Genomic DNA, 57210 nt, shown 5'->3' with positions numbered 1-57210 from the left:
TCGCCTTGAAGGCGCCCATGAAGTTGGGCTCCGCCTCCCACGAGACGGTGATCGGCGCGCCCACAATGTGGGAGGCGATGTCCACTCCCGGGTAGATCTGGGCCAGCGAATGCAGCATCAGCTCCACGCGTTCCTCGGCGGTGAGCGCCAGCCACTTCAGCGCGTCGTCGTTCCAGGTGTAGGAGAGCAGGATGACGGCCGGCTTGTCCGGGCCGTTGTCCAGCAGATAGGTGGCGCGGTTGAGCCGGTCCGTCAGCGTCATGGACATGGTTTCGCGGCCCGTCGCGGGGTCGATGTCCTTCCAGAAGGGCCGGTCCACCATGACAAACGTCTTGGACGACTGCATGTAGTGCGACCGCTCAATGGCCGTCCACATGGGCGGCGCGAACAGCGCTTCCTCCGTGTTGATGCGCGTGGACAGCAGCCACGACTGGCAGGTGCTGACCACGGCCGCGAAGCGGTGCACACGCCCCCAGCGCTCGGTGATCTCGATCGATCCGTCGCCGGCGCGCGCAATCTTCGCCACGGCGCCGCGCGGGGAGCCCGCGTGCAGCGAGCTCAGCGAGGTGCCGTCCGGCCAGAATTCCATGCCCGACGGCGCGTCCCGCCACAGTGCCTCGGGGAGCCTCTGCGCGCCGCCGGAAATGCTCCGGTGGCCGTCGTCCGCGTCGGTGTAGACCACGCGCAGGATTTCCAGGATGGAGTTGGGGAAGTCGGTGTCCCAGCCGCCGGTGCCAAAGCCCACCTGGCCAAACGCCTCCCGGTGGCCGAAGCCGGCCTTTTTGAACGCGGCGGAGCCGGCGATAAAGCCGTAGAACGTCTCCTCGTCCAGCTCCGGCACCAGGGCGTTCCACAGCTCCTTGATGCGCCTGGTGTCCCGGGCGCGGATGGCCTCCTGCATGGCCGAGAACGCGGCGCCGTCGTTCACGGCAGCCTTCCAGGCGGCGGCCACCTCTCGGAAGAACTCTGGCAGTTCCGCCTCGGTGGTGGCGTAGTGCCGCTCCCCCGCCAGTTCAATGACAGTGCTGGAGGTGGACTCGGCGAGCGGGTTCGGGAACGCGTCCGTGGACAGCCCCAGCAGGTCCACGTAGTGGTAGAACGCCCGGCCCGAGACCGGGAAGCGCATGCCGCCCAGGTCCGCCGTGACGTCCGGGGCGCCCGGGAAGCTGGCCGTGCGCAGCCGACCGCCGAGCTGGTCCGCCTCAAAGACGACGGGCCTGAGCCCCATTTTCATGAGCTCGTAGGCGGTGACCAGCCCGGAGAGGCCGCCGCCGATGACGGCAACCTCCGTGCCGTGGGCCGAGGCGGGCACGCTGCCCAGGCCGGCCGGGTGCGCCAGGTAGAGGTCGTAGCTGAACGGGAAGTCCGGGTTCAGCATCGTGATTGCGTCGGTCATTGGCTACGGGGCCTTCGTGTCGGGTGAGCCGGCTGCCGGGGCCGGGGACGCGGCGTCGAACATGTCAATGGTCTCAAGCGAGCGGGCGGACAGCTCCCGGTACTCGGCCTCGGTGAGGGCGGCGACGCGGGAGTGGCGGCGGCCGTAGCCAAAGTAGGCCAGCAGTCCCATCAGCATCCAGGCGACAAACACGACCCAGGTGATGCCGCCGAGGTTGACCATCAGGTAGAGGCACATGAGGGAGCCGAGGATGGGGGTCGCCGGGTAGAACGCCACCCTGTAGGTGCGCTTGAGGTCGGGGCGGTTGCGGCGCAGGTAGATCACGGCGACGTTGACCAGGGCGAAGGCGAAGAGCGTGCCGATGCTGGTGGCGTCGGCGAGCGCGCCCAGCGGGATAAGTCCGGCGGTCAGTGCGACGGCGATGCCCACGATCAGCGTGCCGGCCACCGGCGTGCCGCGCTTTTCGGAGATGCGGCCGAAGATCTTCGGCACCAGGCCGTCGCGGGACATGGACATCAGGATGCGGGTCTGGCCGTAGAGCACCGTCAGGACGATGGAGGCGATGGCGAGCACGGCGCCCACGGAGAACACCAGGCCCATCCACGGCTGGTGCGTGATTTCCAGCAGGATCTGGACCAGGGCGGCCTGCGTGCCGGCAAACCAGGTCCACTGGCGGGCGCCGACGGCTGCCACGGCCACCAGCACGTACAGCGAGGTGACGATGAGCATGGAGAGCATGATGGCCCGGGGGAGGTCGCGCTGCGGGTTTTTCGCTTCCTCGCCGGCGGTGGAGGCTGCGTCGAAGCCGATGTAGGAGAAGAACACGCGCGACGCGGCCGCCGAAACGCCGGCGGCGCCCATGGGCATCAGCGGGCTGAAGTTCCCGGCGTGGAAGGCGGTGAACGCGATGGCGCAGAAGAACAGCAGGATGAGGATCTTGACAAACACGATGACGGTGTTGATCCAGGCGCTTTCCTTGGCGCCGCGCACCAGCAGGAACATGGCCAGAAGCACAATGGCCATGGCGGGCAGGTTGAGGAAGCCGCCGGAGCCCGGGGGCTGGGAGATGAAGTCCGGCAGCGCCCAGCCGAAGCCTGCCACGGATTCGTTGATGTACTGCCCGGCGCCCACGGCCACGGCGGCCACGGACACCGCGTATTCCAGCACCAGGCACCAGCCGCAGATCCAGGCCATGCCCTCGCCCAGGGTGGCGTAGGTGTACGAGTAGCTGGAGCCGGAAACCGGGACCATGCCGGCCATCTCGGCGTAGGAGACGGCGGAAAGCAGGGCGGCGATGCCGGCAATGAGGAAGGAGATGAAGACGGCGGGCCCGGCCAGCGGCACGGAGTCGCCCAGGATCACCAGGATGCCGGTGCCCAGGGTAGCGCCCACGCTGATCATGGTCAGTTGCAGCACGCCAAAGCTGCGCACCAGCTTCCGGCCGTCGGTGCCGTTGCCGGCCTCGTGGAGCATCTGGCCCAGCGGCTTGCGGCGCATGAGCTGGGTGCCAAGTCCGACGGCGGGTCCCCGGCCTTGGGGTGCGCCGTCAGTTCCGCCGGCGGTCGCCTTTGACCGCGGGGCGCGCTGATCACTTAGTGTCATTCCTCAATCCAATTCTTCTCGGGTCCTGCGGGTGCAGGCGGTGCGTCCCCCTGACTCAACAATAGGGCTGTGACACACGTCTCAAAATGTGCAAATCATCCTGTACTCTCTTCTCATGAGACAAAATGCACTACCGGCCGTTGATGCTTCCGGCTTCACCACCGGCACCGTCAGCGTGGACCTGGAGGCCATCGCCCACAATGTGGCCGTCCTCCGGGAGCGTTCCCGGGCGCCGCACTTCATGGCCGTGGTCAAGGGTAACGCCTACGGCCACGGCCTGCTGGAGACGGCCCGCACCGCGCTGGCCGCGGGCGCCGACTGGCTCGGCACGGCCCAGCTGTCCGAGGCCCTGGCCCTGCGCCGCAGCGGCATCACCGCGCCCATCCTCGCGTGGCTCTACCTGGCCACCAATGCGGGCGGGGCCATCGCCGAGGCGGTGGAACATGACATTGACATCTCGCTGGGCAGCCCCGCCCAGCTGGACGTGGTGGCCGGCACGGCACGCGCCCTGGGCCGCACCGCCTTCATCCACCTGGAGCTGGACAGCGGCCTGAGCCGTGGCGGCGCCCGGCACGAGGACTGGACGGCGCTCGTCGCGGCGGCCCGCGCGGCGGAGCTGGCCGGGCACGTGGTCGTCCGCGGCGTGTGGACGCACCTGGCCTGGGCCGACGTGCCCGCCCACCCGGCCAACACAGCCGCCGTCGCCGACTTCGAGCAGGCCGTCAGGGAGGCGCACGACGCCGGGCTGGCTCCCACGCTGCGCCACGTCTCCAGTTCCGCGAACATCCTGGCCCGTCCCGGGTTCCACTTCGACATGGTCCGCGCCGGGCTCGCCATCTACGGCCTCTCCCCCGCCGATCACATCGACCCGGCCGACCACGGTCTGCGCCCGGCCCTCTCCGTCACGGCGCCGGTGGTGCTGGTCAAGCACGTCCCGGCCGGCACCGGCGTCAGCTACGAGCACCGCGCCATCACGCACGAGTCCCGCTACCTGGGCCTGATCCCGCTCGGCTACGCGGACGGCATCCCCAAGGGCATCTCCGGCTCGCGCATCGTCATGGTGGGCGGGCGCCGGGTGCCGGTGATCGGCAAGGTCTGCATGGACCAGTTCATGGTGGACCTGGGTCACGAAACCTCGGTCCGCGTGGGCGACCCGGCCCTGCTGTTCGGCGACCCGGCCGCCGGGGCGGCGAGCGCCGACGACTGGGGCTCGGCCATCAACAGCCACGGCGACGAGATCATCAACCGGATCGCCCCGAGGCTGCAGCGGGTGTACACCCATGGCCGCTAGCGCAGGCGGCGGCAGCACTCTTGGAGGCACCGCCGGCCGTGTGCGCGCCCTGCCGCTCTCCGACGAGGAAGTCGAGTCCCGCTTCCGCTCCGTCACGCTCGGGCAGTTCCTGGCCGACCTGCCCTCCGAGCTGCTGATCCGCCACGTGGGGGACTTGGACGCGCGCCTGCGCTGGGTGGAGCCCAGCGAGCTCGAGGATCCCACCCCGTACCTGATGGACGGGGAGTTTGTCCTCACCGCCGGGCTCCCCCTGATGGCCGACGGCGGCACCGCGGACGCGATTGAGGCGTACGTGGCGCGGCTGGCCGGGGCGCGCGTGTGCGCCGTGGGCTTTGGCCTGACCCCATACCACGACGAGGTGCCGGCGGCGCTGGTGGCGTCCTGCCGGCGGCACGGGATCACGCTCGTGGAGGTGCCGCCGTCGGTCCCGTTCGCCGCGATCGGCCTGCAGTTTGCGCAGCTGCTCGAATCCGACTCCGCCAAGGTGTTCCGCAGCCTGGCGGAGACCAACCGCCTGCTCATGCGCGCCGTGCTGTCGCCGCGCCCCGACCACGAGGTCCTGGGCACACTGGTGCAGCGGGTCCCGTGCTGGGCCGTGCTGGTGGGGGCCGACGGGAAAGTCAGGTCGCGCGCCGGGGCCAACCCGGCCGACGTCGCCGTGCTGGGGCCGCTGCTGGAGCGGCTGTTCCAGGGGTCGGGGCCCCGCGTGGAGGTGGACAGCTACCCGGTGCCGGGCTCCGAATGCGTGGTGGGGCACCCCCTGCGCAGCACCCGCGACGTCAACCTGGGCGCGCTGGTGATCGGCTCGGCCGAGCGGCTGGCGCCGGCGCACAACAACATTGTTTCGGCCGCCGTCGGGCTGCTCGAACTGCTCTCGCGGCAGCGCACCAGCGGCTCCCTGGCCCCGAGCCAGCTGGCCACCGCCCTGCTGCTGCACCCGGAGACGCTCTCCGGCGGTACCTCCCGTCAGGTTACAGCGGCCAAGGACCTCATGGCGCAGAGCCTGTCGTCGACGCGCTCGGCGCCCATGCGCGTGGTGCAGGGAGTCAACGTGGACGCGCCGCAGTGGAGGACCACCGACAGCCCCGTGCGCGAGCTGCTGCAGTGGCGGCGGATCTTCGACACCAAGCTGGTGGAGATCACGGAGTACGGCTTCGCCGCCGTGACCCGGCTGAAGGTGGACGAGGCGGCAGTGGCAGAGGCGGAGCGGCTGGGCTGGCGGCTGGTGATCGGCGATCCCGTGGAGCCCAACGACCTTCCGGCCGCCTACCAGCGGGCGGGGTCGCTGCGCGCCCGGGCCCGGTCCACCGCGCAGACGCTGCGCGTCGACTCGGTGACCTGGACCGTGACCGGCCTGCTGGGGCGCGAGGCCGGCACCATGCTGGCCGGGCAGGTCCTGGGGCCGCTGCTGGAGCTGGAGCCCGAACGCCGGGACGTGTTGGTGGAGGTGCTGCGCGCCTGGCTGGCCCGCAACGGCAGCTGGGACGCCACGGCCAAGGCACTGGCGCTGCACCGCAACAGCGTCCGCCGGCACATCGGCACGGCCTTCGAGCTGCTGGCGCGCGACCCCAATGACGCCCAGACCCGCGCCGACCTGTTGATCGCCCTGCAATACTCCCCACCCGCCCCCTAACCTCGTTCCTCGGCCGGGGAACCCTGCGGGCGTGGGCCCGGGCCTCGGCCGGGCCCACGCCCGCACGCCGGTGGCCGAGCAACGAGCCCCGCGAGCGCGTCGAGACCCCGGTCTAACCCCGGTCCCAGTCCCGGTACAGATCGGGGCGGCGCCCGGCCAGGTAAGGGACCTCGACCCGGCTGGCCCGGATGGCCCCCGGGTCCAGCCGGGCGTACAGCAGCTCCGGTCCCGGGCCCGCCGTGGCGAGCAGGGCGCCGTCGGGCCCGGCGATGACGCTGCCGCCGCCAAAGGCCACGCCGGACTCGGTGCCGCAATGGTTCGCGTAGCCGATCGCCACATGGTTTTCCAGCGCCCGCGCACGCAGGATCACCTGCGGGACCTCGTCGAAGCCGTGCGCCAGGGCGGTGGGCACCAGCACCACCTCGGCCCCGCGCACGGCCGCGGCGCGCACCGTTTCCGGAAATTCAACGTCGTAGCAAATCACCAGCGAGACGGCCAGCCCGTTGAACTGCACGACGCCGGGGGGCCGGGTCGCACCGGTAAAGGCCTTGCGCTCGTCGGGGCCAAAGAGGTGCACCTTGGCGTAGCTGAGCAGCTCGGCGCCCTCCGCGTCGAGAAGGGTGGCTGAAATGTTCAGCCCGGTGCCGCCGTCGTGCACGGGAAGGCTGTAGACCAGGCCGATCCCGCAGCTCCGGGCAAGGTCCGCCAGCCCGGCCCGGAGGCCGGGCAGCAGCGCGGCGTCAAACTCGGCGCCGATGCGCAGGGGGTCGTAGCCGAGCGGGAACAGTTCCGGCGTCAGCAGCACGTCAGCGCCCGCGTCGGCGGCGTCGCGGGCGGCCCGGCGGATGGTCTCCAGGTTGGCCGCAACGTCCAGCGGGGCGGCATTGGCCTGCAGCAGTGCCAACAGCATTCTTGCGGCTCCTTTGTCCGTGGCTTTCCTCCACAGTAGCGCCGCCCGGGGAGGTGCAGCGGGGCCAAAACCACCACATGCGGCGAAATTTGGGATGATTTATCCGTTGCCCAGGCCTACTCTTGGCTAGCATCGGCAGCAGGTGACTTTCACCGCCCCGCAAAGAATTGGAGCCCCCATGAACCAGCTGATCCCCTTCGACGGGCACACGCCGTCTGTCCACGAATCCGCCTTTGTGGCGCCCTCCGCCACGATCATTGGCGACGCCTCGCTGGGCCCCGATTCCAGCGCCTTTTACGGCGTGGTGGTGCGTGGCGACACCGCCACCATTACGGTCGGCAACGGTTCCAACCTGCAGGACAACGTGGTGCTCCACGCCGACTTTGGCTTCCCCACCACCATCGGCGACGGCGTCAGTGTGGGCCACAGTGCCGTGGTGCACGGCTGCACCATCGAGGACAACTGCCTGATCGGCATGAGCGCCACAGTCATGAACGGGGCCGTGGTGGGGGCCGGCTCCCTGGTGGCCGGCGGCGCGGTGGTCCTGGAAGGCGCGGTCATTCCGCCCGGCTCCCTCGTGGCCGGCGTCCCGGCGAAGGTCCGCCGTGAAATGACGGAGGTGGAACTTGAGCACGTGAAGCAGAATGCCTCGCACTACGTGGAACTCGCGCGCAAGCACAAGGCAATCCATGGCTGAGTGCACGACAATTTTGACTGCAGTCGCTTAACGCAAACAACGAATCGTGCGTTAAGTTCTTGACGGCAAGGCGTGACATGGGGCACGCTAGTGCTTATGTTCGACGACGACAGCAGCACCAGCCTCGCCTCGGGGGCCCCCGCGAAGCCAGGTTCACAATCGGCCCTGCGGATGCGAAACCAGCTGCGGCTCACCGACCAGCTGCTTCGCGGGGGGCCAGCCACGCAGGCCGAGCTGTCCCGGCTGACCGGCCTGTCCACCGCAACGGTGTCGAACATCGTCAAGGGCATGCACCAGGCGGGCCTGGTCACGCTGACCGCCACCACCAGCTCTGGACGGCGCGCCCACTCGGTGCGTTACATCGGCGACAGCTCCCTTGCCGCCGGGATCGACTTCGGACGCACCCACGTGCGCGTGGTCCTGGCCAACAGGTCACACCAGGTGATGGCCGAACGCCAGATCCCGCTGCCGCTGGGGCATGACGCCACCGTGGGAATTGCCGCCGCCGCCAAGCTGCTGGACGAGCTGCTCACGGAAAAGGCCATTGCGCGGTCCACGCTGGTCGGTGCCGGCGCCGGAATCCCCGGTCCCATCGACCGGCGCACGGGCAAGGTCATCCAGGGCGCCATCCTGCCGGAGTGGGTGGGAATCAACCTGCACGAGCGGCTCAAGTCCGCCCTGGACCTGCCCGTATTCATTGAGAACGACGCCAACCTCGGGGCCCTGGCCCAGATTACCTGGGGAGCGTACGCGGCCGTGCCCAACCTGGTATTCGTCAAGATCGGCACGGGCATCGGCGCGGGCCTGATCGTGAACGGCGCGCTCTATTCGGGCAGCATCGGCGTGACCGGGGAAATCGGCCACCTCACCATCAACGAAGCCGGGCTGATCTGCCGCTGCGGCAACCGCGGATGCCTGGAGACCATTGCCTCCACGGCCACCATGATCCAGCTTCTGAGCCGTGACAAGGCCCATCCGGTCGACGCCGATGACATCGTCCAGCATGCCAAGTCGGGCGACTCCACCACGCTGCGCGTTCTCGAGGACGCGGGAACGGCCGTGGGGCGGGCCCTGGCCAACATCTCCAACCTCATGAGCCCGGACGTCGTCGTCATCGGGGGCCCGCTGGCGACGCTGGGCGAGCTGTTGCTTTCGCCCATCCGGCGGGGCCTGCTGCGCCATGCTGTTCCGATCGTCGGGGAGAACACCACGCTGGCCACGTCGGCCCTGGGGTCCCGGTCGGAAGCGCTGGGGGCTGTGTCGCTGGTCTTCCAGCACGAACCATCACAGCAAAACATTTGAAACCGTTACCATCCCGTTGCGTTAAAAGGTTGACGGCAAGACGTCGACCGAGTTGAATCTCCTAAGTACCAATTTTTTTGATGTACCGCATCACATCCTGCCGGCCGGGGTGTGGCGCAATGACAAAGACGTCCGTCTTGGAAAGCGACCCCCACATGACGCCCGCAAGCCCCATCATTCTCCAGATGCGCTCCATCACCAAGGAATTCCCCGGCGTCAAGGCACTCTCCGACGTTTCCATCACCGTCCGCGCCAGCGAGATTCACTCCATTTGTGGCGAGAACGGCGCCGGGAAGTCCACGCTCATGAAGGTCCTCTCCGGCGTCTACCCGTTCGGCAGCTACGAGGGCGACATCGTTTTCCAAGGCGAGACCTGCGAGTTCAAGGACATCCGAGCCAGCGAAAACGCCGGGATCGTCATCATCCATCAGGAACTGGCCCTGATCCCAGAGCTGTCCATCATGGAGAACATCTTCTTGGGCAACGAGCCCACAAGGTTCGGCGTCATCAACTGGGCCGAGGCCCGCATGCGCTCACTGGAACTGATGGCCCGCGTCGGGCTGAACGAGGACCCCGACACCCCGATCAAGGAAATCGGCGTCGGCAAGCAGCAGCTCGTGGAAATCGCGAAGGCCCTGAACAAGTCGGTCAAGCTGCTCATCCTCGACGAGCCCACCGCCGCCCTGAACGAGTCCGATTCGCAGCATCTCCTGGACCTGATCCGGGGGTTGAAGGGCAAGGGCATCAGCTGCATCATGATCTCCCACAAGCTCAATGAGATCGAGCAGGTCTCCGACTCCATCACCATCATCCGGGACGGCAAGTCGATCGAGACCCTGGACGTCAAGGCCGACGGCGTCGATGAGGACCGCATCATCAAGGGCATGGTGGGCCGGACCCTCGAATCCCGGTTCCCGGAGCACACGCCAAAAATCGGCGAGGTCTTTTTCGAGGTCAAGAACTGGACCGTGCGCCACCCTCATATCGCGGACCGCCTGGTGTGCAAGAACTCCAGCTTCAATGTCCGCCGCGGCGAGATCGTCGGCTTCGCCGGCCTCATGGGCGCCGGCCGCACCGAACTGGCCCGGTCCATCTTCGGCCGCTCCTACGGCAACTACATGTCCGGGCAGATCATCAAGGACGGCAAGGAAATCACCCTCCGCAACGTCCCCGAGGCCATCAGGCACGGCCTCGGCTACGTCACCGAAGACCGCAAGAGCCTGGGCCTGAACCTGCTCGACGACATCAAGACCACCACCGTCTCGGCCAACCTGGGCGCCATCTCGAAGCGATCCGTCGTCGACCTCGGCAAGGAATACGCGGTGGCAGAGCAATACCGCAAGCAGCTGCGCACCAAGACACCCAGCGTGGACGAAGGTGTCTCCAAGCTCTCCGGCGGAAACCAACAAAAAGTGGTCCTCGCCAAGTGGATGTTCACGGACCCGGACCTGCTCATCCTCGACGAACCCACACGCGGGATCGACGTCGGGGCCAAGTACGAGATCTACGGGATCATCCAGGCGCTCGCCAACCAAGGCAAGGGAGTCATCGTCATCTCCTCGGAACTGCCGGAGCTGCTGGGCATTTCCGACCGGATCTACACCATTTTCGAGGGCGCCATCACCGGCGTCCTCAACAAGAACCAGGCCAGCCAGGAATCGTTGATGAAACGCATGACCGCTGCCAAGAAAACTGCCTAGACCAAAGGGAAGAAACGGGACCCCCACCATGAACGCCATCAAACAGCTCTTCGGCGGCAACACCCGCCAATTCGGGATGATCTTTGCGCTCGTCGCCCTGGTCGTCTTCTTCCAGTTCATGACCGGCGGGGTGATCCTCACCCCGGACAACGTCATCAACCTGGTCAACGGCTACTCCTACATCCTCATCCTGGCCATCGGCATGGTGCTGGTCATCATCGCCGGCCACATTGACCTGTCCGTGGGCTCCGTCGCCGCGTTCGTCGGCATCGTCGTGGCGTTGACCATGCGGGACTGGGGCCTGCCCTGGTACATGGGCATCGTCGTCGGACTTGTCCTGGGAGCCGTCATCGGCGCCTGGCAGGGCTTCTTCGTCGCCTATCTCGGCATTCCGGCCTTCATTGTGACCCTGGCCGGCATGCTCCTGTTCCGCGGCGCGAACCAGTACTTCGGCAAGTCCCTGACCGTCCCCGTCTCCACCGACTTCCAGTACATCGGCGCGGGCTACCTGCCCGAGATCGGCCCGGACACCGGCTACAACAACCTCACCCTCCTGGTCGGCTTCATCGTCGTGGCCGCCCTCATCTGGGGCGAGCTGCGCGGATACCGCAAGGCCGTGGCCCTCGGCGCCGACGTCAAGCCCCTCTGGGTGACCGTCGTCAAGCTCGTGGTCCTTTCCGGCGTGGTCCTCTACGCCACGTACCTCTTCGCCACCGGCCGGCCCGGCACGTCGTTCCCCATCCCCGGCATCATTCTCGGCGTCCTGGTCCTGGCCTACGGCTTCATCTCCGCCCGCACCACCATCGGCCGGCACATCTACGCCGTCGGCGGCAACCGCCATGCGGCGGCCCTCTCCGGCGTCAAGAGCAAGCGCACCGACTTCCTGGTGATCCTGAACATGGCCGTGCTGGCGGGCCTGGCCGGCATGATCTTCGTGGCCCGCTCCAACGCCTCCGGACCGTCCGACGGCGTCGGCTGGGAACTGGATGCCATCGCCGCCGTCTTCATCGGCGGGGCCGCGGTCACCGGCGGCGTCGGAACCGTGGTCGGCTCGATGATCGGCGGCCTGGTCATGGCCGTGCTGAACAACGGGCTGCAGCTCATGGGCGTCGGCTCCGACATGACCCAGATCATCAAGGGCCTGGTCCTGCTCGCCGCCGTCGTCTTTGACGTCTACAACAAGTCCCAGGGCAGGGCATCCTTCATCGGCCTGATGATGAAGCGCCTCGGCGGCCGGGACAACCCGGACCTGGCGGTCGCGGAACCGCTCAAGGACACCGTCAAGCTCGAATCCTGAACCCTCCCCCCGAACACTGCTTCACGAAACCCAACAGAAAGCGAACAACCATGTTCAAGCTCAACACGGCCGCCAAAACGGTGGCGGTTGTCCTGGCGGCGTCCGCCCTCGCGCTCACGGGCTGCGGCCGCGCGGCCACGCCCGCGGCCTCGTCCGGCGCCGGCGCCGGCGGCTTCGCGGCAAACTCCCTGATCGGCGTCGCCCTCCCCCAAAAAACCAGTGAAAACTGGGTGCTGGCCGAAAAGCTGTTCAATGACGGCCTCACCCAGGCCGGCTTCAAGGGCGACGTCCAGTTTGCCAACGGCGGCGTCTCGGAGCAGCAGAACCAGATCAGCGCCATGGTGGCCAAGGGCGCCAAGGTCATCATTGTCGGCGCCATCGACGGCGGCCAGCTCGGCACGCAGCTCAAGCAGGCCAAGGACGCCGGCGCAACGGTCATCGCCTACGACCGCCTGCTGCTGAACACCCCCAACGTCGACTACTACGTGGCGTACGACAACTTCAAGGTCGGCGAGCTGCAGGGCCAGGCCCTGCTGGACGGCATGAAGGCGAAAAAGCCGACCGGCCCGTACAACATCGAGCTCTTTGCCGGCTCGCCCGACGACGCCAACGCCAAGGTCTTCTTTGACGGCGCCATGAAGGTCCTCCAGCCCAAGATCGACGACGGCACGCTGAAGGTCGTCTCCGGCCAGAAGTCGTTCGAGCAGGCCGTGACCCAGGGCTGGAAGGCGGAGAACGCGCAGAAGCGCATGGACTCCCTTCTGGTCGGCAGCTACGGCTCCGCCGCCCTGGACGGCGTGCTGTCCCCGAACGACACCCTGGCTCGGGCCATCATCACCTCGGTGAAGGCGGCCGGCAAGCCCGTTCCGACCGTGACCGGCCAGGACTCGGAAGTTGAGTCCGTCAAGTCCATCATGGCCGGGGAGCAGTACTCCACGATCAACAAGGACACCACTGCGCTGGTCAACCACGCCATCGAGATGGTCAAGGACCTGCAGAAGGGCACCAAGCCGGAGATCAACGACCCGTCCTCCTACAACAACGGCACCAAGGTTGTTCCGGCCTTCCTGCTGGTTCCCAAGATCGTGACCAAGGCCAACGCCGCCGAGCAGTACGCGAACGACAAGGTGCTCGGTCCACTGACCAAGTAGTCAGGAAGTAGTCAGGGAACCCTGGCAACATCACTTGGCACCATCACTGCCGAAGGCCCCGTCCGGCGTCGAACAACACGACGCGGGACGGGGCCTTCGTCATGTCCCACTTCGTCATTTCCCCATGCCGCCGCGCGGTTGCTGACAGAATGACGCCATGACCATTCCGCGTTTTGTCGGCCGCCCCGACTGGTACACCACGTTCAACCCCGAGACCCTTGCCGCCACGGGCGCACCCATTCGCTGGGGCGTGGTCGCCACCGGCGGCATCGCGACCACGGTCACCGGAGACCTCGCCCTCCTCGAGGACGCCGTGCTGCAGGCGGTCAGCTCGCGCAGCGAGGCCAGCGCCGCGGCCTTTGCCGGGAAGTTCGGCTTCGCCACCCACTATTACGACGGCGGACGCGACGGCCTGGGTGCCCCCGGCCACCTCCAGCTGGTGGAGGACCCCGACGTGGACGTAGTGTACATCGCCACGCCGCACGCCCAGCACTACGACATCGCCAAGGCCGCCCTGGAAAACGGCAAGCACGTGCTGTGCGAGAAGGCCCTGACCATTACGGCGGCCGAGGCCCGCTCACTGATCGGGCTGGCCCGGGCGCGGAACTTGTTCCTCATGGAGGCCGTCTGGGCGCGGTTTGTGCCGGGCTTCCAGCGGGCCCTGGAAATCGTTGCCTCCGGCGAAATCGGCGAGGTCAAGTGGGTCCGCGCGGACCTCGGCTTCCCGGCGCCGCTCGATGACACCGCCCGCATCTGGGCCCCTGCCGACGGCGGCGGAGCCCTGCTGGACATCTCCGTCTACCCGCTGCTGTGGGCGTGGGCAACCCTGGGAAAGCCCTCCTCCGTGACCGCCACGGGCGAGCTCACGGCGCTGGGCGTGGACGCGCAGAATTCACTGTCCCTGAGTTACGGCAACGGGGCGCAGGCGCAGCTGATGAGCTACCTCGGGTCCCAGGGTCCACGGGTGGCCTCCGTGGCCGGGACCAAGGGCTTCATCGACACGGTGGGATCAGTCAACAACCCCAAGGCCCTGCGCATCTGCGTGGGCTGGGACAGCGAACGCACCGAGTCGTTCGAGCACCCCGGCCGCGGCTACACGTACCAGCTGCGCGAGGTGACCCGCTGCATCCAGGCCGGCCTGACCGAAAGTACCACGATGCCGCTGGATGACAGCCTGGCCATCATGGAACTGTTCGACGACGCCCGCCGCCAGCTCGGCGTCACCTACCCCAACGACTCCCGCACGGACCTCTAACCGACGCTCCTGCAGATCCGGGTCATGAAGCAGGAACGCTCCCGCACCATGTGCGGGAGCGTTCCCCATTTAAGCCCCACAACTGACGGAGCGTTCCTTATTTAAGCCCCGGATGTGCAGGAGCGTCTGGAAAGGGCTAGCCGACGCCCAGGTAGGCTTCCTTGATGGCCGGGTTGGCCAGCAGTTCCTTGCCGGTGCCGCTGTGCGTGATCTCCCCGGTCTCCAGCACAAAGGCGCGGTGTGCACGAGCCAGGGCCTGGTTGGCGTTCTGCTCCACGAGCAGCACCGTGGTGCCCTGCGTGTTGATTTCGGTGACGATTTTGAAGATCTGCCGGATGAACTGCGGGGCCAGCCCCATGGAGGGTTCGTCCAGCAGCAGCAGCTTCGGCCGGGACATCAGTGCCCGGCCAATTGACAACATCTGCTGCTCGCCGCCGCTCATGGTTCCCCCGAACTGCTTCTCCCGTTCCTTCAATCGCGGAAACAGCGTGAACACGCGTTCCAGATCGTCCTTGACGCCCGTGCGGTCCTTGCGGCCGAAGGTGCCCATGTCCAGGTTTTCCAGGACCGTCATGGCCGGGAAGATCCCGCGTCCCTCGGGCGCCTGGGAGATCCCGTGCACTACCCGGATGTGGGCCTTCATCTTCGTGATGTCCTCGCCCATGAAGGAAATGGTGCCGCCCGAGGGGTTGAGCAGGCCGGAGATGGTCTTCATGGTGGTGGTCTTGCCGGCGCCGTTGGCCCCGATCAGGGAGACGATCTCCCCTTCCTCCACCGTGAAGGACATCTCCCTGATGGCCTGGATCCGGCCGTAGTGGACGGAGATGTTTTTCAGCTCAAGCAAAGTCATCTTCGGGCTCCCCCAGATAAGCGGAAACGACCTTCGGGTCTTCCCTGATCACGGATGGCACGTCGTCGGCAATCTTCTTCCCGAACTCAAGCACCACTATCCTGTCGGTCACCCCCATGACCAGCTTCATGTCGTGCTCAATCAGCAGCACGGTGTAGCCGTCGTCGCGGATGGTGCGGATGAGCTGCATGAGCTCTTCCTTTTCCGCCGGGTTGAAGCCGGCCGCGGGCTCGTCCAGACACAGGACCTTCGGGTCCGTGGCCAGGGCGCGCGCAATTTCCAGGCGTCGCTGGCTGCCGTACGGCAGGTGCCGGGACAACGTGGCGGCTTGGTCGGCGATGCCCACAAACTCCAGGAGGGCCATGCCGCGCTCAATGGCTGACTTTTCCTCCCTGATGTGCCGGGGCAGGCGCAGCAGTGCCCCGATCACGGACGTCTTGTGCCGTGCGTCCAGGCCCACCACCACGTTTTCCAGCGCCGTCATCTCGCCAAAGAGGCGGATGTTCTGGAAGGTGCGGGCCAAGCCGGCGCGGGTGATCTTGTGCTGCTTGACGCCGTTAAGCACCCGGCCTTCGAGCAACACCTGGCCACTCGTGGGCTTGTAAACCCCGGTCATCGCATTGAAGCACGTGGTCTTGCCGGCACCATTGGGCCCAATCAGTCCAAGGATCTCCCCGCGCTTGATGGTGAAGCTGATGTTGTCCAGCGCCAGCAGGCCGCCAAACTTCATGGTCAGGTTCTTCACTTCAACCAGGTCGTCACCGATCTTGACGGCGATGTCGCGTTCCGGGGCCGCAGCCTCGGCCACCTCGGTCTCGACGGCGGCCACATGAGTGTCGGCATGCCTGCCGGTCGCTTCCGTTGACTCGCTCATGAGGAGACCTCCTTCCCGGGCACGGCCTTGGCCTTGGCGGCCCTGGCATCGGCGCTGGCCCTCACTGCGGCGTACGCATTCCTGCCGTAGGCCAGCAGCTGTTGCCGCGCGGCCAGCAGTCCGTGGGCGCGGTAGATCATGATCAGCACCAGCGCCAGGCCAAAGATCAGGTATTTGTAGTCGGCGATCGCCGTGAACCTCAACGGAATGTAGGCGACGAGGGCACCGCCCAGGATGGCGCCGACCTTGTTGCCCGCCCCGCCCAGCACGACGGCGGCCACGAACAGCACGGAGGTGACGACGTCGAACTTCTGGTTGTTCACGAAGCCGACCTGACCGGACATCAGGGCCCCGGAGAGCCCGCCGACACCGGCGCCGATGGCAAACGCCCACACCTTGTACTTGAAGGTGGGCACCCCCATGGTCTCGGCGGCGTCCTCGTCCTCGCGGATGGCAATCCAGTTCCGGCCCACCCGGCTGCGTTCGAGGTTTCCGGCGAGCAGCAGCACGATGATCAAGATGGTCAACGTGAGCCAGTACCAGGGTGTTCCGTTGGAGTTGGCGAAGATGGGGACCCCGCTGGCATCCGTTCCCGGCGGGTGGCCGACGTTCTGGAAACCGACCTGGCCCTTCATGGCCGGGATGATGGTGGCGAGAATGCGGACAATTTCACCAAAGCCCAGCGTGACGATGGCCAGGTAGTCGCCGCGCAGGCGCAGCGTTGGCACGCCGAGCAGTACGCCGAAGAACATGGTCACCGCCATGGCCACTGGGATGGTCCACAAATAGGGGATCTTCAGGAACGTGGAGTCGGTACTGGTCAACATCGCGGTCACGTAGGAACCGACCGCGAAGAAGGCGATGTATCCCAGGTCCAGCAGGCCGGCGTACCCGATCACGATGTTGAGCCCGACCGCCACGAGGGCCCAGATGGCCATGGTCTGGCAGGCCAGGGCAAAGTCGTTGCCGGGCTCGGTTGAGATCAGCGGCGGGTTGATCACCGGCAGCAGGTAGGCCAGAATCACCACAATGATCAGGAATGCCCATTGCTTCTGGCGGGGCAGTGCCTGCCACTTTTCACCCAATCCGCTAAACCAGCCCCGGCGTCGCGCGGCCGCGCTGGAGCCGGGCGGGGTGCCCACCGCCTCGCGGTTTTCTGCGGCCTGGTCTCCCTTGGCCGTGTGAAGGGGTGTGGGCCCGTCTACCATGCTCATGCCTTGCTCCTTCCCAGCGAGGTACCCAAAATGCCTTCGGGCCGCAGCAGCAGCACGAGCACCAGGACCACGAACGCGACGACATCGGTCCACTGGGAGTTGCCCAGCAGGATTTGGCCGTAGTTGCCGATGAGCCCGAGCAGCAGGCCGCCGAGCAGGGCCCCGCGGACGTTGCCGATGCCGCCAAGCACGGCGGCGGCGAATGCCTTGATCCCCAGGATGAATCCGCCGTTGTACTGGACGCCGGAGGGGATCTTCATGACGTAAAACAAGGCGGCCGCGCCGGCCAGGATGCCGCCGATCACGAACGTGGTGATGATGATTCTTTCCTTGTTGACGCCCATCAACGTGGCGGTGTCCGGGTCCTGGGCCACGGCGCGGATGCCGCGCCCGGTGCGGGACTTGCTGATGAACCGTTCGGTGATGACCATCATGATGACGGCCGCGATGACGATGATCAGCTGCTGGTCGTAGATGAAGGTGCCGAAGACCTCGAAGATGGGCCGCGACCTGAACATGGTCAGGGCCGGCTCCGGGTTGGGTCCGCGGACCAGGAAGATCGTGTACTGGATGGTGAAGGACGCGCCGATGGCGGTGATCAGAAAGACCAGACGGGGCGCGTTGCGTTTGCGCAGCGGTTTATAGGCCAGCCGCTCGAGCAGGAATGCCGTGAGCGCGGAGGCACAAATGGCCACGACGAGCGCCAGCAGCAGGTTGACGATGATAGAGCCGACGGACAGATTCGGTGCGGACGGGCCGAAGCCCAGAAAGCTGAGCGTGAAGAACACGCCGTAGCAGCCCATGATGAACACTTCGGAGTGGGCGAAGTTGATGAGGTTCAGCACTCCGTAGACCAGGGTGTAGCCAAGGGCCACCAGGGCGTAGATGGAGCCGAAGGTCAGTCCGTCAAAGGTGGCGCTCCAAAAGTTCTGCATCAGCGACGGGATGTCGAAGGTGATCCAGGAGCTGTCGTCTGCCGAGGCTGCGGGCAGGAGGGTTAGTAGGGTGGGAATCATGCGGACATCCTGATCTTGGCAGCGCCCATGGCTTCGGTTGGGCCGGGCATTGCCGGTAGAGCGAACGGGATAAGGCGGCACGCAAAGGCTGTGGGCCGGAGGTCCCCCGTCCCACAGCCTTGTGCGCTTGGATTACTCGCCGATGGCGCCGATCGGAACGATCTTGCCGTTCTCAACCTTGTAGCCGTAGACGGTCGGGGCCTGGAGCTCGCCCTTGTCGTTCCACTTGTAGTGCTTGCTCAGCCCGTCCTTGTCGTAGCCCTTGACCCAGGTGAGGAGCTTGGCCCGGTCCTGGTTGCCGGCGTCAATGCCCGCGAGCAGCACGGTGGCGGCGTCGTAACCCTCGATGGAGTACGTGCCGGGTTCCGCGTTGTTCAGGGACTTGTAGGCCGACTCAAATGTCGGGATCAGCTCGCCCGGGATGCAGGGGCAGGTGAAGAATGCGTTGGCTGAGGCGTCGCCGGCCTGCTTGATGAACTGGTCATCCTTCAGTCCGTCCGGGCCGATGAACGTGCCGGTGTAGCCCTTGCTGACCAGCTGCTGGTCGAACGGGGCTCCCTCGGCGTAGTAGCCCGAGTAGAACACCGCGTCGGCCTTGGCGTTCATGATCTTGGAGATCGTGGCCGAGAAGTCCTTCTGGCCGGTGGTCACCTTGTCGGTGCCGATCAACGCCGACCCCAGTCCGTCGGAGGTGGTCTTGCCCAGGCCGATGCCGTAATCGGAATCATCCTGAACGAGGTAGACCTTCTTGGCGCCGAGCTTGCCGGTGATGAACTTGGCGGCTGCCGGGCCCTGGACGGCGTCGTTGCCCAGGCCGCGGAAGAACGTGGTCCAGCCGTTGGTGGTCAATCCGGGATTCGTGGCGGCCGGGGTGATGTGGACCAGCTTCTGCTGTTCGAAGATGTTGCCCGTGGCCTTGGACTCGCCGGAAAACGGCAGGCCGACGACGCCGATGATGTTCGGCTCCTTGGTGGCCTGGGTGACGGGGCCGGTGGCCTTGTTCGGGTCGCCTTCCGTGTCAAACTTCTTGAACTGGACCTGGCAATTGGCGTTGGACTTGTTGTGCTGGTTGATGGCCAGCTGGATGCCGTTGAAGATGTTGATGCCGAGCTGGGCGTTGGCGCCCGTCTCCGCGCCGATGTAGGCCAGCGTGGTGGTCGCCGGGCAGGTCGCCTTGCCGTCGCCTGCGGGGAGCACCGCATCCTTGGGCGTTTCGATTGAGGTCAATGCGGGAATGTTGACGGTGGTGGAGCCTCCACCGGCACTGCCGCTGCTTTCTGGTGCAGCCTGGTTCGCACAACCGGCCATCAGCATGCCAAGGGTGGCGGCAGCAGCCAGCGTGGTCATCACTTTCTTACGGTACATAGGGTCGCCTTCCGGACTATGTCGCAAAGTCCCGGAGAACGTCGTCGTCCCCGGGTTTCCCTGCTCTTCACGAGATCTGACATTACCCGCACAAATGTGGTGCCGGACACGTTTAGCGTAAAGATCTGATAACGGATAGGGATTTTTGCGCTAAACGGTACGACGGCGGCGCCCGGGGACAACAATAAAGCCCGTCTCCTGTGGGAGGCGGGCTTTATTGTTGTCCGCGCGCTGGCGTGTGGTTCGAACGTAGGTCAGCCGAGCTTGCCGATGGCCTTGTTGAGCGTGGCGGACGGGCGCATGATGGCGGCGACCTTGGCCGCATCGGTGCGGTAGTAGCCGCCCAGGTCCACCGGGGAGCCTTGCACGGCGAGCAGCTCGGAGATGATGGTCTCCTCGTTGTCCGTCAGCTCGGCGGCGACGGCGGCAAAGTCCGCCGCCAGTTCCGCGTCGGACGTCTGGGCGGCCAGTTCCTGGGCCCAGAACTTGGCCAGGTGGAAGTGGCTGCCGCGGTTGTCGATTTCCCCGACCTTGCGCTTCGGGGACTTGTTCTGGAGCAGGAAGGTGCCGGTGGCGCGGTCCAGGGTGTTGGCCAGGATCTGTGCCCGGGCGTTGCCTTTGGAGACGGCCAGGTGCTCAAAGCTGACAGCCAGGGCCAGGAATTCGCCCAGGCTGTCCCAGCGGAGGTGGTTTTCCTTGATGAGCTGCGCAACGTGCTTCGGTGCGGAGCCTCCGGCGCCGGTTTCAAAGAGCCCGCCGCCGGCGATCAGCGGCACGATGGAGAGCATCTTGGCGCTGGTGCCCAGCTCCAGGATCGGGAACAGGTCGGTCAGGTAGTCGCGGAGCACGTTGCCGGTGACGGAGATGGTGTCCTCGCCCCGGCGGATGCGCTCCAGGGTGAACGCCGTGGCCTTCTCCGGGGACAGGATGCGGATGTCCAGGCCGTGCGTGTCGTGGTCCTTGAGGTACTCAGTGACCCTCTTGATGAGGTTGGCGTCGTGGGCGCGGGTCTCGTCGAGCCAGAACACGGCGGGCGTGGCCGAGGCGCGGGCGCGGGTGACGGCCAGCTTGACCCAGTCGCGGACCGGGATGTCCTTGACCTGGCAGGCGCGCCAGATGTCCCCCGGCGCAACGTCGTGCGAAAGGAGGACGTCGCCGGCGGTGTTGGTGACCTGGACTGTCCCTGCCTCATCGAGGACGAACGTCTTGTCGTGGCTGCCGTATTCCTCGGCGGCCTGCGCCATGAGACCCACGTTCGGGACGGTGCCCATGGTGGTCGGGTCGAAGGCGCCGTTGGTCCGGCAGTCGTCGATGGTCACCTGGTAGACACCGGCGTAGCTGCTGTCCGGCAGGACGGCGAGCGTGTCGTGTTCCTGGCCGTCGGCACCCCACATGTGGCCCGAGGTGCGGATCATGGCCGGCATGGAGGCGTCCACAATCACGTCGGAGGGAACGTGCAGGTTGGTGATTCCCTTGTCGGAATCGACCATGGCCAAGGAGGGTCCGTCGTCGTACCCCTTCTGGATGGCGGCCTCAACGCCCTCACGGACATCGGCGGGCAGGGCGTCCAGGCCGTTGAGGATGGAGGCCAGGCCGTTGGCGGGGCTGAGGCCGGCCTTGGCCAGGGCGTCGCCGTAGTTGGCGAACAGGTCCGGGAAATACGCCTTGACGACGTGGCCGAAGATGACGGGGTCGGACACCTTCATCATGGTGGCCTTCAGGTGAGCGGAGAGCAGGATGCCTTCGTCCTTGGCGCGGGCCACCTGGGCGGCTAGGAAGGTGTCCAGGGCCGCGGCGTTCATGACCGTGCCGTCGACAATTTCACCGGCCAGGACCGGGAAGGCGTCCTTGAGCACGGTGACGGTGCCGTCCGCGGCGACGAACTGGATCTTGACCTTGTCATCGGCGTCGATGACCACGGACTTCTCGTTGTGGCGGAAGTCGCCCGTGGACATGGTGGCCACGTTGGTCTTGGAATCGGCGGACCAGGCGCCCATGCTGTGCGGGTTGGCCTTGGCGTAGTTCTTCACCGACTGGGGCGCGCGGCGGTCCGAGTTGCCTTCGCGCAGCACTGGGTTGACGGCGCTGCCCTTGATTTTGTCGTACCGGGCGCGGATGTCCTTTTCCTCGTCGGTGGAGGGATCGTCCGGGTAGTCCGGGAGGGCGTAGCCCTGGCCCTGGAGTTCTGCGATGGCGGCCTTTAGCTGCGGGATGGACGCGCTGATGTTCGGCAGCTTGATGATGTTGGCGTCGGGGTCCTTGGCCAGGGCGCCCAGCTCGGCCAGGGCGTCCTCGATCCGCTGGTCCTCGGCAAGGTAGTCGCCAAAGACGGCAATGATGCGCCCGGACAGGGAGATGTCGCGCGTTTCGATGTCGACGCCCGCAGTGGAGGCGAAGGCCTGGACGATCGGCAGGAGCGAATACGTCGCCAGCATGGGGGCTTCATCAGTGTGGGTGTAGATAATTTTGGCCATGGATCAGGCGTCTCCTACGAAAAATTCAACGGATATCTGCGAAACTGCTTTCGATTTCGTTCCCCTCCAACTTACCCGACAGGGCGGCTTTGCCGAGTATCGGCGGGGGCGGCAGCCCCTGGTGTGACACGGGCACCTGACAAGAACGCCCGCGGTTAGTAGCGTGGAGCACATGGAACTCAAAGGGAAATTCGCAGACGCCGTCAACGACCAGGTCACCATGGAGCTCAAGGCCGCCATGGTTTACCGCCAGCTGTCCATCGAAATGGACTACAAGGACCTGCCGGGCATGGCCAGCTGGTTCCTGATCCAGTCCGGGGAAGAGTTGGGGCATGCGCAGAGGTTCACGGACCACATGACGGACCGCGAGGCCTGCCCGAAGATTGAAACCATCGAGGCCCCCAATCTGACCATCGATTCACCGCTCGACGCCTTCAAGGCGGCCCTGGACAACGAGCAGCAGGTGTCCGAATCCATTCGTGACCTGTACCGGCTGTCCCAGGAAGTGGGCGACATTGATTCGATTCCGCTGCTGAACTGGTTCATCAACGAACAGCTCGAGGAGGAATCCACGGTCAGCGAGATCATTGGCCGCATCAATTTGATCGGCGACGACGGCGACGGCCTCCTGCGCCTCGACGCCGAGCTCGGCAGCCGCAAGCCCGAACCAGGCGACGAATAGGGCCGGAACGGGCGAGGCACAAAGTCGGTCCGCCCGGGTGCCTCCTACCGCGAACCGGTGGGCGGGATGGCCTCCCCGCGCGGGTGCGGGATGAATGCCGGCGGCGCCGCGTCAGCATCCGGGGCGTTCCCGCGCAGCCGTTCCACCACCAGCAGCACCACCAACGCCACGATCACGAGCGCAAACACGCCCACCGCCACCACGACCCACGTTGCACCCGACATGGCCACCACTCCCCCTGCACTATTACTGTCCGGATGTTCAGTTCACCCGAGCATGCCACCCCCGTGGCATGGTTGCCGAATCCTCGGCGCCGAGGCCGCAGGTGGGCGAGCGTTCGCGATACCTGCCCCGGATGCGAAGGAGCGTCCATTGACTGAAGGCACGACGACGGCGGGTCACCTTCCACAGGGAAGGTGACCCGCCCGCTGCCTCCCGGACCTCGCAAGCTCGGTCCGGGCCCCTCGGCAGCCCGCTTACTCAGTTGGAGCCACGTGTCAGTGGAAGAAGTGCCGGGCCCCGGTGAAGTACATGGTGATTCCGGCGGCGTTGGCGGCCGCGACGACGTCCTCGTCGCGGATGGAGCCGCCGGGCTGGACCACGGCGCGGACGCCGGCGTCGAGCAGGATTTGCAGGCCGTCGGCGAAGGGGAAGAACGCGTCGGAGGCGGCAACGGAGCCGAGCGAGCGCTGTTCGGAATCACCCTCGGTGCCCGCGGCGCCGCCGGCGGCGTCCACCGTGGATTCGACCTGGATGCCGAGCGTGTTGGCGCGTTCCACGGCCAGCCGGCAGGAGTCCACCCGGTTGACCTGCCCCATGCCGATGCCGACCGTGGCGCCGTCCTTGGCGAGCAGGATCGCGTTGGACTTCGCGGCGCGCACGGCCGTCCAGGCGAAGGCGAGATCGGCCAGCGTGGCGTCGTCGGCGGCGGGGCCGGCGGCGAGCGACCAGTTGGCGGGGTTGTCGCCGTCGGCGTCGATCCGGTCAGCCATCTGCACCAGCATGCCGCCGGAGACCTGGCGGATCTCGGCCGGGTAGCGGCCGTAGCCCTCGGGCAGGGCGAGCAGGCGGATGTTCTTCTTCTTGGCGAGGATTTCCACGGCTTCAGGCTCAAAGTCCGGGGCGATCACCACCTCGGTGAAGATGTCCTTCACGGTCCGGGCCATGCCGGCGGTGACGGTGCGGTTGGCGGCGATGACGCCGCCGTAGGCGGAGACGGGGTCGCAGGCGTGGGCCTTGCGGTGGGCGTCGGCGATGGGGTCCTCGGCGCCGTCGGTGGCCACAGCCACGCCGCAGGGGTTGGCGTGCTTGACCACGGCCACGGCCGGGCCGTCAAAGTCGAACGCCGCACGGAGGGCGGCGTCGGCGTCCACAAAGTTGTTGTAGCTCATGGCCTTGCCGTGCAGCTGGTCCGCCTGCGCGATGCCGGCCGGGGCGGCCCGGTCCACGTAGAGCGCGGCCTGCTGGTGCGGGTTTTCGCCGTAGCGCAGCACCTCGGAGCGTTCCAGCGAGTAGCCGGCGTAGGCGGGCCAGTCGATGGCGCCGTCGCCGTCCTCGTCCAGGAACTGGGAGGCCGTCCAGGACGCCACTGCGTTGTCGTAGGCGGCGGTGTGGGCGAAGGCCGCCGCCGCAAGCCGCTGGCGGGCGGCCAGGGTGAAGCCGCCTTCGGCCGCGGCGAGCACCACGTCGGCGTATTTGGCCGGGTCCACGACGACGGCCACGGACGGGTGGTTCTTGGCGGCGGCGCGGACCATGGACGGGCCGCCAATATCGATCTGCTCCACCACGGCGTCCTGTTCCGCGCCCGACTTCACGGTGTCCACGAAGGGGTAGAGGTTCACCACCACCAGGTCGAAGGGTTCAACGTGCAGTTCCTCCAGCTGGCGGACGTGGTCCGGCAGGCGGCGGTCGGCCAGGATCCCGGCATGGACCATGGGGTGCAGGGTCTTGACGCGGCCGTCCAGGCATTCGGGGAAGCCGGTCAGCTCTGAAACCTCGGTGACGGGGATGCCGGCGGCGGAAATCCTCGCGGCCGTGGAGCCGGTGGACACAATGGAGACGCCGGCGGCGTGCAGTCCGGTGGCCAGCTCCTCCAAACCGGTTTTGTCGTAGACCGAGATCAGGGCCCGGCGGATTGGAACACGGTTAAGAACGCTGGTCACAGATTTTCTCCGTAGGGTTGGTCGATGGGGCGACGTCTAGAGTTTATGCCACTACCACCCGGTAGGCTTTCAGCCATGGCCACCCGTGACCCGCACCACTTCCCCGCGCCTGTCCCCGTCCAGCCTCCCTCCGTCCAGCCTGAACCCGCCGGGCCCGCCGCCCTGGCCCGCCTGGTCAACTCCGTCATCTGGCCCGGCTTCGTGGGGACCAAAGTCCCCGCCTGGCTGGACCGGGCCCTGCGCAACGGGCTGGCCGGCGTGGTGTATTTCAGCCACAACATCGATCCCGACGTCCCCGGGCAGCTCCCCGTGCTCTCGGCCGCCATCCGCGAAGCCAACCCGTCCGCCGTCGTCGGCGTGGACGAGGAGGGCGGCAACGTGACCCGCCTGCAGTCCCGCGACGGTTCCACGATCCCGGGCGCGGCAGTGCTCGGCGCCCTCAACGACCCCGGGCTGACGGCGGCCGCGGGCCGGGCGATCGGCCTCCTCTGCCGGGCGGCCGGCGTGAACCTGGCCATCGCGCCCGTCGCCGACGTCAACACAAACCCGCTCAACCCCGTGATCGGGGTGCGCGCATTTGGTTCCTCCACAGCCCTGGTCAGCGCGCACACCGCCGCCGCCGTCGCCGGGATCCAATCGGCGGGCGTCGGGGCCTGCGCCAAGCACTTTCCCGGGCATGGGGACACCGTGGCGGATTCGCACCTGGACGTGGCGCGCGTGGACCTGACCCTGGCGCAGCTGCGCGAGCACCACCTGCCGCCGTTCCAGGCCGCGTTCGACGCCGGGGTGGCCGCCGTGATGAGCGCGCACATCATCGTCCCCGAGCTGGGCGGCGCCCCCGCCACGCTGAACCCGCGGTCCGGGGCGCTGCTGCGGGAGCTGGGTTTCGAGGGCCTGCTGGTCACCGATGCCCTGGACATGGCGGCCGTGCGCGCCACCGTGGGCCCGGGCGAAGGCGCCGTCCTGGCCCTGCTGGCGGGGGCGGACCTGCTCTGCGTGGGCAATCCGCTGAACGCCTACACGACGGGCCGCGACGACGAGGCGTGCTACACCGAGGTGTTTGACGCCGTATACGACGCCGTTTCCTCCGGCCGCCTGCCCCTCACCGTCCTGCGCGCCGCGGCGGGGCGCGTGGCTTCATTTTCGCAGTGGTCGCAGCGGGCTTCCCGCGACGGCCATGGCGGTGGCGACCGCGGCGCGGCGGACGGCCGTGCGGAGGTCGATTGGGTGGAGGTCGACTGGGTGGAGGCCGCAGCCCGGGCATGCCGCGTGGACCGCGGCGCCGGCCCCGTGGCCCTTGCCGGACCGGACATCGTGGTCACGCTGGTCGATGCCCGCACCGGACACAACATGGCAGCGGGGCCAACGGACAACTTTCTCGCCACGGCGCTGCTGGAGGGCTACCCCGTCTGCGTGCCGGACCTTTCCCTGCTGAGCGCGGAGCATCTCTCTGACCTGGTTTCCGCGGCCGCATCACAGGGCGAGACGGTCCTGGTGCTGGTCGATTCGCTGGCGTCTCCCGACCAGCAGGCCTCGCTGGCCGCGGTAGCCGCAGTGGCCCCGCAGGCACTGTGCATCAATGCCGGCCTGGTTCCCGAGGGCGGGGCCGCCACAGGCACCGCCCTGACCACGATCCACTGCCACGGCTTCAGCCGCGTCAGTGCTGAAGCCGTGGTCCGCCTGCTGAACTCACGGGAGTAGCGGGCCCGCCCGGCGCCGGCTGCAGGGCACGGAGGCCGGCCGACACGGAAAACGCCCAACCCAGAATCCCGGCCAGCGCGATTCGCTCCGCCAGGCCCAGATATGCGGGGAAATATCTGCCCGCCAGGCCCAGGGCGCCCAGGCCGCTTGCTGTCAGCGCGCAAAATCCCATGGCCAGCGCGGAAGTCCGCGCCAGCCGCGGACGCGTCCGGAGCCATGCCGTCAGCACCAAGATGCCGGCGAACGCCGCCAAAAATCCAACGCCCGTCACCGCCAGGTGTACCGCGCCGACCCAGGTTGTCGCGGACAGGCCGGGAGTGGTGGCTGCCCGGCCGGGTGCGGCAGGGCCACTGGCAGCCAGGCCATGGCCCGGGCCGCCGCCAGCCGGTGCGTCAACGCCGGGAATGTCGGTGGGGAAGAAAGCCAGGACGCCCGAGCACGCTCCACCGAGCCCCAGCAGCGCCGCACCGGTCGTCCTGAGCGGGGATGCGGGCCCGGTTCCGAGCACGGCACGCACCAGGCAGAGGGTCGTGGCTGCCCGTCCAATGAAGTTCAAATTCATGATCCAGCCAAACGGCCCCACGGCCAGGTTGCTCTCCGCGTCGCGAATCAAGCTGTAATGGGGCGGCAGCCGCTGCAACACGGCGTCGACGCCCACATAGGTGGCGACGCCGGCCATTGCGGCCACGCTGTACCGCCGCCGCACGCGCAAGGCGGCGCGCTGCCCCCGGGAAAAACGAGAACGTGCTGGCTTTTTCACTGTGGCACCTCGGGTGGCGGCTATCGTCATGGGCAGGTGCTCCCCACGGTACCGGTTCCGGCCCAGATTGGCGGCCGCAGATCCTTACACCCGTCCGGCCCCGACGTGAACATCGTCCACGTCACATTCTTCACGTCGCTGGAAGGCCGGCCGGCCTCCCAGCCGGCCGGCACTCAGTTCCCCAACTCCACCCGGATGGTGTCATCATCGGGCAGGACCACCACGGTTCCCGACCGCAACGTCCAGCCATCGTGCAAAAGGAAGAGCCGGCCGCCGCTGACCACCAACAGCCGCAGCCCCCGATAGGTGTATAGCGGCGCGGTACTGGTGCCCAGGCTTGTTTCGGTGACATTGGGAGCCCCGACTGCCAGCCTGGCCTTGCTGTACAGGGTCACCCGCGGCATCGACCCGACCCCTTGTTCCACCTGCACGGCCAGTCCCCGTCCCACTGCCTGGGCAAAGTCCGCCGTGCCCCAGAACATCAGCAGCGTCACCAAGGTGAAGACCAATGCCGACTCCAGTGCCCGGTACGTGGCGGACCGGCGGGACGGCAGGGCGTCGGCCCGCGGCTCCGCCGCCGCCTCGTGCTCCGCCGCCGCCTCGTGCACCGCCGCAGTCCTGGGCTCCACCGTGCCGGACGCCACTGCGCGTGGCTCCCCCGCGGCATGCCGGCGGAGGCGGACACCCCACGCCGCGACCAGCACCCCTGCCGCCGCCAGATAGGGAAGAAACAGCGCACCACGTCCTGGCTGCACGACGGCGGCAAGCAGACACGCGCCGGCGGCCACGCTCCCGCCATAAACAGCTGCCAGGGCCGTGCGCAGCACCATTCCCCGGCGCCGCCCGGCGAGCGCGTGACCGGTCAGCCACACGTCTGCCGCGAGCCAGGTAATCGCCACAATCGTGATCAGCACCAGCGGCAGAAACAGCGAGCGGATGCTCCGAAGGACATAGTCCTGGGGCGTATAACCGAACAAACTGACATCCAGGCCCATCGCCCGGGACTGCGCGTCGGAGCGCGCCCATCCAAAGTACACAAGCAGGGCCGTGACGACGGCGATCGGCGGCCCGAAGGAGGCGACCAGGGACAGTGCCTTGGCCAGTGGCGGGGTTTCGGCAACCGGACTCGACTCGGCCATGGGACACGCCTATGGACTGACGGATTCGGTGGGCGCATCCGCCGGGTTCGAGGCAGGCGGTTCCGGTTCCGTCGTCGTCGGGGGTGTCGCGGGGACCTCGGCGGGGTCGTAGGTGTATTCAGCACTGCCCGTGAGCACCGACCCGTCCGGCGCGACGGCCTGAACCGTCACCGGTCCGGCCGCCGAGGAAGGCGGGGCCACGAAATCGTAGTTGTTCTCGGCATTCTTGGTGGCCGCGACGCTTTGCCCGTTGACGAGAACGGCCGAGACGGCCAGGAAACGGCCCATGAGCCGCAGGACGGTGCCGCCCTCCGCGGGGACATGCGGGTTCAGGGCGGTGGCATCCTGGGCCACGTCGACGATGCCGCTCAATGCCAGCGGGCAGGCGGTGTTGGCGCCGGGTTGGGTGGCAACCTTCGCACCCGGATGAGCCCGGTGATATTGCACCAGATTCGCCAGCACTTGATAGGCCGCCGTTTCGAGACAACTGGAACCGTCAGGTTGTGGCAGCGCCGCATAGTCGGTATCCACCTGGTCCCATGCGTTTTGTTCCCCGGTGGTCACGGCCGTGCAGAGGTCGCGCGCCGCGGTCCCCAGCGCATCGCCGCCGGCCATGCTGTCACATTGCTTCAGCACCAGATTCCCATACCAGCCGTCTGGCGGCGGGTCATTCGGGTCCGCGGGGCCCGGCGGCACCCACGCCAGCTGCCCGGCCGCGTTTGCACCCGGCGCACCGGGTTCCGGCGGCCCAGCAATGTTGACGGTCGGCTGGTCTCCTGCGGGATTAGAGGCGGGGGCCGGTTCGCTGCCCGGGGTGGTCGTCCCTGTCCCCGCCGGCACGGCAACCCCCGGCGCCGGCTGCGGCGGAGCACCGGCGCACGACCCCAGCAGGACAAGTGCCGCAACCGCACAAGCGATGGTCTCGGCCATCATTCCGCGTCCCCGAACCGGCGCTTCCATCACTGGTGCCTCCCATCGCCACCATGCCGCACGACCGCTGCGCCCAGCCGCCACGGCCCGGCCGGGGCCACCGGCGTCGGTTGCCCTCCGCCGCGCCATCGCCTGGCCTGCCCCGCGGGCCCGGGCCGTGGATGGCGGTCAGGTTCAGTATGCGCTCCCCCGATGAGCGTGGCAACGCCTCGACGCGGGTGGGCCATCGCGAGCAATACACTGGTTAGGACCGGGCAAATGACCGCCAACGGCGGCGCAGCCAATCATGAAATGGGAAGGCCAGCCTTGACCCCTTCGGAGAATGATCTGCGGTCCGAGCTCGAGTTGCTCGTGACCGAATCCGCCAACCCGGAGCACCCCGACCTCGCCGCGCTGACGACCTTGGAACTGGCCACGGCCATGAACGGCGAAGATACGCGCGTTCCCCGGGCCATCGAAGGGGCGCTTCCCGCCATCGCCGCCATCATCGACCAGATCGCCCGGAGGATGTCCGACGGCGGCCGCCTCATCTACGTGGGCGCCGGCACCCCCGGCCGGCTCGGGATCCTGGACGCCAGCGAGTGTCCGCCCACCTTCGGCACGGATCCCTCCCAGGTGGTTGGTGTCATCGCCGGCGGCAGCGCCGCCGTCGGCCAGGCCGTGGAAAATGCCGAGGACAGCGCGGAAGCTGCGCAGCAGGACATGGCCGCACTGCTCCTCACTAACAACGATTCCGTGATCGGCATCGCCGCGTCCGGCCGCACCCCGTACGTCATCGCCGCCGTTAAGGCCGCCAAGGCCAGTGGCGCCTACACGGTGGGCTTTTCGTGCAATGAAGACTCCCCGCTCGGCGCCGCCGCGGACACCGCCCTGGAGATCGAGGTGGGCCCGGAAGTCCTCGCCGGCTCCACCCGCCTGAAGTCCGGCACCTGCCAAAAACTGGTCCTGAACATGGTCAGCACCATCACCATGGTCCGGCTCGGCAAGACGTACAAGAACTTCATGGTGGACCTGCGGGCCACGAACGCCAAGCTCCGCGCCCGCAGCGAACGCACCCTCATGCGCGCCACGGGCTGCGACGCGGCCACCGCCGCCGCGGCCCTGGAAGCAGCCGGCGGCCACGTCAAGGCAGCCATCCTCGCGGTCATGACCGGCCTCCCCGCCGCCCGGGCCGCCGAGCTGCTGGACCAAAGCCAAGGCTTCCTGCCGGCCGCGATCTCCACCGGAACCCGATAACGCACGACGCCGGAGCCCGCCCATGCCTGCACCTTACGGACACGTGACCCACGAAATACGGCGCCTCCTCAACCAGGCAGTCACGGACGGGGTGGCACCCGCGGCGAGCTGCGCCGTCGTCCTTGACGGGGAAGCGCTGCCCACCGTCACGGCCGGCACGGCCGCGCCGGGGACCTGCTTTGACCTGGCCTCGGTGACGAAGCTGTTCACCACCGTCACGATGCTGTCCCTCGTCGGCGACGGAGAGTTGGAGCTGGACGCGCCCGTCGGTACATGCCTGCCCGCCTACGCGCACGGCGACAAGTCCACGGTGACCCTGCGGCAGCTGCTGACGCACACCTCGGGCCTGCCGTCCGAGTGGCGCGGCTGGGAACGTGCGCTGGCCGACGGCCGCGCCTTTGACCGGCGCCGGCTCGTCGATGATCTCCTGGGCACGCCGCTGGAGGCCGCACCCGGCACAAGGTTCACGTATTCGTGCGCCGGCTTCAACACCGCCATGGCGCTGGCCGAGCACGTAACTGACAGGCCGTGGGCCGCCCTGGTGCGCGACCGCGTGCTGTCCAAACTCGGCACGGACGGCATCGCCGGCACCCCGGACCCGGAGCGGTGCGCGCCCACCGAAGACCAGGCCGCGCTGGGCCGCGGGCTGGTCCGCGGCATTGTGCATGACGAGGCCGCATGGTCGCTCGGCGGGCTCAGCGGAAACGCCGGCATGTTCGCCACGGCGCCCGGACTGGCCGTCTTCGGCGAGTCGCTCCGCACCGGCCTGCCGGGAATCCTCTCCCCCGCCCTCGCCGCCGACATGTGGCGCAGCCAGCTCCCGGACATGCTGGGCAGCCACTTCAACCCGGCCGACCCCGGATTTGGCCACGGCCTGGGCCTGCGCATCAACCAGCAGCCGTGGATGGGCGCGGCAGGACGGGACGCCCGCGGACACGGCGGCTTCACGGGAACGTCACTGCTGGCGGACAGGGATAACGGCGTCACCATCGCCCTGCTCACCAACCGTGTCAGCCCCAGCCGGGACGGGGATGACGCAACGGCGCTGCGCAAGGCGGTGTCCGACGTCGTCTATTCCGGTAAAAATGACTCTAACTAACCAGAGGTAGGCGCCACGGGCACAAACACCGCAACAATCACCGGCGACGCGGTGGTCCAGGAGCTGCCGTGGCGGAGGCGGGTGCAGGGCAGCATCTTCCTGATCGGCGGGCTCGGCTTCATGTTCGACGTCTGGGACGCGACCCGCAACGGCTTCCTCATGGCCGTGGGCGCCTTCGTGTGGGGGTCCCTCGCCGACGTGATCGGGCGCAAGACGGCGTTCACCCTGACCCTGCTGATCTTCTCCGTGTTCACCGTGCTGGGCGCCGTTTCCCATGACATCGTGCCGTTCTGCGTGTTCCGCTTCGTGGCCGGCTTTGGCCTGGGCGGCTGCATTCCCGTGGACTACGCGCTGGTGGGCGAGTTCACGCCGCGCAAACACCGCGGCCGCGTCCTGACGGCCATGGACGCGTGGTGGCCCGTCGGAGCCTCGCTGTTTGGCGTGGTCTCGGCGGTGCTGATGGCGTCCTTCGGAAACTGCCGCCTCCTCATGCTGGTCCTGGTGCTGCCCGCGCTGCTGGGCGCGTTGACGTGGAAGCCCTCGATCCTGGTAGCCACGGGCTACGCACAGAACAAGGCGTTCATGGCCACGGCGTCGATGACCGCGATCGGCTTCCTCGTCCAGGTGGCCATCCCGGTGCTTTACACCTATGTTTCCGAGCTGTACCCGACGCACCTGCGCGCCACGGGATTCGGCGGGCCCTCCACGATTTCCCGCGTGGGCGCCGGCCTGGTCCCGCTCATTTGCGGCTCGCTGCTGTGGCCGGTGTTGGCTTGCCGCTGACCTTTGCGCTGACCGGCGGGCTGGTGCTGCTGGCCGTGGCGTGGATGGCGTTCTCCGCCCCGGAAACCAGGGGTGCAGCGCTCCACTAGCCACCCCGCCCCGCCGTCGCGCGGGCCGTTGAGGTTGGAGATAACGACCGTTCCCCGCGTTGAGGTTGGAGATAACGACGCCGCGAGGAACGAGCGGGCGTCGTTATCTCCAACCTCAACGAAGGGCGGGGGCTTTTGCGTGGATCGCGGCGCTCAGGGTCCGTCCATTTTCAGCCGATAGCCTGATGCCGACGTCTTGTTCCCGATTTTAAGGACCACCCATGACCGCCCTGCTGCCCACCATTTTCACCACCACCGGCCTGATTGGCGGCTTCCAGACCGCGCGCGCCACCAAGAACCGCCAGTTGGGCGGCGTAGTCCTCGCCGCGGCCGGCGCGGCGGCGTTCCTGGGCTGGAAGAAGAATGCCGGCTCCGGCACCGCTGCCGCCCTGGCCGCCACCTACGTCGCAGCGTTTGGCGCGTCCCATCCGCTGGCCAAGAAGATGGGTGCCTGGCCTGCCGTGTACACGGTCACCGGCGCCACGGCGCTGGCGTCGCTGCTGCTGGGCCGCCGTCGCAAGTAGGTCCTGGCCATTGGGCAGCCAGCTGGTCCTCGCCATGGAGCAGGTAGGTCCTGGCCACGGACCGGACCGCACCTGCATGTCAGGGTCCTGGCCACGGTAAACTGGCTCGGCACCCCCGACCGGGGCGTCGCCGTGCCGATCCGCAGGAACTTGCACACCTGAATCACCAGCCAGGAGGCCCCATGGACCTGGCGTCCGATTCTTCTTCCCACCTCGTGGGCACCCTGTGGCTGTACCCCGTGGGCGCCGTTTTAGTCATGTTCCCGGCCCTGATCCCGCCCATCCCCAGCACCACGGTCTTTGTGGCCCTCGGCGCCGTGGCCGGGCTCGACGGCGGCCCCAACGCATTTCTCCTGGTCGCCGCCATGATCGGCGGTGCCCTGGCCGGCGACCTCGCGACCTACGCCCTGACAAAGGATGTGGGCACGACGCGCTGGGGCAGCCGCCGCGGCCCCGCGCGCCAGCGGGCAGTGGACGCCGCGACCCGGCGGCTCCGGGAGCGGACCTACATGTTCATCCTGACTTCCCGCTTCATCCCGCTGGGCAGGCTGTCGTCCCCTATTGCGGCGACGGTGGCCGGCTACCGCTTGCGCGCGTTCATGGGTTACTCGCTGGCGTCGGCGGCCGCCGTTGTCGTCGCCCTCGCCGCGTCCCTGTTGCTGGGCTGGCTGCTGGGCAAGGTCTCCACCCACCTGCTGGACGGCAAAAACCAAGGGCCGCCGCCCGCCGTCGTGCCTTAGGAAGATTCTGTGTTGCAGGACACGACGAAAAACACCATTTTTCGGGCAAATCCGTCCTGTGATCTCGCATACCTTATTGGACAGTTTTGTCTCGGACCTTCGTAGACACTCTGTCTCATCGCCTTGTAGACAGTTGGTCGGTTTTGCTTGTGGATTGTGCATAAAACACAACCATCAATCAAAGTCCGTCATCTCGTTGCTACATGGCCTTCCGATGCTCCTCGCGGTGCCGTGAGCGCGTTTTGTAAACAACATAATGTCTCCCGGGCCTGGTTCTACCAGGTCCGGGCGGCAGCCCAAGCGCTCGGCCCGGTCAAGGCGTTGGAGAAGAGGCCTCCGATCGCGTTGCGGCATCCGAAAACCACTCCCGCTTCCATGGTCGATCTGCTGCTGGGAACCCGCGAGGAGTTGGAGAAGGCCGGCTTTGATGCCGGCCCGCTCTCAGTGATCGCCAAGTTGCGCCGACAGGGCTTCCAACCGCCCTCCAGGGCGACTGTGGCCAGGATCTTCACCCGTGCCGGCGTCGTGGTGCCGGAGCCGAAGAAGAAGCCCCGCAGCGCCTATATCCGGTTCGTCTATCCGCAGCCGAATGCGTGCTGGCAGATTGACGCCACCGAGTGGGTGCTGGCGTGCGGGACGAAGGTCACGATCTTCCAACTCATCGACGACCATTCACGGCTGGCCCTGGCCTCGTTGGCTGCTTCCGGGGAAACCAGCGAGGCCGCGATCAGGGTCGTGACAACCTCGATTGACCGACACGGGGTACCCCAGCGCTTCCTCAGTGACAACGGCGCGGCTCTTAACCCGACACGGCTGGGCAGGCGCGGGGAACTGGTGGAATTCCTGAAGGCCCGGGGCGTGGAACCCATCACCGGAAAACCCTACAAACCCACTACCCAGGGCAAGAACGAGCGGTTCCATCAAACCCTGCACCGGTACCTGAAGCAGCAGCCACCAGCCACCACGCTGGAGGTCCTGCAAACCCAGATCGATGCCTTCGACCGGTACTACAACACCGAACGTGAACACCAGGCCCTGAAGCCGGGTATGACACCGCAGGAAGCCTGGAACGCCACACCCAAGGCCCCGGCACCCGGCCCGCCGGAACCAGAAGAACCCACGGTAGGGGCAGAGCGGTTCAGCGGCCAGCGTCGTGTCGGACGAGACGGCAATGTCACCGTCTTGGGGACGCATTTCAAGATGGGCAAGAAATACATCGGCACCACCGTGAACATCATTCACGACGACACCGACATCATGTTCTTCGACAGCCTTGGCTCAGAAATTATCAGCCACCCCATCCCACCCAAAGGCACCCCATACGTAGGCAACGGCAAACCCTCCGGCATCGCGGCAGACCCCGCCGGCGCCGTGCGGAAACGTAAAATCAGGCCAGTCAAAACAACAACTACGACCGAACAGCCCGAACCAGAAACCGTCTAAAAAGAAGTGAGACACTTCCGGTCTGGCCACTACTCAGACCGGAAGTGTCTACACAACAATGAGACATCAACTGTCAACACAGGTGCGAGACATGAACTGTCTACAGAGGTCCGAGACATGACACGGGCAAATCCGTCCAACAGCTGCAACACAGACCGGGGGTCAGGGGCGGGCCAGCTCCCCCAGGACCTGGATGAGCAGTGCGCGCTCGGCCTCCTTGATGCGGCCGTGCAGCGTTTCCTCGGTGTCGCCCTCCAGGACGGTCACCGGCGTCTGGGCAATGATGGGGCCGGTGTCCACGCCGGCGTCGGCAAAGTGGACGGTGCAGCCGGTGACCTTGACGCCGTACGCCAGCGCGTCGCGGACCCCGTGGGCGCCGGGGAAGGCGGGAAGCAGGGCCGGGTGGGTGTTGATGTAGCGGCCCTCGAACGCGCTGATGAAGCCCGGTGCCACGATGCGCATGAAACCGCTGGAAACCACATAGTCGGGTTCATAGGCGGCGACCGCGTCCAGCAGGGCGGCGTCCCAGTCGGCGCGGGCGGCGTAGTCCTTGAAGTTCACCACGAACGTCTCGAGGCCTGCGGCGGAGGAGCGCTCAATGCCGTAAGTGTCCGGGCGGTCGGAACCCACCGCGGCGATCTCCACGGGCAGCTCGCCCGCAGCGACGGCGTCGATGACGGCCTGCAAGTTGGACCCTGTCCCGGAAACTAAAACAACTATGCGCATGGGCCCAATTTTAGGGGAACCCGCGGAACTGGCCTATTCGCTGGCTATTGGCGGCGCGAGAGCTGCGGCGCGGCGGACCGGGCCGCTTCCAGCCACGGTCCGGCCAGGGAGCCCAGTACGACGCCGGCGCCCACCTCCGCGCCCAGCCAGAGCGCCGCTGTGAACGGGCTGGGCCCCACCTCGGTGAGGCGGCCTAGGCCGACCGAGCCGCTGGAGAGCCAAAACAGGACGCAGGCCAGCACGGCCGCCACGAGGCCGACGGCCAGGCCCAGGAACAGCGTGGATCCGGGCAGCGAGAGCCAGCGCTGACGGACCTTCAACGACAGCCATTCGTCGAAATGATCTTCCCCGGCCCGGACAAACCACCATCCGGCCAGCATCCCGGCGGCCACGGGGATGGCGAGGGCGGCAAAGCCCCAGACCAGGGCGCCGGTGGGCAGGGCGGCCAGCAGCGGGACCGGCGGGACGGGAGCCACCGCGGTTCCCAGCGGCGTGACGGCGGATCCCGCCCCCAGGTTGAAGCCGGCGCCGCTGGACCAGGCCAGCGACCACGCGGCCAGGTTGGGCATGAAGCCCAGCTGGCCAAGCGTCAGGGCCGCGCCGCCGATCCCCCCGGCCCGCATGCCCTGATAGACGCTGACGATGTCGGCCCAGCGGACTATGAGGTTGATGGCCAGCAGCAGCGAGGCGGCGGCCAGCGCGGACACCAGCGCCACAAACCCGGAGCGTGCCACGGCCCACACGTAGGACCCGGCCCAGCGCTGGTCCTGGCTGGTCTTGGCTATCCAGTCCGCCGCGTTGACGCCGATCAAACGCCCCCATGAACCCGCCTCGCGCCGGGCGCCCACCACGAGGCCGAGCCCGGCGGGAATAATCGGAAGCAGCATGCTGGCGAGCAGCGGCGCCTCGGATCCGGGGCTGTTGCAGACAAAGCCTGTCGCCAGTCCGGCGGCGGCGTACACCAGCACGGAGCCCAGCAGCGGCTGCCAGAGCTGGTCGGTGTAGGACGCCCGGGCCAGCCTGCGGCCGGCGCGCCAGGACAGGAAGAACGGGATAAGCACCAGGCCCATGGGCAGCAGGTCGAAGGTTCCGTTCTGCACGGAGGCGGAGCTGGGCCCCGTGGTGACGCTCAGCTCCAGCGGAACGCCGTGCATGACCAGCCAGAACTTGCCGGCAAGCCGGGCAATGACGGACATGTCCTTTTCGGCGAAGCCGCCGGAAAACCACACGGCGGCCAGCGGAACAACGATGACCAGGGCCGAGATGACAAAGACCTGGGCAGCCTCGAAGGCCCCCTGCAGACCGAGCGGCATGGGAAGTCCGTCGCGTTGGCCCCGGGCCGCTTTGGTATTCATCGTCTTCCATGGTGCCACATGGAACTGCGGACGGCGGTGAGAAGCGCCGAGGGAGGACGACAGCGGGACGCACGGTCCGCCGTCGTCCAAGAAAGGCGGGGAGAAACGGGGGGCATTGATTGGCGGCTCAACGACGAATAGGGCCCGGAAATTCCGGACCCTATTCGCTCCAGCCCTATGGACTAAAGAGATTGCGCGGTTGCCCGCACGGTTACTTTAGAAATTAGAGAGCCTGGATGTTGACAGCCTGAGGACCCTTGGGACCCTGCTCAACATCGAAAGAGACCTTCTGGTTCTCTTCGAGGGAGCGGTAGCCCGAGGAGTTGATTGCAGAGTAGTGCGCGAAAACGTCCTGGCTCTGGTCATCGGGAGAGATGAAGCCGAAGCCCTTTTCAGCGTTGAACCACTTGACGGTACCTGTTGCCATTATTTCTATTTCCTTCTGAAGTTGGAGATTCCGCCCGACCTTCGGGCCTCCGATTTTACGGTGTAAGTCCGCTTCTCCAGAAAAGCGACGTCGTCCCGAAGGATGGCATCGCTTCAACTACAAAAAACGCAACACTACAACTAGGTCCAAGTATACATACCTCTGTGCGGAATGCCAGTATTTAATGAGAGGTGCGTCACTCTTTACCTCGCGTTCATCGACCGCGTGGAATAAATCGGCCAAATCCAGCTACTTTTGGCGGTGTCGGGCGTGACGCGTCACTCACCATGTCGTTCCCTGTTCACCGGGGCTCCGGTCAGGGGCCGCCGGTGAATCTGTCGGTTTCGTCGTCCCGCAGCGCCTTGTCAATGCTTTGCCTCATGGAGTCGCGGCCCAGCAGGAAGGACTGGTACACGTCGGCGGCGTCACCCACCGGCGAAAACGCAGTTCGGAACTTGGTGCCGCGCTTCGCCTTGATCAAGCGGATGACGATGCCGGAAACCACGGCGAGCGCAAACATTGACGTCATGACCGCAATCGCGGCGCTCAGGCCGTCCTGGTCGAAGTAGCTGTAAACGGCGACGGCCACCAGGGCCAGGACAAATCCGACGGCAACAAGCACTCGCTTCAACGACATGGAGCCTCCCGGTGACTTTCCACCAGTCTACTTCCGACCCGGCAATCACCACCGGAGCGCCGGCCACGCCACCAGGGCTGTACGACCGATGCCGGGCGTTACGCCCGCGCCAGGATTCCCGCGAAGTCGGACGACGCCGGGAGATTGCCGTAGTTGAAGCAGCGGTCCGGTCCCAGCCGGGAGACGACAAACGCGTCGGCCACCGCCGGCGGCGCGTAGCGGATCAGCAGCGATGCCTGAAGCGCCAGGGCCATCTTCTCCACCAGCGTCCGCGCCGAGCCGGCAAAGTCCGCCGGCGCCGCCCGGACCGGGGAGACCGCCTCCTTCAACCCCGCAACGAAGGCGTCGAACAGCTCGTCGGCCCCAGAGGCCGCCCGGAGCTCGGCAAAGAACGCCTCAACCGATTCCGGCTCGGTGCCCATGGCCCGCAGGACATCCAGGGCAATGACATTCCCGGTCCCTTCCCAGATGGCCATGACCGGCTGCTCCCGGTAGCGCATGGCCAGCGGGAAGTCCTCAATGTAGCCGTTGCCGCCCAGGCATTCCATGGCCTCGTACGCGTGGTTCGGCCCGCGCTTGCACACCCAGTACTTACTGACAGCGGTGGCCAGGCGGCGGAAGGCTCGTTCGGCGGGGCCGGCGTCGTCGTCAAAGGCGCGGGAGAGGCGCATGCCGACGGCGGTGGCCGCTTCCGCCTCCAGGGCCAGGTCGGCGAGGACGTTGGCCATGGCCGGCTGGTCGACCAAGCGGGCACCAAAGGCGCGGCGGTGCCGGACATGCCATGCGGCCTCGGCCACGGACTGGCGCATGCCGGCCGCGCTGCCGAGCACGCAGTCCAGCCGCGTCTGGGCCACCATGCCCATGATGGCCCGCACGCCCCTGCCCGGTTCGCCGATGCGCCAGCCGTGCGTGTGCGCGAATTCCACCTCGCCCGAGGCATTGGAGCGGTTGCCCGCCTTGTCCTTCAGCCGCTGGATCAGGAACGGATTGCGTTCCCCGGCGGTCGGGCCTGCCGAAACCCCGCCCGGGATGAGGCGAGGCACCAGGAAACAGCCAAGGCCGGCGTCGTCTTGGGCAAGGACCAGAAAGGCGTCGGACATGGGGGCGGAACAGAACCATTTGTGGCCCGTCAGCAGGTGGTGGTCCTCAAAGGGCACGGCGCGGGTGGTGTTGGCGCGCACGTCCGAGCCGCCCTGCTTCTCCGTCATCGCCATCCCGAACAACGCGCCGGATTTGCCCGTGGCCAGTTCGGGCGAATACTCGCGCGAATACAGCCGTGGCAGCCACTCCCCCGCCAGCTCCGGGGTCAGCCGCAGCGGCTCGACGGCGGCATGGCTCATCGAGACGGGGCACGCATGGCCCGGCTCCACCTGCGCAAAGAGCATGAACGCCGCCGACCGCCGGGCATTCGCGCCGGCCCCCGGCTCCGACCACGCAGATGTGTGCGCACCCGCCGCCACCGCCTGCCCGAGGATCCGGTGGTACGACGGATGGTATTCCACCTCGTCGATGCGCTGCCCGTATTTGCTGTGGGTGTGCAGGACGGGCGGGTATTTGTGCGCCAGCCGCGCGTCCTCCTGGAACTGCGCGGAGCCGACGACGGCGCCCGCCCGTTCCAGCTCTTCCGTTGCCCCTGCGCCGGCCTCGCCAATGGTGACGAGATAGTCCATGAGCGGGATGTTCGCGGCGAACTCGTTGATGTCCACGCGCGGCGGCGGCTGGTTGAGGACCTGGTGGGTGGTGCGGCTGTCCGGGGCGGTGCCGGCATCGTCGACGGTCATGGCTACAGGCTACGCCGGCGGGCCGCCGGCACGGTGATTCAGCTTGTCGAAATCAGGGTCTCGACGCGCTCGCAGAATTCGCTGCTCGACCCCCGGACAGGCTCAGGCACTGGCGCAAGCCTTGTCCAGAAAGGCGGCCACCTCGTTCGGACGGGTCAGTACCGGTGCGTGGCTGGAGTCGATCTCAGTCACCGCGGCACCCATCCGGTCCGCCATTTCCCGCTGCAATGCGGGCGGCACGGCGCGGTCGGCGGTGGTGAGCAGGTAATGGGACGGCAGGTCCAGCCACGCCGGGCGCCCCACCGCGGTCCTGTCCAGGCCGATGCGCGTCAGCTTTTGCACCGACGCGCCAATGGCGGCGCTTTCGGCGGGGAGTTCGGCCGCGATCACCTCGCCGAAGTGCGCCCTGTCAATGTAGGTGTAGTCGCCGGCGACGACCACGTGCTGCGGAATCAAGCTGCCAGGGCGCCGCCGGGACAGTTCGCTGACCGATTCTCCCTCGGCAGGGGCAAAGGCGGCCACGTAGGCCAGGGCCTTGACGTTACTGGCATCCCGGGCCGCTTCCCCAATGACGGCCCCGCCGTAGGACCAGCCGACGAGCAGCACCGGCCCCGCCACGGTGGCGAGGGTGCGGCGCACGCTGGCCACGTCGTCGTCGAACGACTCAAGACCCAGCTGGGCGGCCACCGGGGAGTGGCCCAGCGCGCGCAGCCCGGCGATGACACGCAACCAGCTGGAGCCGTCTGACCACAGCTCATGCACCAGCACGATGTCCACCGGCAACCCCGCTTTCGGATAGTTGGTTCGCTAAGGACGGCCCCGGGCCTCGACAGGCTCGACCACCGCCTTTACAGCGGCAGCTTCATCCCCAAGGAGAAGTTTAGGCCCGTGGCGAAGGTCAGGTACATCAGCCACAGGCCGGTGACCAGGTGCCACAGCCCCAGCGACCGCTCGCCCCAGGCCTGCCCGATGCTGTGGAAGAAGTCGCTGATGTAGATCAACGTCAGCCCCACAAACAGCAGTCCCACCGGCCAGTCGCCCGCGGAGAAGAACACGACGATGCCCAGGACCGAAATGATGGTGTAGGCGACGGACATCCCGGCGTTGGTGCGGGGGTCCACGCCCTGCCAGCGGTTGAAGCCCAGCGCGAACCAGTGGATGCCGTAAGCGGAGAACGCCAGCGCGGCCATGTACAGCGGCGCGTCTTTGAACACCTGGAACCACGTCAGGCCGACGAAAAGGATGATGCCCGTGACGAACTGGCAGAATCCCGGCAGCCAGATGCCCCAGACACCGGTCGATTTGTCCACGGATTCATTCCGCTTGGGCCAGTGAAACAACTCCTCGGGACCGTAGATCAAGTACCCGGTCCCCAAACCAAAAAACCCCAACGCCAGCGGAGCAAATGCCGACGTCGCAAACACCAAGTTCATTGCCCTACTCCTTTGCTTTTCTGACTAACGAGTGTCATTCCGGCAGGTTCATAGGCATGCACTTCCTCAGTCCCCCGTGGACAACCTCAATGGGCAGTGGCGTAGGCAGGCGCCGCGGCTTTTTCCAAACGTACGACGACGGACTTGGACACCGGGGTGTTGGACCCTTCCGCTGTTTCATCCAGGGAGACAAGCACGTTTGCTTCGGGGAAGTACGCGGCAACGCAGCCGCGCGCGGTGGGGTAGCCGACGATGCGCTGCTGGGGCAGCACGCGGTCAACGCCGTCGGGCGCCTCGCTGTGGACGTCCACGAAGCTGCCATCGGCGATGCCCAGCTCGGCCAGGTCGGACGGGTTCACGAAAAGGACGTGGCGGCCCTTCTTGATCCCGCGGTACCTGTCGTTGAGGCTGTACGTGGTGGTGTTGAACTGGTCGTGCGCGCGGACCGTCTGCAGCAGCAGCCGGCCTTCGGGCACCTGGACGGTCTCGAGTTCGCTGACCGTGAAGACCGCCTTGCCGGACGGCGTGGGGAAGGTGCGGCTGTCCCGCGGCGGGTGCGGCAGGACGAATCCGCCCAGTCGGCGGACCTTGGCGTTGTAGTCCTCGCAGCCCTTGCAGACGTGCCCGATGTGCTCGCGGATGGTGTCGTAGTTGGCCTCGAAGCCTGCCCAGTCGATGGGATGGTCGTTGCCGAGGGCTGCCCGGGCCAGGCGGCTGACAATGGCCATCTCGGAGAGCAGGTTGTCGCCGACCGGCTCCACCTTGCCATAGGAGGCGTGGACGGCGCAGACCGTGTCCTCGACGGTGACGAACTGCTCGCCGGAGGCCTGCCGGTCAATTTCGGTGCGGCCCATGGTGGGCAGGATCAGGGCCTGCTCCCCCGTGAACGCGTGGGACCGGTTCAGCTTGGTGGAAACCTGGACGGAGAGCGTCGTCTTTTGCAGCGCGGCCTCCGCGACGGCGGTGTCGGAGATGGCGCCCACCAGGTTCCCGCCCATGGCGACGAAGACCTTCAGCTTGCCGTCGCGCATGTCGCGGATGCTCTGGACGGCGTCCGCACCGTTCGCCCGCGGCGGGTCGAAGTTGAATTCCTTGCCCAGCGCGTCCAGGAACGCCGGCGGCATCTGCTCCCAGATGCCCATGGTCCTGTCCCCCTGGACGTTGCTGTGGCCGCGGATCGGCGACGGGCCGGCGCCGGGCTTGCCGATATTGCCGCGCAGCAGGAGCAGGTTGATGATTTCCTTGATGGTCGGCACGGCCTTCTTGTGCTGGGTCAGGCCCATGGCCCAGGTGACGATCACCTTGTCCGCTTTCAGGTAGCGGGCGGCAAGCTCGTCGATTTCGGCCGTCCGCAGCCCGGTGGCCGCCATGACCGCCTGGTCGTCGACCTGCTCGATGTGGGCCCGGTACTCCTCCAGCCCCTGACAGTGCTCCTCGAGGAATGCGTGGTCCAGCACGGCGCCCGGTGCGGCGGCCTCGGCCCGGAAAACCCGCTTGGCCACGGCCTGCATGAGGGCCATGTCGCCGGCCAGCCGGATCTGCAGGAACTGGTTCGCCAGGTCCGTGCCCTTGCCCACCAGTCCGCGCGGCCGTTGCGGGTTCTTGAAGTTGATCAGCCCCGCCTCCGGCAGCGGGTTGATGGCCACAATTTCGGCGCCTGCCCTCTTGGCTTCCTCCAGCGCGGTCAGCATGCGCGGATGGCAGGTTCCCGGGTTTTGGCCCATGATGATGATCAGGTCCGACTTCGCAAAGTCCTCGTAGGAAATGGCGCTCTTGCCCACGCCGATGGTCTCCCCCATGGCCAGCCCCGTGGACTCGTGGCACATGTTGGAGCAGTCCGGCAGGTTGTTCGTGCCGAAGGCCCGGGCAAAGAGCTGGTATTGGAACGCGGTCTCGTTGCTGGTGCGTCCGCTGGTGTAGAACACGGCCTCGTCGGGCGATTCGAGGGCGTGAAGTTCCCGGGCCACAATCCGGAACGCGTTGTCCCAGCTGACGGGCTGGTAATGGTCGGACCCGGCCGGCTTGTAGACCGGATCCACGAGCCGGCCCTGCTGGCCCAACCAGTATTCGGTGCGCTCCCGCATCGAGGACACCGAATTGGCTTCCCAGAATTCCCGGGGCACCGTGAGCAGCCCTGCCTCCCAGGTGACGGCCTTGGCGCCGTTCTCACAGAATTCCGCGGTCTTGCGCTCCGGTGGATCCGGCCACGCACAGCTCATGCAGTCAAATCCGTCCTTCTGGTTCAGAGCCAGCAGGGTCTTGAGGGTACGTTCCGGCCCCATGGCCGACACGGCCTGCGGCATCGATTCCGTCAAACTGGGGATCCCTGCGGCCGACCGCTTGGGCTTGCTGACTGTCAAGTCAACGTCTGAGTCATCCTGGACTGGGGGCTTGCTGCCCATGGCACACACAACCTTCTGTTGAAGAATGAGCTCTCCAGAGCGAAGGGCGGACCGGTCACTCCGGATCCACGCACTGCTTCGCGCAGGTTGTGCTGCAACCGCACGCCGCCGGGCGTGAATTGAATGCTACCCTCCGGTCTATCACCGGGGGTTGACAAAGGCAACGGACGGTGTGGGTGATGCAGCTCACATGGGACGTCCGGTCTTCATTCGCAGCAGGCCCGGCGCCGCGGCCCCTTCCCGGCCCCGGCACCGGCACCGGACTGCGCCAGTGTGGACTACAGGATGGAGAACAGCAGCCAGGTCAGCAGCAGGCCCATGATCGAGATGATGGTTTCCATGACGGACCAGGTCTTGATGGTCTGGCCTACCGTCAGGCCGAAGTATTCCTTGACCAGCCAGAACCCGGCATCGTTGACGTGGGAGAAGAACAAGGAACCGGCGCCCACGGCCAGCACCACCAGGGCCAGGTGCACCGGGCTCAGGCCGCTGGCCAGTGGGGCGATGATGCCCGCGGCCGTGACGGTGGCCACGGTGGCGGAGCCGGTGGCCAGGCGGATCAGCACGGCCACAATCCAGCCGAGCAGCAGGACGGACAAGCTGGCAGCGACCGCGATCTTGGCGATGGCCGTGCCGGTGCCGCCATCCACCAGGACCTGCTTGAAGCCTCCACCGGCACCCACGATGAGCATGACGCCCACGATGGGCAGCAGGCTCTGGCCAATCTTCTTCGTCAGGACCTGCGCCGAAAAGCCCACGCCGGTGCCGAAGGTGACCATGGCCAGCAGGACGGCAACCGTCAGGGCAACCACCGGGTCGCCGATGAAGTCCAGCAGCGGGTGGACGGGGTTGGTCTTTGACATCCACACGTCCGCGGCAGCCTTGATCAGCATGAGGACCAGCGGCGACAGGAGGGTGATCAGCGTGATCCCGAACGACGGCGTGCCGGTCGCGTCGGGGTCCTGGGCCCTCGTCTGGCCCACGGAACCGTTGCCGCCATTGCCGGGGGCGGACCGGTTGTCGCGCTTGCCGGAGGCGGTGGCGCCGCGGGAGGTGCGGGGAGCGGGACTGAAGGTGTCCGCCGTCGTGCCTCCCGTGACGGCGAGCGCCGCACCGGCCGCGCCGATGGGGACCATGCGCGCCGCCAGGACCCCAAAGAGCGGTCCGGCCACGATCACCGTGGGGATCGCGACGATCAGGCCCAGGGCCAGCGTGACGCCGACGTTGGCGTGGAGGATGCCGATGGCGGCCAGCGGGCCGGGGTGCGGCGGGATGAAGCCGTGCAGCACGGAAAGGCCGGCCAGTGCCGGGATCCCCAGGCGCATGGCGGGGCCGTTGCTGCGGCGCACCGCCAGCATGACCACGGGGATCAGCAGGACCAGTCCGATCTCGAAGAACATCGGGATGCCGATGATGCCGGCGATCAGCGCCATTTTCCAGGGCAGTGTGGCGGGCCGGCCGCGCAGGAGCGTTTCCACCACCTTGTCGGCGCCGCCGGAATCGGCCAGCAGCTTGCCGAGCATGGCGCCGAGCGCGATCAGGACGCCGACGTAGCCGAGGACGCCGCCCACGCCCGTCTCATAGGAGGCGGTGACCTTGTTCAGTGCGATTCCGGAACCAATGCCCACAAACAAGGAGCCGATGGTCAACGCCAGGAACGCGTGCATCTTGATCCAGACAATGAGGAGCACGACGATGGCGATGCCAATGGCCGCGACCACCAAAACCCGGGTGTCGTGGCCGGTCCACGGAGAGTTTGCGGTGTCCGCGGCGGCCAAGACTGTGGCCTGGACCGCCCTTGCCGCGCCTGTGATTGCGATGCCCACGGTTCCCTCATTTCCGCCCGGCCACCAGGGCCGCGCAACCCGTTTTCATTTTTGGTAAAACGTTCGTCGTTACACTAGACCCGCTGTGGGACTGTTGGCCAGAGCGGCGCGGCGTTTCGGTGATTGAGCCTGTCGAAATCCCCGCAGCCCAGGCCTATCCGCCGATGTAGCTCATCTCGATCCTTTCCCCCGGCTTCCGCAGCCCAGGGGTGGCGGCGGTGCGCAGTTCCGAATACCGGTCCGAGCGTGCGCCCCAGAGCGCCGCGAGCGCGTCGGCCAGTTCAGCATCGGAGGCTCCGCCGCGCAGCAGCGCGCGAAGGTCGGTGCCGGTGGTGGCGAACAGGCAGGTGAAGAGCTTGCCGTCGGCGGAGAGCCGGGCCCGCGTGCAGCCCCGGCAGAACGCCCGGGTGACGCTGGAGATGGCGCCGATCTCCCCCGCGCCGTCGGCGTACCGCCACCGCTGCGCCGTTTCGCCGCGGTAGTTCTCCTCCAGCGGTTCCAGCGGGAACACCGTGTTGATCCGCTCAATGACTTCCGCGCTCGGGACCACCTGGTCCATCTTCCAGCCGTTGGAATGGCCCACGTCCATGAATTCGATGAAGCGCAGGATGAACCCGGTGCCGCGGAAGTGCCGGGCCATCTCCACAATGCTGTGGTCGTTGAGCCCGCGTTTGACCACCATGTTGATCTTCACCGGGCCCAAGCCCGCGGCCTGCGCGGCGTCGATGGCGTGCAGGACTTTCGCCACGGGATAGGCGACGTCGTTCATGGCCTGGAAAACGGCGTCGTCCATGGAATCCAGGGAGACCGTGACCCGGTCCAGGCCGGCCGCCTTGAGCGCCTCCGCCTTTTGGGCGAGGACGGAGCCGTTGGTGGTCATGGCCAGGTCCGGCGGCTCGCCTTCCGGGGTGCGCAGCGCGGCCAGCATGGCCACCAGGTCCTCGATGCCCTTGCGCAGCAGCGGTTCGCCGCCGGTCAGCCTGATCTTGCGCACGCCGTGGTCCATGGCGATGCGGGCCAGGGTGGTGATTTCCTCAAAGGTGAGCAGCTGGTCGTGCGGCATGAAGACAAAGTCGCGGCCGAAGATCTCCTTGGGCATGCAGTAGACACAGCGGAAGTTGCAGCGGTCCGTGACAGAAATGCGCAGGTCCCGCAGTGGACGCTGCAGCGTGTCGACCGGCAGTGGGGCAGCCATTTTCCAACCCTCCAACACGGGTCCGTTCGGCGACGGACCCCTGCTTTCAACCATAGGCCCGCACGACGGCGGCGTCGAGGGTTGGGAGCGCGGCCGCGGCTTGGGCTGCGGGTGGGCTGGCGGCGGCCCCGGCCAACTTTGAGGCTGCGCACCGTTAGCGGCCAATCCTGCGCCACTTCTGAAGTGGCGCAGGATTGGGCCCCGGCCGTGCGCAGGTTCAGGGCGTTCGGCACCAGGCGTGAGCGAATCCCGCTCCCGCTCCGCCAGCCGCCCGCGGACAGTGTTTTCCCAGTAGGCTGAATCCCACGGACGACGGGCAGGAGGCGGCCATGGCGGGGACGAATGCGGCTGAGACGACGGTCGACGAGGTGATGGCCGAACTGGCCGCCCTCGACGACCCCAAGGCGCGGGCTGTCAATGAAAAACACGGTGACGACCACGGCGTGAACCTCGGCAAGCTGCGTGCCCTCGCCAAGCGGCTGAAGACCCAGCAGGAGCTCTCGCGCCAGCTGTGGGCAACGGGCGACACTGCGGCGCGGCTGGTGGCCCTGCTGATCTGCCGCCCGAAGGAATTCGGCCGCGACGATTTGGACGCCATGCTGCGCCAGGCACGGATCCCGAAGGTCAACGACTGGTTCGTGAACTATGTGGTGAAGAAAAGCGCGCACGCCGAAGCGCTGCGCCTGGCCTGGTTTGCCGATCCGGATCCGGTGGTGGCGAGCGCCGGCTGGGCGCTGACCAGCGAACGCGTCGTCAAGAAACCCGAGGGCCTCGACCTTGCGGGGCTGCTGGACCTCATCGAAGCCCAGATGCAGGACGCCCCGGAGCGGCTGCAGTGGGCCATGAACACCTGTCTGGCCCAGATCGGGATCGAATTCCCCGAGCACCGGTCCCGCGCCATCGACATCGGCGAGCGCCTCGGGGTCCTCAAGGACTACCCGACCCCGCCGAACTGCACGTCGCCGTTTGCGCCCATCTGGATCGGCGAGATGGTGCGCAGGCAGCAGGCCGTGTAGCCGGGCCCGCCCAAATCGCGGCAGCCCCGGCGTCGTACCCGCACGGTACCGTGGTCCCATGCTGATCGAAAAGCTGCACGTGGACGAGGTGGACATCGACACGGACCGGGTGGCGGCCATGATCGCGGACCAGTTTCCGGTGTGGGCGGGCAACTCGCTGGAGCCTGTGTACCCGGCCGGCACGGACAACGTCATGTTCATCCTGAACGGGCACTTTGGCGTCAGGCTGCCGCGCACGCCCGGCGCCGCCACGTCGCTGGAGCGGGAGCTGGTCCACGCGCCGCGGTTGGCCCCCATGCTGCCCGCCCTCATCCCGGCACCGGTGGGGATTGGCAGGCCCACGGAATCGTATCCGTTCAAGTGGCTGATTTCGCGCTGGATCGAGGGCAGCAATCCGGCGCCGGACGGCCCGTTTCCCGCCGCCCTCGCTGTGGACGTGGCACGGTTTGTCCGCGCGCTGCACAGCGTGGTGCCGCCCTCCGCGTCTCACGAACTGCTTTCCTACCGGGGCGACAGGGCCGTGCAGCCGCGGGAGGCGGAAACCCGGGCGGCCATCGGCAGGTGCGGGGACCACTTCGACACCGCAGCGCTCCACCGGGCGTGGGACGCGGCCATGGAGGCGCCCGAGGGGACCGGGCCGCCCACCTGGATCCACACCGACCTCCACCCCGGCAACCTTCTGGTGAAACACGGCCGGCTCAAGAGCGTCCTGGATTGGGGCGGGCTGGCCGTGGGCGATCCCGCCGTCGACCTGATGGTGGCCTGGAACCTGTTCGGCCCGGCGGAGCGGCAGGTGTTCCGTGCGGAAATGAAGGCCGACGACGGCACCTGGGCGCGCGGGCGGGCTTGGGCCCTGTCGGTGGGCCTGGTCGCCTTCCCGTACTACCTGCATACCAACCGCGCCCTGGCCGCCGTGTCCTGGTACCAGATCGGGCAGGCCCTGGCCGATCTTCCCGAGACCCAAAGCAAGGCGCGGCAGGACGTCAGTGCGTGGCGCCCGCCCCCAGCTTGATGTCCGCGCCGGTTGACATCGCCGTGCGGGCAATGACCTCCAGGCCCTGCGCCATCACGGCAATCTCCATGGAGGGATGCTGCCGGCCGGAAAGCTGTTCCGGCGCGTAGGGCACATGGACGAAACCGCCCCTGATCCCTGGCCTCTCGGCCAGCTGGTGCATGAGCGCGTAAAACACGTGGTTACACACGTACGTCCCGGCCGTCTGCGACACCTCCGCCGGAATGCCGGCCCGGGTGAGCGCCTGCAGGCACGCCTTGACCGGCAGCGTGCTGAAATACCCCACCGGCCTGCTGGGCAGCCGCCCAGGACGGGTTGAGGCCTTCGCCGCCAAATGGTTCAAAACCGGTCATGAGGATCATGCCTCCAGCCTATGCGCCGCTATCCACACAGCAGCACGCCGGCCCGGTAACCGTAGCGGGCCTCGAGCCGGTCAATGCCGTGGGGGTCATGGCCGGTGAGCGCCTCCTGGACCACTTCGGCCGGCGCGGCAAATTCGGCGTTGAGGTGGTTCAGCGCCCAGGCGGTGCTGCTGAACGCCCACTCGAACACCAGCAGGGCGCCCAGCAGGGCAGCGCCCACCAGGTAGTGGGCCGGCGTCCACGGCGCCGTGCCATGCACGGGCCCGTCCACCAGCGACGGAGTGGACAGCACGCAAAAGCCCGCGGCGAAGAACCCGACGAACACCGCGGATTCCGTGGCGCCAAAGGAGATGCCGGAGCGGACGGCCCACCGGCTGCGGACCATGAACTGCCAATACACGCCGGCGTTGACCACGGTCAGCACGGCATACAGCCCCAGCGCCGCTAGGGTCCACCACGGGACGGCGTCGACCATGGGAGGCACCAAAAGCGCGCCCGCAACGGCCAGGGCGGCAATGACCAGCGGGGGCAGTGCCAAGAGCCGCCGGGCCCGCCGCGCCCGGGCCGCCGGCACGGCCTGGACGGACTTGCTTTCACGGGACATCCATGGCGGTGCGACCCGGCCGTCCACGCCCCGCGTCCCCGACGACGCCGGAGGGCGCGCCGCGCCCGCGCCGGCACCCGCGTCGGCGCCCGCAGCACCCGCAGCACCCGCGGCACCCGCGGCACCCGCGGCACCCGCGGCACCCGCGGCACCCGCGGCACCCGCGGCACCCGCGGCACCCGCGGCACCCGCGGCGATGATCCGTGACGGCTCATGGTCCAGCGGCGCCGGTGCCGAGCTGAAGTCGGCAAACTCCTGCCCCACATAGCGGCGCTCGATCAGGGTCCTGTCCTTGTCGAAGGGCCGTTGCGGATCGGTCCACACGTCGTATTCGTTGCCTTCGGCCGGCGCCCACACCGGGTAGGCCAGGAGCCGCACGCGCGTGACGTCCTCGCGCCCGCCGGCCGAGTGCTCAAGCTCCACATGGAACAGGGCCATGCCGTCCACCCAACGCTTCTCCGAAGTCACCGAGACCACCCGCCCAACGGAATGGTCGCCGTCGTCAATCAGGACGGCCAGCAGCCCGCGCTCGTCCTGGGCCTGGCGCCAGAGGATGCGCGCGTGCCGGACCATGCTTCGCGCGGGGATGAGCAGCAGGACCGCCAGGCTGGCGAGCAGGAGGGCCTCGAGCCCGTCGCCGGAGACGATGCGGATCACCGCCGCTGCCGCGCAGCCCAGCAGGAGTCCGCCAAGCACGGCAGCGGACGTGACGCGACGGGCCCGGTGCGGGGCGATGGTGCTGCTGTGGACGGCTGACGTCTGCTTCAGGTACCCGTAGCCCATGACGTGCTTGAAGTTCGCGCCGATGTCCGGGCCCACGGCCAGCGCGCCCACCACGCCCACCACAAAGAGCAGCGCCGGAATGAACAGGGCCGGATCCTCCAGCGTGTTCGCCAGGTGAAACGGCGAGAAGAACCCGAGCATCGCCACAGCCAGCGCCCAGAGCAGCCCCACCATCACCAGCGCGCGCCGGGTCTTGCGGACATAGCCGTCCCACACCACGGGCGAGGCGGGCAGCGGAATCCGCCCGGAGCCCGGCAACGCCCTCGACATCGGATACGCCATCAACGCCCCCTCACCCTCGTTGCCCCTCATTGTGCCACGGCGGCCGCCGCCAAGTCCGACGCCGGAGCCCGCCCGGGTGCCCGGGCGGGGGGTTCGGGGCGGAGAGGCTCGTTGTCACAAATGATCCGCAGACGGTATATTTCTTGCATGGAGTCAGACTCAATCACCACCTCCGAGGCCGCAATGATCCTCGGGATGTCGACGCGACGGGTACGCGCGCTCGTCAGCACCGGACAGCTCATGCCGCTGGGCAGGATGGGTCCGGTCTGGGTTCTGGACCGCCGCCAGGTGGTGGCGCGGAGCCGCCAGTCGGCCGCCAACAAAGGATGGTCCCCAAGCGCGCACACGGGCCGGCGGTGGAGCGAAAGGACGGCATGGGCCGCGATATCGCTGCTGGACAATCGCGACTCCGGCCTCGAGCCGGCAGCCCTGTCCCGGCTCCGCCGCCGGATGGACGGCATTGGTGTGGACCGGCTGACGTGGCTGGCCGGGGGCAGGGCAAGACTGCAGACCTTCGAGGGCCTTGCCGGGGACGCCGCATGCCTGATGCAGGAAATCCTGGCCTCCGGGCTGCAGGCGCTTTCCGAGGGTGCCGGGTCCGGGCCGTCCGGCGTTGTCTCGTTTGGCCACGACGTGGACGGATACGTTTCCGACGGCCGGCTGCCCGGGCTGATCGCCAAGTACTCCCTGTCGCCGACCCCCGCGGGACCTTTCAAGATCCGAACTGTGACATCGGAGCGCTTTGCCTGGCTGCAGGCCAACGGCGTACCGAAGACGGCGGTGGCGCTGGACATGCTGGACGACGGCGCCCCGCGCACCCGCAGTCAAGCCGAACGGCTGCTGCTCGAACGCATCGCAGCCTTGACCAGAAAGGCATGACCAGAAAGGCGTTATCGTGACAGAACGGCTTCATCACCACATCACCATGCCCGCGGAATATTGGGCCCACCCGTGGCCCCAGGTCGCGGAGTTGGCCGCCGTTGCCGCCTCCGACACTTGGACGCTGGTAGGCGGCCTGATACCCCCGGGCACTTGCGGGCACCTTCGCCGGCAGCGACCGTTTCCGAATCTCAACTCTGGCCAAGGCCTTGAAGGACAAGAACTCAGACCACTGGCTCGCACTTGACCCGGCGCCGCGGGACAGGGCACGCCGCGTCCTTGGCAATCTCTCTGCGGCATAAACGGCTCCGAATCCCCGCATGCCGCAACGCCGGGGCCTACTGGTAGATACACCTCGAGCGCGACATCTGGAAGGCCCCACTCTGGACCGGCATCCCCAGAGCCTGCGTGATCCTGTACTTCGCCTTGGCTGGCGAACCAGCAGCCCTGCACAGCAACCGCCTAGCTTCGCCTGCTACAAATGGACCATGAGCCGACGCCAGCACTTCGTCCCCTCACAGCGCCTGCCTGTGTCCGTCACCTCCATTGCTGCGGACGCCAGGCCCCGCCGGTCCGTCTTGTGGATTGTGGGCATCACCCTGGTCGGCTGGCTTTTACTGGCTTACCCGGCCGTGCTCCTGGCGCTTTTGTCCGTCCTGTTGATGGCCGGCACGGCATCGAGCCCGGCAACGGCGGGCTCCGTGGTGGCCGGCGTCGCAGGCCTGTCCGCCGTGCTGTGCATGGTCGCCGCCCCGCTGCTCACCGGACTGGCAGTCAGCCGGCGCCGCCGCGGCATGTGGGTCGGCGCGGTTGTCACGTGGGTCCTGACGGTCGTCGCCGTGGTCTACCTGCTCGTGAACTGGATCATCCCGCTCGCCTGACCGCCGGTGATCGGGCTTGTCGGGATCCCATCGGTCAGGACATGCCCGATGGGGCCACCAATCTGGGCCGGCTGGTGTTGACTGGAGACAAGGCAGCAGGCCGGAAACAATTGAAAGGCGATTCTTAATGGATACCGTAATGATTATTTTGCATGTGGTGGCAGCCGTGTTCCTGGTGGGGCCGATGGCGATACTGCCCATGACGGCACTGAAGTCACTCCGGGCACGCGACGCCGGCCAGACCGCGTCCCTGGCGAAGAGCGTGAACCTGTACTCGCTGCTGTCACTGATCGTGGTGTTCTTCGGGTTTGGCGCCATGGGCATGGCGGAGAAGAGCGACAACCTGTCCTTCACGACGCCGTGGATCCTCATCTCGATCATCCTGTACGCCGTCGCGTTGGCCATCAACCTGGCCGTGGTGGTCCCCGCGCTGCATCGGGCTGCCGAAGAGTTTCCCGACGCCGGACCCACCGTCGGTCAGGGTGGTTCCGCTGCCGCCGTCGTCAAGTCCCGGGAATATCCGCGCGTCGCGATGGGCTCGGGACTGTCGGCACTTCTGCTGGTGGCCGTGGTGGTCCTGATGGTCTGGAAGCCCTGACCCACCCGGCATGCTGGCGTCCGCGCCTGCCCAGCCATGACCCGAGGCGGCCACAGCCCGTCGCAGGTCCACGGCGTCGGTTTATCCACTCGGTAGACTAAAACGGGGACAGCTGATACAAAGTTGCCATGGCCCCTTCCCCAGCCCACGGGCCGGCCGAAACGGCACCCAAACGCCCTTCGGTCGGGTGGGGCGTCGTCATCACGCTGGCCGGATGGGTGATACTTGCCTTCCCGGCATTCATCGCCTTATTCCTGACGGCGGCGTCGTTTTCCGGATGCTTTCTGGACTGCACCACGCCGAAGCCACAGCCCGCGGCCGGCATGGCAGGTGTGATCATCCTGGCAGCCATGGTGGCGTGCCCGCCCATGCTTGGCCTGGCCGTGGTGCGGGGCGGCCGCAAATGGTGGATCGCGTTGGGAACGTTCGTCCTGGTGGTGTTCGGCTTCATTGTGTACGCATCGATGTGAGCGTTGCAGCCTGGACATGAAGGTGGCGGGCTGGCCCCGAATGGCCAGTCCTCCGCGCCGTCAACGAATATGCAGGGGCCTGACCTACTTGGTGTTCCAGTAGACGCGCTGATTCTGCGCCAGAGAGAACGTGGGCTCGACGTAAACCTTCGCCCCGGCAACCGCTGCTGCAGGGACGTCCATGCACACCTGGTACTCGCCCGTCCCGCCATTCTCAAGGGTCGGTACCGAGCTGCCCGGCTTGGCCGTGGTGGCGTTGCAGGTGCTGCTGGAATATTGACGGGCGTCGCTGCCCACAAACTTTATGCCGAGGTCGACCCACGGATTGCCCTCCTTGTCGCCGACATACTTTACGTCGACATCGACCAAAACGTATTGGCCCTTGGCCGGCTCGTTGAACTGGTTGGCAGCAGCAATCGCGTCTCCGGCGTTGACATTGACGCTTTTGATGGAAACGTCGTACTCGCTTCCGACTTTCGCGGTGGCACCCAGGGCGAGTGCAGCAGTTTCGGCCTTCTTCTGATCCTTTGCGGGGGCATCCACAACACCGTCCGCGCTGTCGCTGACTGCCTTGCTGACGCCGTCGATCACGGAAACGTAGTATGCCTGCGAGGCGAGGACGCCAACCAGGGAAACCACTGCGATCACCAGCGCAACGATAGACATGCCCTTGGCCCTGGACTTCTTCCTCACAGCGATGATCAGGGCCGGGATGGCGAATCCCAGGGCCAGCAGACCCAGGAAGAACACGAGGTTGTTCACGATCGGTATCCAGCACAGCAGGAGAGACACGATGGCCAGGATCAGGGCGGTGAGTGCCAGTGCCTTGCCGGCACGCTTGTCACCGGCGGACGCCGGCTGCGGTGCGAACGGCTCGGGCGGGAGGCCGGGCCCTCCGGTTGGCAGCGTCGTTGATGGCGGCAGATCCGACGGCGGCACATAGACGGACCCTTGCTGCTGGTCCAAAGATTCATTCCCCATGTTGGTGCTCCTGATATCGAGTGATGCGAGGAGGCAACCACTGCCCCCTGCCGGCACAGGATCCTGGCGGATCCGGCACCTGACATCAATGTAGGAGGAGGGTCTGACAAAGTCGTTTGGCGACGGCGGGGAACCGGTGACTGAGATCGAGCTTGTCGAAACCCAGGTCTCGACAAGCTCGACCACCGGCGACAAGCTCGACCACCGGGGCGGGTCCGCGGGCCCGTTACCGTGCCAGGCCGTCCACCACTTGCCGGGTCATGGTCTTGGCGCTGCCAAGGTAGCCAGCCGGTTCGCATAGTTCGGCGATCCGATCGGCGCCGAGCTGGCGCACCAAGTCCTCGTGCTTGAGCAGCTCGGCCTTCAGCTCGCCCTTAGACTCGATGGCGGCGCGGCAGGCCTCGTAGATCACCTCGTGCGCCTCCTGCCGTCCCAGGACGGGGGCGATGGCCATCATGACGGCCTCGGCCACTATGAGTCCGTGCGTCAACTGCGTGTTTTGGTACATGCGGTCCACGTCAACCTCGAGGCCGGAGAGCATGAACTCTGCCTGGTGCAGGGAGCTGGCCAGCAGCAGGAATGCCTCCGGAATCGTGGCCCACTCCAGGTGCCAGGGTCCGGTGGCCCGCTCAAAGTCCTGCATCAGCGCATCCAGCATGACCGAGGACTTCTCGCGCAGCAGCTTGCCGGCGGCCAGCATCAGCTCGCTCGAGATCGGGTTGCGCTTCTGAGGCATGGTGGAGCTGGCGCCGCGGCCGTTCACGAAGGGTTCGGCCAGCTCCCCGTATTCGGAGGAGCACATCATCGTGACGTCCCAGGCGATCTTGCCCAGGGACCCGCCAATGTTGGCGAACAGCGAGACCAGCTCGGCGAGCCCGTCCCGCGCCACGTGCCAGGTGATTTCGGGATCGCGCAGGCCCAGCTCGGCGGCCAGCTCAGCGCGGACGGCCAGCCCTTCGGGCCCCTCCCCCAGCGACGCCAGCGTCCCGGCCGCCCCGCCGAACTGGACCATCAGGTCCCGCTCCCGTGCCTGCTGCAGCCGTTCCGCATGCCGGTCCAGCGCCGAGAGCCACACGGCGCAGCGGTACCCAAATGTCACCGGCAGGGCGTGCTGGAGGTGGGTGCGCCCGGCGGCGACAGTGTCGATGTGCTCCGCGGCCAGCCGGACCAGGGCCCTGCGCACGCCGTCCAGCTGGCCGGACAGCAGTTCCACCCCGGCCTTGCACTGGAGCATGACGGCGGTGTCCATGATGTCCTGCGTGGTGGCGCCCCAATGCACATAGCCGCCGGCGTCCCCACACTGTTCGGCCAACTGCTTGACGATGGGCAGGATGGGGTAGCCTACGATTTCCGTTTCCTCGCGGAGGCGGTCCATGTCCAGCGTCTCGACGTTGGCCTTCTCGGTGATCTGCCCCGCGGCCACCGCCGGAATCACGCCGACGCGCGCCTGGGCCCGGGCCAGGGCCGTCTCGGTGTCGATGATGCGGGCGATGTAGGCGGTGTCGGAAAAAATGTCGCGCATCGCCGGGGTGCCGAACATGTTGCGGAAGAGCTGGGAATCAAAAGCGGTGGTGTTCATGGTCTCTCTCAAAGTCTTGAAGGGTTGATCTCGTGTTGCCTGCGGGGGTGTCAGTGAGAACGGACGACGGCGGTCAGCTCGCCGTGGTTCTCCGGCGCGCCGGCCGGGCCACCCTGGTCGGCCCGCGCCGCCGCGGCATCCGCGGGGGCGCCGGCGGGCGGCCCGCCCAAGGAAGCATCGGCGTCGTACTCTTCCCTGTCAGCCTTCAGCCAGAATTCGGTGGGGTCGGCGAGTGCCTCCCGGACCGTGGGCATGTGAAGTTCCTTAGTCCACTTGGCGACGACCAGGTGGCCACGACGTTGCCGAAGGTGTTGCAGAAGGCGGTGGCGATGGACATGAAGCGGTAGACGCCGAACAGGATGGCCACGCCTTCGATGGGCAGGTATCCGGTGGCGGCGATGGTGGCGGCAAACACCACGTAAGTGCCCCCGGAGACGGTCGCGGCGCCCTTTGAGGTCAGGAGCATGATGACCAGGAGGCCGATCTGCTCCGGGATGCCCATGTGGATGCCGTACACATTGGCCAAGAAGAGCGTGCTCAGGGCCATGTAGATGGAGGTGCCGTCGAGGTTGAACGCGTAGCCGGTGGGGACCACCAGGCCCACGGCCTGCTTGGACACGCCCATCATGGGCAGCTTGCGCAGCAGTCCGGGCAGTGCGGATTCGC

The 57210-nt window shown here is 67.2% G+C and carries 51 protein-coding genes and 1 pseudogene (2 of these 52 cut by a window edge); 22 read left to right on the top strand and 30 right to left on the bottom strand.

All coding sequences use genetic code 11. The features are described 5' to 3' along the window. Together DMB86_RS06350 and DMB86_RS06345 are read right to left on the bottom strand one after the other, a co-directional pair. A protein-coding gene (locus tag DMB86_RS06350) for a flavin monoamine oxidase family protein (protein ID WP_227878628.1) crosses the window boundary here: on the bottom strand, positions 1–1396 show its 5' portion. It extends 254 nt beyond the left edge of the window; only the first 1396 of its 1650 coding nucleotides appear in the window; it begins with the start codon at positions 1394–1396; the stop codon falls past the left edge of the window. Between the two features lie 3 nt (positions 1397–1399). After that, a complete protein-coding gene (locus tag DMB86_RS06345) occupies positions 1400–2893 on the bottom strand; it encodes an amino acid permease (RefSeq protein WP_227878715.1) in 1494 nt (497 codons plus the stop codon). A 220-nt stretch (positions 2894–3113) separates the two neighbouring features. Between DMB86_RS06345 and alr the strand changes: the two genes are divergently transcribed. Both alr and DMB86_RS06335 read left to right on the top strand, forming a co-directional pair. Continuing rightward, the gene (gene alr, locus DMB86_RS06340; RefSeq protein ID WP_227878627.1) at positions 3114–4289 is read left to right on the top strand and encodes an alanine racemase; all 1176 of its coding nucleotides are present in this window, start codon (positions 3114–3116) and stop codon (positions 4287–4289) included. Then, complete coding sequence (locus tag DMB86_RS06335) at positions 4279–5922, top strand: PucR family transcriptional regulator (protein WP_113717040.1); 1644 nt, start codon at positions 4279–4281, stop codon at positions 5920–5922. The genes alr and DMB86_RS06335 overlap by 11 nt, the downstream gene beginning before the upstream one ends. A 112-nt stretch (positions 5923–6034) precedes the next feature. Here DMB86_RS06335 and DMB86_RS06330 read toward each other — a convergent pair whose 3' ends face one another. After that, positions 6035–6832, bottom strand: a complete 798-nt coding sequence (locus DMB86_RS06330; protein WP_113717039.1) for a nitrilase-related carbon-nitrogen hydrolase — start codon at positions 6830–6832, stop codon at positions 6035–6037. A 178-nt stretch (positions 6833–7010) separates the two neighbouring features. On the opposite strand from DMB86_RS06330, the gene DMB86_RS06325 reads away from it, so the two are divergent. From DMB86_RS06325 to DMB86_RS06300, 6 genes are all read left to right on the top strand, one after another. Beyond that, positions 7011–7529 carry a gamma carbonic anhydrase family protein gene (locus tag DMB86_RS06325; protein WP_113717038.1) on the top strand — a complete coding sequence of 173 codons (519 nt, stop codon included), beginning with the start codon at positions 7011–7013 and terminating at the stop codon, positions 7527–7529. A gap of 96 nt (positions 7530–7625) precedes the next feature. Next, positions 7626–8831 (top strand): ROK family transcriptional regulator, encoded by a 1206-nt coding sequence (locus tag DMB86_RS06320; protein ID WP_113717037.1) that lies wholly within the window; start codon positions 7626–7628, stop codon positions 8829–8831. A gap of 155 nt (positions 8832–8986) precedes the next feature. Continuing rightward, entirely contained in the window at positions 8987–10531 is a 1545-nt protein-coding gene (mmsA, locus tag DMB86_RS06315; RefSeq protein ID WP_113717036.1) for a multiple monosaccharide ABC transporter ATP-binding protein, read from the top strand. Positions 10532–10559: 28 nt separating this feature from the next. Next, positions 10560–11828 carry a multiple monosaccharide ABC transporter permease gene (mmsB, locus tag DMB86_RS06310; protein WP_113717035.1) on the top strand — a complete coding sequence of 423 codons (1269 nt, stop codon included), beginning with the start codon at positions 10560–10562 and terminating at the stop codon, positions 11826–11828. A 50-nt stretch (positions 11829–11878) separates the two neighbouring features. Then, positions 11879–12979, top strand: coding sequence for a substrate-binding domain-containing protein (locus DMB86_RS06305; RefSeq protein WP_113717034.1), 1101 nt, complete (start codon positions 11879–11881; stop codon positions 12977–12979). A 157-nt stretch (positions 12980–13136) separates the two neighbouring features. Continuing rightward, positions 13137–14234 (top strand): Gfo/Idh/MocA family protein, encoded by a 1098-nt coding sequence (locus tag DMB86_RS06300; protein ID WP_113717033.1) that lies wholly within the window; start codon positions 13137–13139, stop codon positions 14232–14234. 136 nt (positions 14235–14370) lie between these two features. Here the strand turns inward: DMB86_RS06300 and DMB86_RS06295 are convergent, their stop codons facing one another. The 6 genes from DMB86_RS06295 to DMB86_RS06270 form a co-directional block, all read right to left on the bottom strand. Further along, positions 14371–15084 carry an ABC transporter ATP-binding protein gene (locus tag DMB86_RS06295; RefSeq protein ID WP_113717032.1) on the bottom strand — a complete coding sequence of 238 codons (714 nt, stop codon included), beginning with the start codon at positions 15082–15084 and terminating at the stop codon, positions 14371–14373. Beyond that, complete coding sequence (locus DMB86_RS06290) at positions 15071–15958, bottom strand: ABC transporter ATP-binding protein (RefSeq protein ID WP_113717031.1); 888 nt, start codon at positions 15956–15958, stop codon at positions 15071–15073. Before DMB86_RS06290 ends, DMB86_RS06295 begins: the two co-directional genes overlap by 14 nt. Then, positions 15955–17172: a branched-chain amino acid ABC transporter permease gene (locus DMB86_RS06285; protein WP_113717030.1), complete on the bottom strand. Its 1218-nt coding sequence runs from the start codon at positions 17170–17172 to the stop codon at positions 15955–15957. The genes DMB86_RS06290 and DMB86_RS06285 overlap by 4 nt, the downstream gene beginning before the upstream one ends. Then, entirely contained in the window at positions 17169–18188 is a 1020-nt protein-coding gene (locus tag DMB86_RS06280) for a branched-chain amino acid ABC transporter permease (protein WP_113717029.1), read from the bottom strand. Before DMB86_RS06280 ends, DMB86_RS06285 begins: the two co-directional genes overlap by 4 nt. Positions 18189–18320: 132 nt before the next feature. After that, positions 18321–19553: a branched-chain amino acid ABC transporter substrate-binding protein gene (locus DMB86_RS06275; protein ID WP_113717028.1), complete on the bottom strand. Its 1233-nt coding sequence runs from the start codon at positions 19551–19553 to the stop codon at positions 18321–18323. 254 nt (positions 19554–19807) lie between these two features. Beyond that, positions 19808–22027 carry an NADP-dependent isocitrate dehydrogenase gene (locus DMB86_RS06270; protein ID WP_113717027.1) on the bottom strand — a complete coding sequence of 740 codons (2220 nt, stop codon included), beginning with the start codon at positions 22025–22027 and terminating at the stop codon, positions 19808–19810. Between the two features lie 172 nt (positions 22028–22199). Between DMB86_RS06270 and DMB86_RS06265 the strand changes: the two genes are divergently transcribed. Further along, a complete protein-coding gene (locus DMB86_RS06265) occupies positions 22200–22709 on the top strand; it encodes a ferritin (protein ID WP_113717026.1) in 510 nt (169 codons plus the stop codon). 44 nt (positions 22710–22753) lie between these two features. On the opposite strand, the gene DMB86_RS20530 is transcribed toward DMB86_RS06265, so the two are convergent. Both DMB86_RS20530 and purH read right to left on the bottom strand, forming a co-directional pair. Continuing rightward, positions 22754–22933, bottom strand: coding sequence for a hypothetical protein (locus tag DMB86_RS20530; protein WP_171814397.1), 180 nt, complete (start codon positions 22931–22933; stop codon positions 22754–22756). 273 nt (positions 22934–23206) lie between these two features. Further along, the gene (purH, locus tag DMB86_RS06255; protein ID WP_113717025.1) at positions 23207–24871 is read right to left on the bottom strand and encodes a bifunctional phosphoribosylaminoimidazolecarboxamide formyltransferase/IMP cyclohydrolase; all 1665 of its coding nucleotides are present in this window, start codon (positions 24869–24871) and stop codon (positions 23207–23209) included. Between the two features lie 75 nt (positions 24872–24946). On the opposite strand from purH, the gene DMB86_RS06250 reads away from it, so the two are divergent. Further along, positions 24947–26572 carry a glycoside hydrolase family 3 protein gene (locus DMB86_RS06250; RefSeq protein WP_113717024.1) on the top strand — a complete coding sequence of 542 codons (1626 nt, stop codon included), beginning with the start codon at positions 24947–24949 and terminating at the stop codon, positions 26570–26572. On the opposite strand, the gene DMB86_RS06245 is transcribed toward DMB86_RS06250, so the two are convergent. From DMB86_RS06245 to DMB86_RS06230, 3 genes are all read right to left on the bottom strand, one after another. Next, positions 26529–27251 (bottom strand): DUF998 domain-containing protein, encoded by a 723-nt coding sequence (locus DMB86_RS06245; protein WP_227878713.1) that lies wholly within the window; start codon positions 27249–27251, stop codon positions 26529–26531. The genes DMB86_RS06250 and DMB86_RS06245 overlap by 44 nt on opposite strands. 254 nt (positions 27252–27505) lie before the next feature. Then, positions 27506–28471 carry a hypothetical protein gene (locus DMB86_RS20525; RefSeq protein WP_171814395.1) on the bottom strand — a complete coding sequence of 322 codons (966 nt, stop codon included), beginning with the start codon at positions 28469–28471 and terminating at the stop codon, positions 27506–27508. A 9-nt stretch (positions 28472–28480) separates the two neighbouring features. After that, on the bottom strand, positions 28481–29107 hold the full coding sequence (locus DMB86_RS06230) for a hypothetical protein (RefSeq protein ID WP_171814394.1): 627 nt from the start codon (positions 29105–29107) through the stop codon (positions 28481–28483). A 552-nt stretch (positions 29108–29659) separates the two neighbouring features. Between DMB86_RS06230 and murQ the strand changes: the two genes are divergently transcribed. The 6 genes and pseudogenes from murQ (at position 29660) to DMB86_RS06200 (ending at position 35315) form a co-directional block, all read left to right on the top strand. Further along, positions 29660–30637: an N-acetylmuramic acid 6-phosphate etherase gene (gene murQ, locus DMB86_RS06225; RefSeq protein ID WP_227878626.1), complete on the top strand. Its 978-nt coding sequence runs from the start codon at positions 29660–29662 to the stop codon at positions 30635–30637. Between the two features lie 22 nt (positions 30638–30659). Beyond that, on the top strand, positions 30660–31736 hold the full coding sequence (locus DMB86_RS06220; protein ID WP_113717019.1) for a serine hydrolase domain-containing protein: 1077 nt from the start codon (positions 30660–30662) through the stop codon (positions 31734–31736). 36 nt (positions 31737–31772) lie between these two features. Continuing rightward, positions 31773–32608 (top strand): annotated as a pseudogene (locus DMB86_RS06215) (MFS transporter). Positions 32609–32829: 221 nt separating this feature from the next. Further along, positions 32830–33132, top strand: a complete 303-nt coding sequence (locus tag DMB86_RS06210) for a hypothetical protein (RefSeq protein ID WP_113717018.1) — start codon at positions 32830–32832, stop codon at positions 33130–33132. Between the two features lie 182 nt (positions 33133–33314). Continuing rightward, positions 33315–33872, top strand: a complete 558-nt coding sequence (locus tag DMB86_RS06205; protein WP_113717017.1) for a DedA family protein — start codon at positions 33315–33317, stop codon at positions 33870–33872. 231 nt (positions 33873–34103) lie between these two features. Further along, complete coding sequence (locus DMB86_RS06200; RefSeq protein WP_227878454.1) at positions 34104–35315, top strand: integrase core domain-containing protein; 1212 nt, start codon at positions 34104–34106, stop codon at positions 35313–35315. A gap of 162 nt (positions 35316–35477) precedes the next feature. On the opposite strand, the gene purN is transcribed toward DMB86_RS06200, so the two are convergent. The 10 genes from purN to moaA all read right to left on the bottom strand — a co-directional run bounded on the left by purN (position 35478) and on the right by moaA (position 47097). Beyond that, positions 35478–36041, bottom strand: coding sequence for a phosphoribosylglycinamide formyltransferase (purN, locus tag DMB86_RS06195; protein ID WP_113717016.1), 564 nt, complete (start codon positions 36039–36041; stop codon positions 35478–35480). Between the two features lie 44 nt (positions 36042–36085). After that, a complete protein-coding gene (locus tag DMB86_RS06190) occupies positions 36086–37396 on the bottom strand; it encodes a cell division protein PerM (protein ID WP_113717015.1) in 1311 nt (436 codons plus the stop codon). Between the two features lie 223 nt (positions 37397–37619). Next, positions 37620–37823, bottom strand: coding sequence for a cold-shock protein (locus DMB86_RS06185; RefSeq protein ID WP_113717014.1), 204 nt, complete (start codon positions 37821–37823; stop codon positions 37620–37622). Between the two features lie 316 nt (positions 37824–38139). Then, positions 38140–38460, bottom strand: a complete 321-nt coding sequence (locus tag DMB86_RS06180) for a hypothetical protein (RefSeq protein ID WP_129545481.1) — start codon at positions 38458–38460, stop codon at positions 38140–38142. Between the two features lie 98 nt (positions 38461–38558). Then, complete coding sequence (locus DMB86_RS06175) at positions 38559–40241, bottom strand: acyl-CoA dehydrogenase family protein (RefSeq protein WP_113717012.1); 1683 nt, start codon at positions 40239–40241, stop codon at positions 38559–38561. A gap of 102 nt (positions 40242–40343) precedes the next feature. After that, a complete protein-coding gene (locus tag DMB86_RS06170) occupies positions 40344–41018 on the bottom strand; it encodes an alpha/beta fold hydrolase (RefSeq protein WP_113719369.1) in 675 nt (224 codons plus the stop codon). Positions 41019–41089: 71 nt separating this feature from the next. Beyond that, positions 41090–41674, bottom strand: a complete 585-nt coding sequence (locus DMB86_RS06165; protein ID WP_171814393.1) for a hypothetical protein — start codon at positions 41672–41674, stop codon at positions 41090–41092. A gap of 86 nt (positions 41675–41760) precedes the next feature. Beyond that, positions 41761–44076, bottom strand: coding sequence for an FdhF/YdeP family oxidoreductase (locus tag DMB86_RS06160; protein ID WP_113717011.1), 2316 nt, complete (start codon positions 44074–44076; stop codon positions 41761–41763). A 278-nt stretch (positions 44077–44354) separates the two neighbouring features. Next, the gene (locus DMB86_RS06155; protein ID WP_418202320.1) at positions 44355–45896 is read right to left on the bottom strand and encodes a GntT/GntP/DsdX family permease; all 1542 of its coding nucleotides are present in this window, start codon (positions 45894–45896) and stop codon (positions 44355–44357) included. A gap of 160 nt (positions 45897–46056) precedes the next feature. Further along, positions 46057–47097, bottom strand: a complete 1041-nt coding sequence (gene moaA / locus DMB86_RS06150; protein WP_193926267.1) for a GTP 3',8-cyclase MoaA — start codon at positions 47095–47097, stop codon at positions 46057–46059. Between the two features lie 329 nt (positions 47098–47426). On the opposite strand from moaA, the gene DMB86_RS06145 reads away from it, so the two are divergent. Next, positions 47427–48113, top strand: coding sequence for a DNA alkylation repair protein (locus DMB86_RS06145; protein ID WP_113717009.1), 687 nt, complete (start codon positions 47427–47429; stop codon positions 48111–48113). Positions 48114–48171: 58 nt separating this feature from the next. Then, positions 48172–49125, top strand: a complete 954-nt coding sequence (locus DMB86_RS06140; protein WP_113717008.1) for an aminoglycoside phosphotransferase family protein — start codon at positions 48172–48174, stop codon at positions 49123–49125. On the opposite strand, the gene DMB86_RS06135 is transcribed toward DMB86_RS06140, so the two are convergent. Then, entirely contained in the window at positions 49097–49411 is a 315-nt protein-coding gene (locus DMB86_RS06135) for a pyroglutamyl-peptidase I family protein (protein WP_236783352.1), read from the bottom strand. The two genes, DMB86_RS06140 and DMB86_RS06135, sit on opposite strands and share 29 nt — an antisense overlap. A 95-nt stretch (positions 49412–49506) precedes the next feature. Next, positions 49507–51156, bottom strand: a complete 1650-nt coding sequence (locus DMB86_RS06130; protein WP_129545480.1) for a hypothetical protein — start codon at positions 51154–51156, stop codon at positions 49507–49509. Between the two features lie 147 nt (positions 51157–51303). Between DMB86_RS06130 and DMB86_RS06125 the strand changes: the two genes are divergently transcribed. The 4 genes from DMB86_RS06125 to DMB86_RS06110 all read left to right on the top strand — a co-directional run bounded on the left by DMB86_RS06125 (position 51304) and on the right by DMB86_RS06110 (position 53984). After that, a complete protein-coding gene (locus DMB86_RS06125) occupies positions 51304–52035 on the top strand; it encodes a helix-turn-helix domain-containing protein (protein ID WP_113717005.1) in 732 nt (243 codons plus the stop codon). A gap of 488 nt (positions 52036–52523) precedes the next feature. After that, the gene (locus DMB86_RS06120) at positions 52524–52916 is read left to right on the top strand and encodes a hypothetical protein (RefSeq protein ID WP_113717004.1); all 393 of its coding nucleotides are present in this window, start codon (positions 52524–52526) and stop codon (positions 52914–52916) included. A gap of 139 nt (positions 52917–53055) precedes the next feature. Beyond that, positions 53056–53514: a DUF2269 family protein gene (locus DMB86_RS06115; RefSeq protein ID WP_227878623.1), complete on the top strand. Its 459-nt coding sequence runs from the start codon at positions 53056–53058 to the stop codon at positions 53512–53514. 128 nt (positions 53515–53642) lie between these two features. Further along, positions 53643–53984, top strand: coding sequence for a hypothetical protein (locus DMB86_RS06110; protein WP_113717002.1), 342 nt, complete (start codon positions 53643–53645; stop codon positions 53982–53984). 84 nt (positions 53985–54068) lie between these two features. Here DMB86_RS06110 and DMB86_RS06105 read toward each other — a convergent pair whose 3' ends face one another. The 4 genes from DMB86_RS06105 to DMB86_RS06095 form a co-directional block, all read right to left on the bottom strand. After that, positions 54069–54965 carry a hypothetical protein gene (locus tag DMB86_RS06105; protein ID WP_129545479.1) on the bottom strand — a complete coding sequence of 299 codons (897 nt, stop codon included), beginning with the start codon at positions 54963–54965 and terminating at the stop codon, positions 54069–54071. A 226-nt stretch (positions 54966–55191) separates the two neighbouring features. Then, positions 55192–56544, bottom strand: a complete 1353-nt coding sequence (locus DMB86_RS06100) for a class-II fumarase/aspartase family protein (RefSeq protein ID WP_113717000.1) — start codon at positions 56542–56544, stop codon at positions 55192–55194. Positions 56545–56594: 50 nt separating this feature from the next. Beyond that, positions 56595–56798, bottom strand: coding sequence for a hypothetical protein (locus DMB86_RS20890; protein ID WP_227878622.1), 204 nt, complete (start codon positions 56796–56798; stop codon positions 56595–56597). Continuing rightward, positions 56750–57210 carry the 3' portion of a cation:dicarboxylate symporter family transporter gene (locus DMB86_RS06095; protein ID WP_227878621.1) on the bottom strand. Its footprint extends 838 nt past the window's final position, so 461 of the gene's 1299 nt are visible here — the last part of the coding sequence; its start codon lies beyond the right edge, outside the window — the gene reads right to left on this strand; its stop codon occupies positions 56750–56752. Before DMB86_RS06095 ends, DMB86_RS20890 begins: the two co-directional genes overlap by 49 nt.

Source organism: Arthrobacter dokdonellae, assembly GCF_003268655.1.
In the GTDB taxonomy this organism is placed as follows: domain Bacteria; phylum Actinomycetota; class Actinomycetes; order Actinomycetales; family Micrococcaceae; genus Specibacter; species Specibacter dokdonellae.
The sequence above is the reverse complement of the archived record's forward strand: the minus strand, read 5'-3'. Positions and strand labels throughout refer to the sequence as shown.

Coding starts and splice junctions, on each gene's coding strand:
- mmsB (WP_113717035.1), top strand. CDS start 10,560: ATGAACGCCATCAAACAGCTCTTCGGCGGCAACACCCGCCAATTCGGG.
- DMB86_RS06160 (WP_113717011.1), bottom strand. CDS start 44,076: ATGGGCAGCAAGCCCCCAGTCCAGGATGACTCAGACGTTGACTTGACA.
- DMB86_RS06110 (WP_113717002.1), top strand. CDS start 53,643: ATGGCCCCTTCCCCAGCCCACGGGCCGGCCGAAACGGCACCCAAACGC.
- purN (WP_113717016.1), bottom strand. CDS start 36,041: ATGCGCATAGTTGTTTTAGTTTCCGGGACAGGGTCCAACTTGCAGGCC.
- DMB86_RS06295 (WP_113717032.1), bottom strand. CDS start 15,084: ATGACTTTGCTTGAGCTGAAAAACATCTCCGTCCACTACGGCCGGATC.
- DMB86_RS06145 (WP_113717009.1), top strand. CDS start 47,427: ATGGCGGGGACGAATGCGGCTGAGACGACGGTCGACGAGGTGATGGCC.
- DMB86_RS06250 (WP_113717024.1), top strand. CDS start 24,947: ATGGCCACCCGTGACCCGCACCACTTCCCCGCGCCTGTCCCCGTCCAG.
- DMB86_RS06265 (WP_113717026.1), top strand. CDS start 22,200: ATGGAACTCAAAGGGAAATTCGCAGACGCCGTCAACGACCAGGTCACC.
- DMB86_RS20525 (WP_171814395.1), bottom strand. CDS start 28,471: ATGGCCGAGTCGAGTCCGGTTGCCGAAACCCCGCCACTGGCCAAGGCA.
- mmsA (WP_113717036.1), top strand. CDS start 8,987: ATGACGCCCGCAAGCCCCATCATTCTCCAGATGCGCTCCATCACCAAG.
- DMB86_RS06140 (WP_113717008.1), top strand. CDS start 48,172: ATGCTGATCGAAAAGCTGCACGTGGACGAGGTGGACATCGACACGGAC.
- DMB86_RS20890 (WP_227878622.1), bottom strand. CDS start 56,798: ATGCCCACGGTCCGGGAGGCACTCGCCGACCCCACCGAATTCTGGCTG.
- DMB86_RS06120 (WP_113717004.1), top strand. CDS start 52,524: ATGAGCCGACGCCAGCACTTCGTCCCCTCACAGCGCCTGCCTGTGTCC.
- DMB86_RS06285 (WP_113717030.1), bottom strand. CDS start 17,172: ATGAGCATGGTAGACGGGCCCACACCCCTTCACACGGCCAAGGGAGAC.
- DMB86_RS06190 (WP_113717015.1), bottom strand. CDS start 37,396: ATGAATACCAAAGCGGCCCGGGGCCAACGCGACGGACTTCCCATGCCG.
- DMB86_RS06220 (WP_113717019.1), top strand. CDS start 30,660: ATGCCTGCACCTTACGGACACGTGACCCACGAAATACGGCGCCTCCTC.
- DMB86_RS06275 (WP_113717028.1), bottom strand. CDS start 19,553: ATGTACCGTAAGAAAGTGATGACCACGCTGGCTGCTGCCGCCACCCTT.
- murQ (WP_227878626.1), top strand. CDS start 29,660: ATGACCGCCAACGGCGGCGCAGCCAATCATGAAATGGGAAGGCCAGCC.
- DMB86_RS06280 (WP_113717029.1), bottom strand. CDS start 18,188: ATGATTCCCACCCTACTAACCCTCCTGCCCGCAGCCTCGGCAGACGAC.
- DMB86_RS06115 (WP_227878623.1), top strand. CDS start 53,056: ATGATTATTTTGCATGTGGTGGCAGCCGTGTTCCTGGTGGGGCCGATG.
- DMB86_RS06130 (WP_129545480.1), bottom strand. CDS start 51,156: ATGGCGTATCCGATGTCGAGGGCGTTGCCGGGCTCCGGGCGGATTCCG.
- DMB86_RS06325 (WP_113717038.1), top strand. CDS start 7,011: ATGAACCAGCTGATCCCCTTCGACGGGCACACGCCGTCTGTCCACGAA.
- DMB86_RS06245 (WP_227878713.1), bottom strand. CDS start 27,251: ATGGCCGGCGTCGCCACCTATGTGGGCGTCGACGCCGTGTTGCAGCGG.
- DMB86_RS20530 (WP_171814397.1), bottom strand. CDS start 22,933: ATGTCGGGTGCAACGTGGGTCGTGGTGGCGGTGGGCGTGTTTGCGCTC.
- DMB86_RS06165 (WP_171814393.1), bottom strand. CDS start 41,674: ATGAACTTGGTGTTTGCGACGTCGGCATTTGCTCCGCTGGCGTTGGGG.
- DMB86_RS06270 (WP_113717027.1), bottom strand. CDS start 22,027: ATGGCCAAAATTATCTACACCCACACTGATGAAGCCCCCATGCTGGCG.
- DMB86_RS06290 (WP_113717031.1), bottom strand. CDS start 15,958: ATGAGCGAGTCAACGGAAGCGACCGGCAGGCATGCCGACACTCATGTG.
- DMB86_RS06345 (WP_227878715.1), bottom strand. CDS start 2,893: ATGCGCCGCAAGCCGCTGGGCCAGATGCTCCACGAGGCCGGCAACGGC.
- DMB86_RS06185 (WP_113717014.1), bottom strand. CDS start 37,823: ATGGCAACAGGTACCGTCAAGTGGTTCAACGCTGAAAAGGGCTTCGGC.
- DMB86_RS06105 (WP_129545479.1), bottom strand. CDS start 54,965: ATGGGGAATGAATCTTTGGACCAGCAGCAAGGGTCCGTCTATGTGCCG.
- DMB86_RS06335 (WP_113717040.1), top strand. CDS start 4,279: ATGGCCGCTAGCGCAGGCGGCGGCAGCACTCTTGGAGGCACCGCCGGC.
- DMB86_RS06330 (WP_113717039.1), bottom strand. CDS start 6,832: ATGCTGTTGGCACTGCTGCAGGCCAATGCCGCCCCGCTGGACGTTGCG.
- DMB86_RS06320 (WP_113717037.1), top strand. CDS start 7,626: ATGTTCGACGACGACAGCAGCACCAGCCTCGCCTCGGGGGCCCCCGCG.
- DMB86_RS06305 (WP_113717034.1), top strand. CDS start 11,879: ATGTTCAAGCTCAACACGGCCGCCAAAACGGTGGCGGTTGTCCTGGCG.
- DMB86_RS06300 (WP_113717033.1), top strand. CDS start 13,137: ATGACCATTCCGCGTTTTGTCGGCCGCCCCGACTGGTACACCACGTTC.
- DMB86_RS06210 (WP_113717018.1), top strand. CDS start 32,830: ATGACCGCCCTGCTGCCCACCATTTTCACCACCACCGGCCTGATTGGC.
- DMB86_RS06175 (WP_113717012.1), bottom strand. CDS start 40,241: ATGACCGTCGACGATGCCGGCACCGCCCCGGACAGCCGCACCACCCAC.
- DMB86_RS06205 (WP_113717017.1), top strand. CDS start 33,315: ATGGACCTGGCGTCCGATTCTTCTTCCCACCTCGTGGGCACCCTGTGG.
- DMB86_RS06180 (WP_129545481.1), bottom strand. CDS start 38,460: ATGTCGTTGAAGCGAGTGCTTGTTGCCGTCGGATTTGTCCTGGCCCTG.
- DMB86_RS06125 (WP_113717005.1), top strand. CDS start 51,304: ATGGAGTCAGACTCAATCACCACCTCCGAGGCCGCAATGATCCTCGGG.
- moaA (WP_193926267.1), bottom strand. CDS start 47,097: ATGGCTGCCCCACTGCCGGTCGACACGCTGCAGCGTCCACTGCGGGAC.
- DMB86_RS06100 (WP_113717000.1), bottom strand. CDS start 56,544: ATGAACACCACCGCTTTTGATTCCCAGCTCTTCCGCAACATGTTCGGC.
- alr (WP_227878627.1), top strand. CDS start 3,114: ATGAGACAAAATGCACTACCGGCCGTTGATGCTTCCGGCTTCACCACC.